Raw genomic sequence first — 57671 nt, forward strand, 5'->3', positions numbered from 1 at the left:
ACGGTCTCGGGCAACGAAGGGCTCGACACCCTGAAGCTCACTGGCGCCAACCAGACGCTGGACCTGACCGCGCTCGCAGGCAAGGTCAGCTCGGTCGAGGTCATCGACCTCACCGGCACGGGCAACAACACGCTCAAGCTGTCGCTGGCCGACGTGATGAACAACGGCGCCATCAACCAGTTCGTGGCCGACGGCCGCGTGCAGATGATGGTCAAGGGCAATGCAGGTGATGCGGTGACACTGTCCGACGTGCTGCCCAACGGCACAGACCCGGGCGACTGGCTCAAGAAGGCCAACGTCATGGTGGGTGGCGTGGTCTACGAGGTCTACCAGCACTCGGGCTTCGACGCGGAACTACTGGTGCAGCAAGGCGTGACGGTCACGCTGCAGAACGCAGGGACCGGCACGTTCCACATCGAACCGGAAGTCGAAGCCTATGTGCTCGACCACGCAACGCAGGCCTACACCGACAGCGACGACACGCTCATCGCCAGGCTCGGCTTCGCCGACCGCCTCGAAGGCGGCGCGGGCAACGACATCTTCACGAAGGTCGGCACGGGCGACACGGTGCATGGCGGCGCAGGTGACGACACGATCCGCATCAACAGCGGCGACTTCGAGCGCGTTGAAGGCGGTCTTGGCATCGACACCCTGGTCATGGACGGCAAGGCGATGCACATCGACCTGTCGGCCCTCGGCGCGAAGGTGCAGGGCTTCGAGAAGTTCGATCTGGGCGCCGGCGGCAACACGCTGGCACTGCACGCCAGCGATGTGCTCGCCGGTGGCATGCGCGACATGGTCACGCCCGACGGCAAGGTGCAGATGCTGGTCAACGGCGCCAACGGCGATGTGAACCTGCTCGGCGGCGACGACGGCTGGACCCTGGGCAATGCAGCCACGGTCGGCGGCGTGACCTACAGCGTCTACACCAACCTCGCCGGCACCGCCGAGCTGCTGGTCGAAGACAAGGTCCACGTGACCATCCTCTAAGCCTGCAGACAGGCCACGCGGCGCCGCATCGGCGCCGCCCCCGACGCGACAGTTGCCCCGTGCGACTGTCGCGTTTTTTGTTGTGCCTGCCCTCGCGTCAGCCCGCCGTCACCGCAGGCCCGAACCCATGGGTCTCCCCCGCCTGCTCGCACGGCACGCGCTCCACCTGCACGGTCGAGTGGTGGATATCGAACTTCTCGGCCAGCAGGCCGCGCAGCCGCAGCATCAGTGGCGCCAGGTCAACCACGTCGGGCGTGCACACCACGTGCACGCTCAGGCTCACCTTGCCGCTGGACAGCGCCCACACATGCAGGTCGTGCAGGCCGGCCACGCCCGGCTGCGCCTGCAGCGCGCGCTCGACCTCGGGCAGGTCGACGTCGTCGGGCACGCCTTCGAGCAGCACGTTGAGGCTCTCGCGCAAGAGGCGCCAGGTGCGCGGCAGCACCCACAGGCCGATGGCGACGGCGATCACCGAGTCGACCCAGGCCCAGCCGGTGAAACGGATGACGAGCGCGCCCACGATCACGCCGACGGAGCCGAGCATGTCGGCCCACACTTCGAGGTAGGCGCCCTTCACGTTGAGGCTCTCGTCCTTGCCGCTGGCCAGCAGGCGCATGCCGATGAGGTTAACCACCAGGCCGCCGATGGCCACGAGCAGCATCATGGTCGACTGGATCTCGGCCGGCTGCGAAATGCGCCGGTACGCCTCGTAGAGCACGTAGATCGCCACGAAGAACAGCAGCACGGCATTGACCACGGCCGCCAGGATCTCGAAGCGGTAGTAGCCGAAGGTGCGGCGCTTGTCCGCCGGCCGCTTGCCCAGCCAGATGGCGGCCAGCGAGATGGCCAGCGCCACGGTGTCGGTGGCCATGTGGGCCGCGTCGGACAGCAGCGCCAGGCTGCCCGACACCAGCCCGCCGATCACCTCGGCGACGAGGTAGGTCGAGGTCAGCGCCAGCGCCCAGCGCAGCGCCTTCTCGTTGCCACCAGCAACGGCTGTGGCGTGTGAATGCTCATGGGCCATGGGAACCTTGCAGTGCGGGATCGAGGGGTGCGCCGTGTTGCTTCTCTGCGTTGGCTTCCTGCACCTCGTCTTCATCGCGCCGGTGCGCGATGCGGTACAGCAGCGGCAACACCAGCAGCGTCAGCGCGGTCGACGACAGGATACCGCCGATGACCACGGTGGCCAGCGGGCGCTGCACTTCGGCGCCCGTGCCGGTGGCGATGGCCATGGGCACGAAGCCCAGCGAGGCCACCAGCGCGGTCATGAGCACCGGGCGCAGCCGTGTGAGCGCGCCTTCGCGAATCGCCTCGTCCAGCGGCAGGCCGCCCTCGCGCAGGTTGCGGATGAACGAGATCATCACCAGCCCGTTGAGCACGGCCACGCCCGACAGCGCAATGAAGCCCACCGCCGCCGAGATCGACAGCGGAATGCCGCGCAGCCACAGCGCGACGATGCCGCCGGTGAGCGCGAACGGAATGCCGGTGAACACCAGCAGCCCGTCCTTCAGGTTGCCGAACATGGCGAACAGCAGCGTGAACACCAGCAGCAGCGACACGGGCACCACCACCTGCAGGCGCTGCGTGGCCGAGGCCAGGTTCTCGTACTGGCCGCCCCACACGGTCCAGTAGCCCGGCGGAATGCGCACGGCGCGCATGGCCTCCTCGGCCTCGGCCACGAAGGAGCCGAGGTCGCGCCCGCGCACGTTGGCGCTCACCACGATGCGGCGCTTGCCGTCTTCGCGGCTGACCTGGTTGGGGCCGGGCGCGAGGTCGAGCGTGGCCACCTCGCCCAGCGGGATGAAGCTGGTGCGCAGGCCCTCGCCGCCCGCCCCCTTGGGCAGCGCGATCGGCAGGCGGCGGATGGCGTCCAGGTCGGTGCGCAGGGTCTCGGGCAGGCGCACGAGGATGTCGAAGCGGCGGTCGCCGTCGAACAGCGTGCCGGCCTCGCGCCCGCCCACGGCGGTCGAGATGGCGTCCTGCACGTCGCCCACGTTGAGGCCGTAGCGCGCGGTCTTCTGGCGGTCGATGTTCACGGTGAGCATGGGCAGGCCGGTGGTCTGCTCCACCTTCACCTCGGCGGCGCCGGACACCTTGCCCAGCGCGTTCGACACCTGCGCGGCGGTCTGGTTGAGCACGTCCATGTCGTCGCCGAAGATCTTCACGGCCACGTCGCTGCGCACGCCCGAGATCAGCTCGTTGAAGCGCAGCTGGATCGGTTGCGAGAACTCGTAGTTGTTGCCCGGCAGCTTCTCGACCTCTTCCTGCACGGCGGCCAGCAGCTCGGGCCGCGTGCGCTTCGGCTTGGGCCATTCGCTCTCGGGCTTGAGCATGATGTAGCCGTCGGAGATGTTCGGCGGCATCGGGTCGGACGCGATCTCGGCCGTGCCGGTGCGCGCGAAAACGCGCTCGATCTCGGGGAACTTGTCTTTCAGCGTGCGCTCGAGCTGCTTTTGCATCTCGACCGACTGCGTGAGGCTGGTGCCCGGAATGCGCAGCGCCTGGATGGCGAAGTCGCCTTCGCTCAGGCTGGGCACGAACTCGGTGCCCAGGCGCGTGGCCAGCAGGCCCGACAGCACCACGGCCACCACGGCGGTGGTGATGACCAACGGCTTGGCATTCATCGCGCGCGACAGCAGCGGCGCGTAGCCGCGCTTGGCCCACAGCATGAGGCGGTTTTCCTTCTCGGCGACCTTGTTGCCGATGAACAGCGCCACGGCGGCCGGGATGAAGGTGATCGACAAAATCATCGCGCCCAAGAGCGCAATCACCACGGTGAACGCCATCGGGTGGAACAGCTTGCCCTCGACGCCGGTGAGCGCAAAGATCGGCAGGTACACGATCATGATGATGAGCTGGCCGAACAGCAGCGGCCGGCGCGCCTCCTGCGAGGCCGCGAACACTTCATGAAAACGCTCGCTGCGTGTGAGCGCCCTGCCGTGTTTCTCCTGCGCATGCGCCAGGCGCCGCACGCAGTTCTCCACGATCACCACGGCGCCGTCGATGATGATGCCGAAGTCGAGCGCGCCCAGGCTCATGAGGTTGGCGCTGACCTTCTGGTTCACCATGCCGGTGAAGGTGAAGAGCATCGACAGCGGGATCACCGTGGCGGTGATGATGGCCGCGCGGATGTTGCCCAAAAACAGGAACAGGATCGCCACCACCAGCACCGCGCCCTCGAAGAGGTTCTTCTTCACGGTGGCGATGGCCTTGTCGACCAGCACCGTGCGGTCGTACACCGTCACGGCCTTCACGCCCGCGGGCAGCGTGCGGTTGATCTCCTGCATCTTCTTGTCGACCGCCTGCGAGACGGTGCGGCTGTTCTCGCCGATGAGCATGAACACCGTGCCCAGCACCACCTCGCGGCCGTTGTCGGTGGCGGCGCCGGTGCGCAGCTCCTGGCCGATGCCGACCTCGGCCACGTCGGACACGCGCAGCGGAATGCCGCCGGCGTTGCCCAGAATCACGTTGCCGATGTCTTCCACCGACTTCACCTGCCCCGGCGCGCGAATGAGGTACTGCTCGCCGCGCTTCTCGATGTAGCCCGCGCCCACGTTGGCGTTGTTGCGCTCCAGCGCGGTGACCAGGTCGGTCATCGTCAGGCCGTGCGCCAGCAGCTTGGCAGGGTCGGGTGCGATCTGGAACTCCTTGGCGTAGCCGCCGATGGAGTTGATCTCGGTCACGCCCGGCACGTTGCGCAGCTGCGGCTTGATGATCCAGTCTTGAATCTCTCGCAGGTCGGTGGGTGTGTAGGGCTTGCCGTCGGCTTTCTTCGCGCCCTCTTCGGTCTCGACGGTCCACAGGTAGATCTCGCCCAGGCCGGTCGAGATGGGCCCGATCACCGGCGACACGCCGGGCGGCATGCTCTCGCGCGCCGACTGGATGCGCTCGTTCACGAGCTGGCGCGCAAAGTAGATGTCGGTGCCGTCCTTGAAGATCACCGTGACCTGCGACAGGCCGTAGCGCGACAACGAGCGCGTCTGCTGCAGGCCCGGCAGGCCGGCCATGACGGTCTCGATGGGGTACGTTACGCGCTGCTCGGCTTCGAGCGGCGAGTAGCCGGGCGCGGACGTGTTGATCTGCACCTGCACGTTGGTGATGTCGGGCACGGCGTCGATGGGCAGCTTCTGGTAGCTGAAGACGCCGAGCGCCGCCATGCCGAGCACGGCCAGCAGGATCAGCCAGCGCTGCTCGATGGAGAAGCGGATGATGCGTTCGAACATGCGGTCGTCCTCAGTGGGTGTGCGTGGCCGAGCTCTTGCCCTGCTGCGACTTCACGACGAAGCTGCCGCTGGCCGCATAGGCCGCGCCGGGCTTCAGGCCGCCCACGATCTCGATGCGCTGGCCGTCGCTGCGGCCGGTCTTCACGTGCTGCGGCACAAAGCCGCCGGGCACGCGCAGGAACACGGTGGGCTGGTCGTCCACGGTCTGCACGGCTTCGGCCGACACGGTGACGGGCGCATCGGCCTCCGACGCCACCAGCTCCACGTTCACGAACAGGCCCGGGCGCCAGGTGCGCTGCGGGTTGGTGAGCGTGACGCGCGCGGTGGCAGTGCGCGTCTGCGCGCCGATGAGCGAGCCCACGTACGACACGGTGCCGCGCGCGGCCTGGTCGAAGGAACCGGCGCGGATGGTCACGGCCTCGCCGATGCGCACCAGGTTCAGGTTGCTGGCGGGCACGCTGATCTCGGCCCACACGGTCGACAGGTCGGAAATGGTGAACACGTTGACCGCCTCGCCCACCGATTCGCCCAGCGAGATGTGCTTCTCGACGACCATGCCGTCGAAGGGTGCGCGCAGCTCGTAGCGGCCCAGCGCCGACGAGCCGGGCGTGGCGCCCAGCGCCAGCAGCTTCTGGTTGGCGTTGGCCACGGCGATCTGCGCCTCCTGCATGGCCTGCTCGGCCTGCAGGTAGTCCTGCTGCGGCGAGATCTTTTCTTCCCACAGTTTCTTCTCGCGGTCGTGCGTGGTGCGTGCCAGCGCCAACCGGCGCTGCGCGGTCTGCAGCTCGCTGCGCTGCTCCGAGAGCGCGGGGCTGGAGATCACGGCCAGCACCTGGCCGCGCTTGACTTCCTGGCCCAGGTTGGCCGACACGCTGTCGACCACGCCCGCCACGCGCGGCACCACGTGGGCCGTGCGGTCTTCGTTGAACTTGATCTCGCCGGGCAGCTGCAGCGACGTCTTGATGCGCGCCGGGCCGACGCTGTCGATCGCGATGCCGGCGGCCTTGACCTGCTCGTCGGTGAAGGGGATCTTTTCCTCGTCTTCCTTGTGGGCGTTGGCGGCGGCCTTCTGGGGCTCTGCCGATGCAGGCGCTTCCTTGCCGGGCGCCTTGCCCGCATCCTTGCCGGCGTCTTTGCCCTCTTCCGCGTGGTGCTCCTTGTCGCCATGGCCTTCGTCATGCGAATGGCCGTGGTCGTCTTCCTTGCCCTTGGCGTGGCTCTTGTCTTCCTCGTGGTGCTCGCCGTCGGCATGGCCGGCGGACTCCGAGTGCCCGCCCGCCTCGGGCTTGGACGGCGCGGTGCGCAGGATGAGCGCGCCGGCGACGAGGCCGGCAAGCAGGACGGCGGCAATGGCGATCCACTGCTTGCGGCCGGAGGACGTGGTGCGGTTGTGTGGTGTGGTCATGGTCGGAATCGGTTCGGTGTTCTTCTTCAGCGCGCGATCGGCGGCACGTTCAGCGTCGCGTTCGGCGTCGCGTTCGAGGCGATGTCGTCGCCCTCCGTGCCCAGCAGGCGGTCGAGCTCGCCGGCCGCGCGGTGCGCCTCGGCCAGCGCGACGAGGTACTGGTTGCGCACCTGGAACAGCGTGCGCTGCGCGTCGAGCGCCTCGAGAAAGCTGAACTTGCCCAGCTCGAAGCCCTTGGTGGCGGCGCGGTAGGCGGTCTCGGCGCCGGGCAGTGCGTCGCGCTGCAGCGTCTCGGCCGTGGCGCGCGCCGAGCGCAGGCGCTCGCTGGCCTGGGCCACGTCGGCGCCCAGCTGCAGCTCGGCGGCGGCGAGCTCGTCGCGCGCCTTGTCTTCGCGGCTCAGTGCCTCGGCGATGTTGCCGCGGTTGGTGTCGAAGATCGGCAGCGGCACCGACAGGCCCACCACCACCTGGTTGCGCCGGCTGCTGCTCACGGCCTCGCCGCCCTCGCCTTCGGACGCGGGCACGCGCTTGACGCCGAGCGACACGGTCACGTCGGGAATGCGTTTGGCCTGCTCCAGGTCGCTGAGCGCGCGGCGGCGCTCGACCTCGAGCCGGGCCTGGCGCAGCACGGGCGCATCGGGCAGGCGACGCGCCACCTCGGGCGCGGCGGCCTGGGCCGGCAGCTGGTCGACCGCGCCGTCCACCTGCGTGAAGCGCGGTGCCGGGTTGCCCCACAGCGCGGCCAGCAGCTGGCGCGACGCGCGCAGCGTGCCTTCGGCCTGCAGCAGTTCGACGCGGATGCCGGCCTCGGCCACGCGCGCCTTGGTTTCTTCGAGCGGCGACACCTTGCCGGCCGCCACGCGGTTGGCCGCGGCGCGGGTGGCGATCTGCGCGAGCCCCACCGAGTCTTGCGCGAGGCGCAGGCGCTCCTGCGCGGTCAGCACGTCGAAGAAGGCCGTGACGGCCGCGGCGCGCAGCTCGGCGCGCCGCGCCGACAGCGCCGACGCCGCCTGGTCGCGCGCACGCTCGGCCGCCGTGACGCGCGCGGCGCGCTTGCCGCCCAGCTCCAGGGGCTGGCTCAGCTGCAGCGTGGTCGTGCGGTTGTTGCGGCGCAGGTCCTCCAGCTGCGTGTCGAGCGTGGGGTTGGGCCAGGCGCCGGCCTGCACCACCGCGCCGTCGGCGGCGGCCTGTTCATGGCGCGCGGCCGACAGGCCCGGGTTGGCCTGCAGCGCCAGCGCCACGGCGGCGCGCAGGGTCAGCGGGCCTTCGGGCTCCAGCGTGCGGGCGGGTGCCGACAGGGACGACGAGGGACCGGCCGCCTGCGGGGTCTGCTGTGAAAAGGCCGGGGGTACCGCCAAGGCCAACACGGCCAGCGGCACGAAAAGCGTGCGCATCGAATTCTCCTGGGTTGCGAAACAACGGACGGACGAATTCGGCGAGGAGCGCTCAGCTGATGAGTGAGATCAGAAAAAGAAAAGGGGCTGTGCTCTCGCCGAATCAGGCGGCGAGCAACCAGTCGGGACGCACCGGCACTTCGGCGATGTGCGAGGCGAAGCGTTCGGTGGAAGCGGCGCGCAGCGCCTGCGAGGCGATGGGCGATTCGGCCGGCAGCGCGGCGGCGGTGTCCGCATGCTGGGCCTGCCCGAAGTGGGCAACGATGCAATGGCCGACCGCCGCGTTGGGCTGGCGGGTGCTGTCTTTCTTGGCGCCGTCGCCCGCGTGAGTACGGTCGGTGCCGCGCGGCTCGTCCTCGTGGTGGCCCCAGTGGCCGCTTCCCTTGTCGCCTTCGTGCAGGCAATAGGCTGCCGACACCGCCCAGCTGTACTGGAAAGGCAAGAGAAACAGCAGGAAAATCAGGAGCCAGCGGCGCATTGTTGACAAAAGTATATCGACGGGGCGTGGCGCGCCGACCAAGAAAAGCCCTGCGAACCGAGGGCCCGGCCCACTGTACGACAGCGTGTCGGCGCTTTGTCCTTCAATAGGATTACTAAATCGTAACCAGCGTCTCGAAAGGCCTTGGGTACGATCCGTACCATGCGAATTCTTGTCATCGAAGACGAACCCAAACTGGGCGATTACCTGAAAAAGGGGCTGGAAGAGAACGGCTACGTGGTCGACATCGCCCGCGATGGCATCGAAGGCCGCTACCTCGCCACCGAGGGCGACTACGCGCTCGTGCTGCTGGACGTGATGCTGCCCGGCATCGACGGCTTTGCCGTGCTGCAGGCCATTCGCCGCACGAAGAACGTGCCCGTGCTGGTGCTCACCGCGCGCGACAAGGTCGAAGACCGCGTGCAGGGCCTGCAGCAAGGCGCCGACGACTACCTGGTGAAGCCCTTCTCTTTCTCGGAGCTGCTGGCGCGCGTGCAGGCGCTGCTGCGGCGCGGCAAGACGCAGGAGCCCACGGTGCTGCGCCTGGCCGACCTGGAGCTGGACCTGGTGAGCCGCAAGTGCATGCGCAACCGCACGCGGCTGGACCTCACGGCCAAGGAGTTCACGCTGCTGGTGGTGCTGCTGCGCCGGCGCGGGCAGATCCTGTCGCGCTCCACGCTCGCCGAGCAGGTGTGGGACATGAACTTCGACAGCGACACCAACGTGGTCGAGGTGGCGATCCGTCGCTTGCGCAGCAAGATCGACGACCCCTTCGACGTGAAGCTGCTGCACACCGTCCGCGGCATGGGCTACGTACTCGAAGACCGCTCCTGGGCATGAGCCCGAAGCCGCATTCGATCCAGAGCCGGCTCTCGTTCTGGTTCGCCGCGCAGACGCTGTCCGGCCTGAGCATCATCTGCCTGGCCATCTACCTCGTGACGGCCTGGAGCTTCGGCGCCAAGCAGCGCGACGCGCTCGACCAGAAGACGGTGCTCGTCGAGCACCTGCTCAAGGAGGCCGAGAAAGGCGGCGACCTCGTCTTTCTGCGCCACAAGCTCGACGACTTCTTTTCGATGCAGGACGACGTGACCTTGTCGATCGCCAACGCTGGCAAGCCGCTGTTCCAGTCCACGCCGCCGCCGCAGGGCCGCTGGCTGCGGCGCGCCATCGTGGTGCCCTGGCAGAACGGCGACTTCCACACCGACCTGTCGGTGCAGGTCGGCGTGAACATCGCGCAGGACTCCCGGCTGCTCGAACGCCTGGCCTGGACCCTGCTGGGCGCGGTGCTGCTGGGCACGGCGCTGGTGTCGCTCACCGGCATGTGGTTGGTGCGGCGCGGGCTGCGGCCGCTGAAGGCGCTGGCCGAGCGCACCGCGGCCATCACGCCCGACCACGTCCACCAGTCGATCGACCCCGGCGCCTTCGCGCAGGAGCTGCGGCCCTGGATCACGCAGTTCAACGCGCTGCTGGCACGGGTGCAGCGCGCCTACGTGCAGCTGGAGTCGTTCAACGCCGACGTGGCGCACGAGCTGCGCACGCCGCTGGCCAACCTGCTGGGCTCGACCGAGGTGGCGCTCACGCGCCCGCGCAGCAACGAGGAGCTGCAGGCCGTGCTGGCCTCCAACCTCGAGGAGATGGGGCGGCTGTCGGGCATCGTGACCGACATGCTGTTTCTTTCGAAGGCCGACCGCGGCACCTCGGCGCGCTCGATGGCCCCGGTAAGCCTGGCGGAGCAGGCGCGCGACGTGATCGACTTCTACGACGCCATGCTCGACGAGGCCGGCCTGCGTGCCGAGGTGCATGGCGAGGCCGTGGCCGAGGTGGACGCGGGGCTGATCCGGCGCGCCCTCTTCAACCTGCTGGGCAATGCGATCCGCTTTGCCGAACCGGCCTCGACGCTGCGCATCGAGATTGCGGCCGCCCCTGGCGGAGAACACCACACCATCGCCGTGATCAACCGCGGCGCGCCGATCGATCCCGAGGCGCTGCCGCGCCTGTTCGAGCGCTTCTACCGCGCGGCCCAGGCGCGCGACGGCTCCACGCGCCACCACGGGCTGGGCCTGTCGATCGTCGAGGCGATCGCGCGCATGCACGGCGGGCAGGTGTTCGCGTCGAGCCAGAGCGGCGAGACGCGCATCGGGTTCAGCGTGCGCCGCAGCAGCTGAAGGGCTTCAGGGCTCGGCGTGCGCCGCCGTCTCGGCGGGCTTCGGCTTGCGGCCCACGCACAGCGTCATCAGCGGCCCGGTCATCGCGGTGGTGGCCAGCGCCATCACCAGCAGCATCGTGAAGAGCTCGGGGCCGATCAGGCCGACGTCCAGGCCGATCTTGATGACGATGAGCTCCATCAGCCCGCGCGCATTCATGAGCGAGCCGGTGGCCAGGCTGTCGCGCCAGCTGTAGCCGGCGATGCGCGCGCCTGCCGCGCCGCCCGCGATCTTGCCCACGGTGGCCACGCCCACGATCAGCAGCATCGCGCCCAGGCTGGCGCCCGAGAACGCGTTGGCCGTGGTGCCCAGCCCCGCGAGCGCGAAGAACAGCGGCATCAGCACCACGATGGAGATCGGCTCGATGCGCTCGCTCAGCGAGCGCAGCAGGCGGTCGTCGCGCGGCAGGCAGGCGCCGAACAGGAAGGCGCCGAACACCGCGTGCAGGTGCAGCCACTCGGTCAGCAGCGCCGTGACCAACAGGCCGATCATCAGCGCGGCCATCAGCGTGGTCGACGGCTCGCCGTCGGGCGCCTTCACGCGCAGCAGCCACGCAAAGGCCGGCTTCAGCCCGAGGAACAGCACCGTGAGCATCACCACCACGCCGACCGTGATCTTGATCAGGCCTGCGTAGCCGTCGCTGGTGCCCACCAGCGCGACCACGAAGGCCAGCAGGATCCACGCGAACACGTCGACCACCGCCGCCGCGCTCAGCGAGAGCTGGCCGAAGGGCGTGCGCGTCATGCCGCGGTCTTTCAGGATGCGCGCCATCACCGGGAAGGCCGTGATCGACAGCGCCGCCGCCATGAACAGCGCGAAGGGCCAGAAGCCCACGCCGGCCGGCGCGAGCGTGGGGTGCAGCGCCGGCGAGATCGCCAGGCCCAGCACCAGCGGCACCAGCACGCTGAGCACGCCCACCGCGCCGGCCGCCTGCAGCTGCGCGCGCATGTTGCGCGTGGCCCGCAGCTCCAGGCCCACCACGAACATGAACAGCACCAGCCCCACCGTCGCCAGCGACGACAGCCCCTGCAGCGACTCCTTGGCGAACAGCTGCGCGTGCAGCGACGGGAACAGCAGCCCCATGACCGCCGGCCCGAGCATCAGCCCCGCCGCCATCTCCCCCACCACGCTCGGCTGCCCCACATGGCGCAGCACCCAGCCGCAGAGGCGTGCGGTGGTGAGGATGACGACGAGTTGCAGCAGGAGGGTGGTGACGGACATGGGCGGAACGGTCGTGAGGCCTGGGGAAAAAACTCGCCCGATGTTAGTTCGGCGTGCCCGGCTCGATCCAGATGTGCAACGCGGCGCGGGGGCCGTTGGAGACGTGGGCGGCGCGCGGGTGAGCCCAGACGCCTCAAGGCCGTGCTAAAAATCCGAATGCGCATGATCCAAAACTCAGCCACTTCAGCCTCATGAACGCCCCTCTGTTCGCCGATCTGGCCGCCTGGATCGATTCCGTCTTGTCTGCGCCGCTGCCTGAAGGCATCGCCGCTTTTCACTTCAACCTCTACGACAGTTCGACGACCTACGACCTCGAACTCGTGGGTGCTCCAACCTACGACCCGGAAGATTCCGACTGGGCGTGCGACGACATCTTCATGTCCTCATCGCCACGTTTCGAGATCGCGAGCGAAGCGGTGGGGCCAGACTGGGAGGCAGGCCTGCAGGCCATCTCGCAGATGATTCTTCGCTACCTGGACGCCGCGTCTGCGGGCGCTTCGCGCCTGAAGGCTGCTCGCGCGGTCTCTCTGGGATTCGTAGATGGCGACCTGCACCTCGTCTGGCGTGCCGAGTGAGGCGTTGACCGGCAGACGCTCGCTTCAGCCCTCTTCTCCGAGGCCGCCTCCTCCGCGCTGCGCTATTCCTGCTTTTCGGTCCGCATCAACCGCAACCCGTTCGCCACCACCAGCAGGCTCGCCCCCATGTCGGCAAACACCGCCATCCACATGGTCGCGCTGCCGAACACGGCGAGCACGAAGAACACGCCCTTGATGCCGAGTGCGAGCGTGATGTTCTGCCACAGCACCGCATGCGAGCGGCGCGACAGGCGGATGGTCTCGGGGATGCGGCGCAGGTCGTCGTTCATGATGACCACGTCGGCCGCTTCCATCGCGGTGTCGGTGCCGGCGCCGCCCATGGCGAAGCCGATGTCGGCCCTGGCGAGCGCCGGGGCGTCGTTGATGCCGTCGCCGGTCATCGCAACGGCGCCGTAGCGCTGCTGCATCGCCTGGATGGCGCCCAGCTTTTCTTCGGGCAACAGGTTGCCGCGCACGTCGTCGATGCCGGCGTGCGCGCCGATGGTCTTCGCAGTGGCGGTGTTGTCGCCGGTGAGCATCACGGGCGTCACGCCCAGCGCGCGCAGCTCGGCCACGGCCGCCTGCGACGAGGGCTTGATGGTGTCGGCCACCGCGAACAACGCCAGCACCGAAGTGTCCGATGCGAGCAGCGTCACCGTGCGGCCGGCTTCTTCGTGCCGCTTCAGCTCGGCCTCGAGTGCCGGCGAGCACAGGCCGCGCTCTTCGATCAAGCGGTGGTTGCCCAGCACGTAGGTCTGGCCCGCGTGCGTGGCCTGCACGCCGCGTCCGGGCAGCGCGGTGAAGTCACTCACCTCTTCGACCGCCCCACCCAGGCCTTGGGCGATGGCCTTCGACACCGGGTGGTCGGAACGGCCGGCGATGTTGGCCGCCAGCGCGTACACCGCGCCTTCATCGCCACCGGCCTTGTCGATCAGCACCGACTCGACCAGCTTGGGCTTGCCCTCGGTGATGGTGCCGGTCTTGTCGAGCGCCACGGCCTTGAGCTTGCGCGCCTCTTCGAGATAGGTGCCGCCCTTGATGAGGATGCCGCGCCGCGCGGCCGAGGCCAGCGCGCTCACGACCGTCACGGGCGTGGAGATGACCAGCGCGCACGGGCAGGCGATGACCAGCAGCACCAGCGCCTTGTAGACGGCCTGCACCCAGGTCCAGCCCAGCAGCCACGGCGTGAGCACCGCGATGGCCAGTGCCAGCACGAAGACGGTGGGCGTGTAGATGGCGGCGAACTTGTCGACGAAGCGCTGCGTGGGGGCGCGCGAACCCTGCGCCTCTTCGACCGCGTGGATGATGCGCGCGAGCGTGGTGTTGGCCGCCACGGCCGTCACGCGGAACACCAGCGCGCCGGTCTGGTTGATGGTGCCGGCAAACACCGCATCGCCCGCGGCCTTGTCGACCGGGATGCTCTCGCCCGTGACCGGCGCCTGGTCGATGGCGCTGGTGCCTTCGAGCACCACGCCGTCCAGCGGTACGCGCTCGCCGGGGCGGATGCGCGCGACAGCATCGAGCGCCACCGCGTCGGCGCGCACGGTCTGCCAGCTGCCGTCGGGCTGCCGCACCTCGGCCTGTTCGGGCGCGAGCGCGAGCAGGCTCTGGATGGCGTTGCGCGCGCGGTCGACGGCGCGGGCCTCGATGAGCTCGGCGATGGCGTACAGCGCCATCACCATCGCGGCCTCGGGCCACTGGCCGATGATGAAAGCGCCCGTGACGGCGACGGCCATCAGCGCATTGATGTTGAGGCGCCCGCGCACCAGCGCGGCGAAGCCCTTCTTGTAGGTGTCCAGGCCGGCCAGCGCGATGGCCGCGAGCGCGAGCCCCATCTCGGCGGCCATGAAGCCCACGCCGTCGAGCGCGAGGAAGGACACGGTCTCGGCCGCGATGGCCAGCACCAGCGCGGCGACGAGGCGCGCGAGGCCGGTCGACATGCCAGCGAAGCGCGCGGGCTCGGCCTTCTGCCCCGCCGACGATGCCACCGGCTCGGGCTTGAAGCCGGCCTGGCGGATGGCGTCGAGCGCGGCGGGCAGCGCGCCGTCTTCGGTGGTGAGGGCCAGCGTGCGTTCGCTCAGGCGAAAGCGCAGGGCCTTCACGCCCGCGACGGGCTCGAGGGCGCGGCGGATTTCGGACTCTTCGACCGCGCAGTCCATGGTGGGAATGCGAAACAGCACGGCGCCCTTCGGCAGGTCGGCCGGCTCGGCCGACGCCGGCGCACTGCCGCACACGGGGCTGCCACAGCAGGCCGTTGCCGGCGCGGCGGGGGCGTGATCGTGTGCGTGGTCGTGCCCGTGGTCATGTCCGTGGCTGTGCCCGTGGTCATGGGCGTGGTCATGCGGGGCAGCGCGTGGCACCGGCTGATTCAGGGTGGTCTGATTCGTCATGCGTTCCATTGGAAACCCTGAAGCAGGTGTAGAGTCAACCGTTGATTGCCACTTCCTTGAGATGCCGCATCATGAAAATCGGTGAACTGGCCAAGGCCACGAACACGCCGGTCGAAACCATCCGGTACTACGAGCGCGAACAGCTGCTGCCCGCGCCCGCGCGCACCGACGGCAACTACCGCATCTACGACGACGAGCATGCCCAGCGCCTGGGCTTCATCCGCCGCTGCCGCTCGCTGGACATGACGCTCGACGAGATCCGCAGCCTGCTGAAATTCCGCGATGCGCCGCAGGACGACTGCGGCGAGGTGAACCAGCTGCTGGACGACCACATCGGCCACGTGGCCTCGCGCATCGCCGAGCTGAAGACGCTCGAAAAGCAGCTGAAGGCGCTGCGCCTGCAGTGCGGCGGCCCCGAATCGGCCAGCGCCTGCGGCATCCTGCAGGAGCTGGACACGGCCGCGCTCGCACCCGAGACCTTCGGCCAGCACGCGGGGCACGTGCACGGCACGCTGCACGGCGCCTCCGCCAAGCGCTCCTGACGTCGGGCCCAGCGCCACGCTGGGCGATGCGGGGGTCGTGCTTCGCCGCCGTCGAGCGAACTTCAATGGTTCGCGTGGAGGCTGTGTGGCCGGGCTCCGCGCCGATGCGCACGCGTGTCCGCACTGACACGCATCTCCTCGGGCAGGGCCTGACGCGCCCGCCGGCATCGCGAATGTTCGCGAAGGCGGTGCGGCCGACCCCGGCAGACAATTCCGCCGACCCGGCGCATCCGCCCTGCGACCTTGGGGCCGCGAGCCGGACAGACCTACAACGGAGACACCATGCCGATCGACTTCACCCTCACCCCCGCGCAGCGCGAGTTGCAACTGTCGGCTCGCCGTTTCGCGCGCAGCGTACTGACCGAGGTCGCACCGGCCACGCGCCACCTGCCCACGCCGCTGGCGCGCTTCGTCGCCACGCGTCCGTTCTACGAGAAGCTGGTGAAGGCCGGTTTTCTGCGGCGCATCATCCCGATGCCGTTCGGCGGCGAAGGCACGGGCATGCTGGACATGGCCGTGGTGGCCGAGGAGTTCTATCGCGTCGACCCCAACGTGTCGCTCACGATGTTCGCCACGCTGCTGGGCCTGCTGCCCGTGACGATCGGCGGCTCGCCCGAGCAGCAGAAGGCGTTTCTCGGGCCGTTCCTGGAAGGCTCCGGTGCACCACTGGCCGCCCTGTGCAACAGCGAGCCTGGCGGCAGCGCCAACTTCGATGCCGCGGCCCCTGGCGAAGGCACGCGCACGCGCGCCCGGCTCGAGGGCGGGCAGTGGGTCATCGACGGCACCAAGCAGTGGATTTCGAGCGCGACCGGATGGGACGAGCAAGGCGCCGACCTGCTGTGCGTGGTGTGCCGCACCGACCCCGACGCGTCGCCCGACAGCGGGTTGTCGGTGCTGGTTGTTCCCCGGCCCGAGGGCGGCATCGTGGTGGAGCGTTATCACGATTCGATGGGCCACCGCGCGCACCTCACGCCCCGCTTTCGCCTCGAGGGCGTGCGCACCGCGCAGGCCAACGTGCTGGGCCCGGTGGGCAGCGGCAAGGGCCTGGTGGCCGCCAGCTTCTCGGCGACGGCGGCGCTGGTCGGCGTGTTCGGCACGGCCCTGATGCAAGGGGCCTTCGATTTCTCCCTGCACTTCGCCAAGACCCAATGCCGCGGCGGCGCCGTTCCGATCATCGAGCACCAGGCCGTGGGGTATGCGCTGGCCGATGCCAAGACCGCCATCGAAGCCTCGCGCTACCTCAACTGGCGCGCGTGCCACGCGCTGGACACGCAATCGCCCGCGGCGCTGGAGCTGGCGCTGCAGGCCAAGATCTACGGCTCCGAGACCGCGGTGCGCGTGATCACCGACCTGATGCGCGTGGTGGGCATCGACAGCTACGACCACGACCTGCCGCTGGCCGGCATGCTCCAGGACGCCCTGGTGCTCCCGCTGTTCGACGGCGGCAACATGGGTGTGCGCCGACGCCAGCTGCACGAGCTGCTGCGCTCGCCGGACTACGACCCGCTGACGGCCAGCGGTGCGGCGTGACGGCCGCAGGGCCGACGCTCGCCTGAACGGCGCCAGCGTCGCGGGTCCACACCGGCGTGCCATCGGAAGCAGACCCCTTCCGCCCGGGGACGCCGGGCCGTAGCATTCGACTTCCGCACTGCAGCCCGGCATCCATGCTCGAAGACCACGACATCCTTGTGCTTCAACGCCAGCTCCGACGGCGCCTATTCGAAGGCGAGCGCGCGATCACCTGGCGACCGGGCCGCGAGCTGGCCGCGCAGCTGCTGCTGTACCTGGACGACCCGCAGGCCTGCTGGCGCATCTCGGTGCAATGGCTGCGCGACACGCTCGACGCCGACCGCGTCGACGCCGGCTTCGGCGGCTATGTCGACGCCAGCGGCCGCCTCCATGACTACGTGGTCGCGGCCGAGGTGCAGCGCCCGTCGCAACCACTGCCTGCGGTGATCGGCCTGCGCTTCAGCGCCGCCAACCCGGGCATCCGCGCCGTCTGGAGCGGCAGCGGCATCGCCCCCATCATCGACGTGTCGCAAGAGCGCAGCTTCACGCAGGAGTTGCGCGCCACGCTGATGCAGGCCGGCACGGCCTCGAAGCTGGCGGTTCCCGTGCACGACGAAGACCGGCCGGTGGGCATGATCTGCGCCGACTGGCACCACAGGGCCCCGCGCTGGAAGCACGCCGTGTGCGACGAGTTGCCGGGCCTGGCCCGCACCGCACTGGGCCCGCTGCTGAGCGCCGCCCACCGGTTCGCGCAGGCGCAGAGCGAGCGGGCAGGCGCCACCGATCACCCGGCGAACCTCGCGGCACTGACGCCGGCGGAACTGAAGGTGGCGAAGCTGGCGGCCGGCGGCCTGAGCTACAAGGAAATCGCGCGCCAGCTGGACCGTTCGCTTTCCACGATCGACCACCAGTTGCGCAGCATCCGCGAGAAGCTCGGCACGCGCTCGACGGCGCGCCTGGTGCACATGCTCAGCGAACTGAACACGTCGGCGACGGGCCGCTCAACACCGCTTCAATGAGCGAGACGTGATGGGGACGCGCACGGCTGAACGCCGGGGCGGCGTCAGCGGTGTCGGCAACCTCAGCGACGTGAGGGTTCCACTTCAAGGGTCAAGGTCACGGCCACCGGCAGGTTGCCCGGCAGGTTGCGCACCCCGCACACCGACCGCGCATGGCCCGCGCGCGTGTCGAACAGGCTGGCCAGCAGCTCGGAGGCGGCGTCGAGCACCTGCGGGTGCTGGGTGAACGACTGCACGCAGGCGACATGGCCTTCGAGCCGCACGACCTGCCGCACCCGTTGAAAACCGCCCAGGTGCAGGCGCACCTGGGCCAGCGCATTGAGCACCGCCAGCCGGGCCGCCTGGCGGCCTTCTTCCAGCGTCAGTTCGGCGCCGAGCAGCCCGCGCGGCAGCGGATGCCCCGCCACCACGGGCCCCTGCATGGAGACATGCAGCAGGCCCGCCGCCTCGATCGCCGCGCGGTAGGCCCCGAGCGGCGGCGGCGGTTCGGGCAGTGCGAGTCCCAGAGCCTCGAGGCGTTGAAGCACCGCGTCGCCCTGCGTGGCGAGCGAAGGGTTCGTGGCCATGGCGCGCCCCGCTTCAGCTCGCCCAGGGCTGCAGCACGATGCTGCCCCGCGCCTCGTTGGCGGCGATGCGCCGGTGCGCCTCGGCGGCCTGCGAGAGCGGCAGCACGCTGTCGATCTGCGCACGGACCCGGCCCTGCCGTATCGCGTCGAGCCAGGCGGCGAAGTCCTCGATGTCGCCTACCAGCGTGCCGCGCAGCTGCTGCTGCGCGAAGAAGAAGCGCCGGATGTCGAAGCGCACGTCGGTGCCCGCCATGAACCCCATCGCCACCACGATGCCCATGGGCTTCACGGCCTCGAGGGTCTTCGACAGCACATCACCGCCGAGGTTGTCGATCGCGACATCGACACCCTGCCCGCCGCTCCAGGCGCGCACGGGCTCGACGAAATCCTGCGTGCCGGTGTCGATCGCCAACTCGGCGCCCAGGCGCAGGGCCAGTTCGGCGGAGGCTGCGTTCTGCACCGTGGTGACGACGCGCGCACCCAGCGCGCGGGCCACCTGGATGCTCATCATGCCGGTGCTCGACGCGCCGGCATGCACCAGCACCCGGTCGCCGGCCTTGACCTCGCCGACGACCTGCACCGCGCGGATCGCGATCAGCAGCGAGACCGGCAGTGCGGCCATCTGCTCGGCGGGCAGGCCGGTGGTGTCGCGCAACAGCCAGTGCTCCGGCACCACGATGTACTGGGCATAGGTGCCCGGCATGTGGATGCCGGGAATCGCGTAGCTGGCCGCCGCCGTGACCGGGCGGGTGTCCCACTGCGCGGGGTCGGTCGGGTAGCCGGGCATGGCGATCACGCGCTCGCCCACCGCGAAGCGCGAAGCGACAGCGCCCAGGGCGGCGACCTCGCCCACCGCATCCGAACCCAGGATGTGCGGGAACGGCAAGGCCGGGGCGATCTGCCCCAGGCGCACATAGTGATCCAGTCGGTTGACGCCGACGGCCAGCACCTTGACCAGGACTTCGCCCGGTCCCGGCGCCGGCGTGGCGACGTCTTCGAGTTGAATCTGATCGGGGTCGCCGAAGGATCGGATGACGGCTGCTTTCATGAAAATCTGCTCCTGTCGTGTGGCGGGCACCATGCCTCGCAACGAAACAGGAATGGTAGATTTCACGTCACCAACCCGGAAGTAGTGACTTAAAAGTGCGATAGGGATAAAAAAGTGACCATGAAGAACCGGATGAACCGCGCGGGCCGCGCCCCGCGCGTCGCGGCGCCGCCCGGCGACACGCCGTTCGTCCTGCGCGAGGACTGTGCGCAGCGGCGCATCCACTACGTCCTGAACGGCAAGTGGACCTCCATGGTGCTGTACGCCCTCAGCCACGGCGCGATGCGCACCGGGCAGCTGGAGCGCGCCCTGCCGGGTATCTCCAAGAAGATGCTGACCCTGACCCTGCGCGAGGTGGAGGCAGGCGGCCTGGTCCACCGCGAGGTGTTCCAGGTCGTGCCGCCGCGCGTGGAGTACGCCTTGACGCCGCTGGGCGAGGTCTTCGTCGAGCCCTTGCGCGCGCTCTATGGCTGGGCGCTGGCCCACAGCGATGCGCTCGACCAGCTGGAAGACAACCTGCGGCGAGACAGGGCCCCGCCCGCCTGAAGGGCAACGGCGCCCCTGCGCCCCTCTTCTACTTGCCGATCAGCTGCGTGAGCTTGTCAGCCTCGAACGACTCGCCGCGCGCCGCATCGCCCGGCACGCAGTCCTTGGTGCCCGGCTGCGCCGACAGCTTCTCGATGGCCTGCCACAAGAGCGCGATCTGGTGCTCCTGGCTCGAGGCGTTGTCGATCAGGCCGCGCATGGCCTGGCTCAGCGGGTCGTCGTCCTGCGTGATGCCGTAGGCCGAGAACTTCTGCGGCGCGGCCACGTCGGCGCTCTCGCCCTCTTTCGACGGGATGATGCGCGCCGGAATGCCCACCGCGGTCGCCCCGGCCGGCACCGGCTTGATGACCACCGCGTTGGAGCCGATCTTGGCGCCGTCGCCCACGACGAAGCCGCCCAGCACCTTGGCGCCCGCGCTCACCACCACGTTCTTGCCCAGCGTCGGATGGCGCTTGGTGCCCTTGTAGAGCGAGGTGCCGCCCAAAGTCACGCCCTGGTAGATGGTGCAGCCGTCGCCGATCTCGGCGGTTTCGCCCACCACCACGCCCATGGCGTGGTCGAAGAACACGCGCTCGCCGATCTTGGCGGCCGGGTGGATCTCGATGCCCGTGAACGCGCGCGCGCAGTGCGCGATGAAGCGGGCCGGCCACTTGAAACCGTGGGTCCAACAGGCGTGCGCCCAGCGGTGCAGCACCACGGCATGGAAGCCGGGGTAGACCGTGATCACTTCCCAGGCGCTGCGGGCGGCCGGGTCGCGTTCGAGGATGCACCGGATGTCGGCGCGCAGTCGAGAGAACATCGCTGCCTTTGTTGTCGTTATATCGATAGGGGCCGGGCAGTCTAAAGCCGGGCGTCTTCGCTTACGCGCGATGGGGTTTTGTGACGGTTCAACTGCCGCGCGGCTCGCGGGTGGCGTCGCTCATGGCCTTGGCAATGCCGCGCAGGATGTGGATTTCCTCGGGCGTGGGCTGCGCGCGGTTGAACAGCTGCTGCAGCCGCGGCATGAGCTTCTTGGGCGCCGCCGGGTCGAGAAAGCCGATGTCCACCAGCGAGCGCTCCCAGTGGTCGAGCATGCCGGCCACGGCCTGCGCGTCGGCCGCCTGCACCGGGGCGATGGCCTCGCGCACGCCGTAGCCGCCCAGCGCCAGGCGCCATTCGTAGGCCACCACCTGGATCGCCGCGCCCAGGTTGAGCGAGCCGAACTTCGGGTCGGTCGGGATGCTCAGGGCCACGTTGCAGCGGTAGACGTCCTCGTTGCGCATGCCGAAGCGCTCTGAGCCGAACAGGAAGGCCACGTGCTGGTCGCCCTGCGTGGCCAGCGGCTCCAGGTGCTCGCGCGGCGTGCGCGTGGGCGGGCCGAAGTCGCGCGGGATCATGGCCGTGGCGCACAGGTGGGTCACGCCGTCGAGGGCTTCATCGAGCGTTTCGACGATGCGGGCGTTGTTCAGCACGTCCAGGGCGCCGCTGGCGCGCTGGATGGTTTCCTCGCGCCGCAGCACGTTGGCCCAGCGCGGCGCAACCAGCACCAGGTCGTCGAAACCCATGGTCTTCATGGCGCGGGCGGCGGCGCCCACATTGCCGGCGTGGCTGGTCTGGATGAGGATGAAACGGGTGCGCATGACGGGTGGGGAAGACACAAACGGGCTGAGCCGGTAAAATGCCCGATTCTCGCCGCCCGCATCGCCGGACCGCAGGGTCGCCCAGATTGCATTCTTGGGGACCTCTCCCACCCGTTCTTCTCACAATCCAGAATGTCGTCCCCCAACCTGCATCCCATGCTCAATGTGGCCGTCAAGGCCGCACGCGCCGCCGGCGCCATCATCAATCGCGCCGCCCTCGACGTCGAGGCCGTGCGCATCTCCCAGAAGCAGGTCAACGACTTCGTCACCGAAGTCGATCACGCCAGCGAGAAGGTCATCATCGAGACCTTGCTGGGCGCATACCCGGGGCACGGCATCCTGGCCGAAGAATCGGGCACCGAATACGGCGCCAAAGACTCCGAGTTCGTCTGGATCATCGATCCGCTCGACGGCACCACCAACTTCATCCACGGCTTCCCGGTCTACTGCGTGTCGATCGCGCTGTCGGTGCGCGGCAAGATCGAGCAGGCGGTCGTCTTCGACCCGTCGCGCAACGACCTGTTCACGGCCACCAAGGGCCGAGGCGCCTACATGAACGAGCGCCGCATCCGCGTGTCCAAGCGCGTGAAGCTCAGCGAGTGCCTCATTTCCACCGGCTTCCCGTTCCGCACCGGCGACAACTTCAAGCAGTACCTGGCCATCATGGCGGACATGATGCCCCGCATGGCCGGCCTGCGCCGCCCCGGCGCCGCCGCGCTCGACCTGGCCTACGTGGCCGCCGGCTTCACCGACGGCTTCTTCGAAACCGGCCTGAACCCCTGGGACGTGGCCGCCGGCTCGCTGCTGGTGACCGAGGCCGGCGGCCTCATCGGCAACTTCACGGGCGAGCCCGAGTTCCTCGACCAGCGCGAATGCCTGGCCGGCGCCCCGCGCGTGTACGGCCAGCTGGTGCCGCTGCTCGCCAAGTACTCCAAGTTCGCCAACGTGGACGACAAGCTGCGCGCCAGCGACCGCGTGCGCGCCGTCTCGGCCTCGACCAAGTCGAGCCCCGCCGACGCCTCGGTCGACCTGTACGCCCGCAGCACCGTGACCGAAGCCACCGCCGCCCCGCTCGACGGCAGCGCCGAAACCCCGGCCGCCGCAGCCCCCGCCGCGCCGGCCGCCCCGCGCAAGCTCACCCGCATCAAGCGCGAGGCGCCCGCCGAGGGCGACGCCTCCGCCAAGTGATGACGGGGCCGGGCGCCGCCGCGCGGGTTCGCGCGGCGTTGCGCATTGCGCTGAGCCACTACGTCGCGAGCGGGCTCACCGTCGCGCTCGGCCTGCTCGTGATCTCGGGCGGGGTGCACCTGTGGCTGGGCACCCTGGCCGCCTCGGCCGCCGCCACCGGCGTGATCGTGACGGCGCCGCCCGACCTGCCCGGCCCGCGCCGCGGCAAGTTTTTGCAGATGCTGCCGGCGCCGCTCATCGGCCTGCCGCTGTTCTTCGCGGTGCAGATGCTGCACGGCGCACCGATCCGCCTCGGGCTGCTGCTGGTGCCCGCCACCTTCATGGCCTTCGTGGCCATGGCCTGGGGCAAGCGCGGCATTCCCATCGCCATCGCGGTGATGTTCTCGATGGTCTTCTCCATGGCCACGCCCGCGCCCGCCGGGCTGTCGGACGCCATCGCGCGCACCACCGAGTTCGGTCTGGGCGCCGGCCTGTACGTGGTGTGGGCCACGCTGGCCAACCTGCTGCTCAACGGGCGCTTTCGCACCCAGTCGATCGCCGACGTGCTGTTTTCGCTGGCCGCACTCATGCGCACCGAGGCCAGCCAGTTCACGCCGCAGGACGAAACCCGCGACATCCGCGACACCCCCGCCTCGCTGCTGGGCCAACTGCTGCGCGAGCAGGCCGCGCTGGCCGACCAGCTGCAGGCCACGCGCGACATCGTGCTCGAGTCGCCGCGCACGCCGCGCCGCCAGCGCCTGGCCGGCATGCTCGTCATCGTGCTCGAGATGCGCGACCAATTGCTCGCCAGCGAACTCGACCTGGACGCCCTGCGCGCCCATCCGTCGCACGCGCAGGCGCTGGTCGAGATGCGCCGCATCCTCGAAGAGCTGGCCGACGAAACGACCGGCCTGGCCGATGCGCTGCTCATGCGCCGCCACCCCGCCGCCGTGGCCGACCGCCGGCCGCGCCTGGCCGCGATCCACGTGACGGCCGACGACGAAGACACGCACGGCCAGATGGGCCCCTCGGCCGCCATGCTCGCGCGCGGGCTGGCCAGCCGCATCGGCCACATCAACGACGAGGTGCTGCGCCTGGCGGCCATGGCGCGCGGCGACGCCGAGCCCAACCTGGCCGTGGTACGCGCCAACTGGCAGCTCTTCGTGAGCCCGACCGACTGGTCGCTGCGCCCCTTCCTCGCGCTGTGGCGCTGGGACGCGCCGCCGCTGCGCCACGCCATTCGCGCGGCGCTGGCCATCGCGGCCGGCTACGGCATCGCCGTGTCGATGCCCTGGGGTTCGCACGACTACTGGATCCTGCTGACCATCGTGGTGGTGCTGCGCGGCAGCCTCTCGCAGACGCTGGAGCGACGCAACAGCCGCGTCGCCGGCACGCTGCTGGGCTGCGTGCTCGCGGTGGGCCTGCTGTCGGCGCACCCGTCGCCGCTGATGCTGCTCGTGACCGTGACCATCGCACAGGCCATTGCGCACAGCTTCGCGGTGCGGCGCTACCTCGTCACCGCCGTGGCCGCCACCGTGCTGGGCCTGCTGCAGGCCCACATGCTGAACACCGGCACCGCGCCCATCTTTGCGTTGTTCGAGCGCATCGCCGACACGCTCATCGGCGCCGCGCTGGCCTGGGGCTTCTGCTACGTGCTGCCCTCGTGGGAGCGCACGCAGATTCCGGCGCTGGTGGCGCGCGTGCTCACCGCGCAGGCGCGCCATGCGCGGCTCGCGCTCGGCCTGGGCCAATTGCAGGCCATCCAGAGCAGCCCCGAGCTCGAATGGCGGCTCGCGCGCCGCGAGGCCTACGACAGCCTCTCGGCGCTCGTGCAGGCCACGCAGCGTTCGCTCTCCGAACCGCGCGCCGTGCAGCCGCCGCTCGAACCGCTGGAGCATCTGCAGGCCCACAGCTACCAATTGCTCGCACAGCTCAGCGCCGTGAAGTCGATGCTCGTGCTGCGGCGCGACCGCCTCACGCCGGGCGACATCGAAGGCCCGCTCGTGCGCACCGCGCAACGCATCGAGGCCGCCCTGGGAACCATTCCGATCGCAGGGCCCTCTCACCCCGAGAGCACGGGGGCCACCACCGTCGGCGGCCCCATTCCACTGCCTGACCCGTTCGACAACGACATCAGCCCCTGGCTGGTGCGCCGGCTCGACCTGGCCACGGCGCTCGCCACGCAGCTGCGCGACGACGCAGCGCGCATTCTTCAACCACTGAACGACAACACCCCAGAAGCAAAGACCACCCCCGCCTGATGACCCAAGAGCTCCTTGCACACCCCTGGTTCGGCACCTGGATTGCCGCCCTGATCGCCGCGCCCCTCGCCCTTCTCGCCCACCGCATCGGGGGCATGGTCCTCCGGCGGATCACCCGCCCGGCGCCCGCCGTGCATGCGATGGTGGTCAACTGCACCGCCCCCGCGCGGCTGGTGCTGCCGCTGGCGGCGCTCATGATGGTGTGGCAGGCGGCGCCGGACGACCTGCGCTTCATCGGCAGCGTGCGGCATCTCACGGGGCTGCTGCTCATCGCGGCCAGCACCTGGTTCGTGCTCAAGGCCATCAGCGGCTTCGCCGACGGCGTGCTCGCGCAGCACCCTTCGGACATCTCCGACAACCTGCAGGCACGCCGCGTGCTCACGCAGACCCGCGTGCTCGCGCGCACCGCCATGTCGGTCGTCGTCGTGGCCGGCGGCGCCATGATGCTCATGACCTTCCCGGGCGCGCGCCAGGTCGGCGCCAGCCTGCTGGCCTCGGCCGGCGTGATCGGCATCGTGGCCGGCCTGGCGGCGAAACCCGTCTTCAGCAACCTCATTGCCGGCCTGCAGATCGCGCTGTCGCAGCCGATCCGCATCGACGACGTGCTCGTGGTCGAGGGCGAATGGGGCCGCGTCGAGGAAATCACCGGCACCTTCGTGGTCGTGCGCATCTGGGACGACCGGCGCCTCATCCTGCCGCTCACCTACTTCATCGAGAAGCCGTTCCAGAACTGGACCCGCCACTCGGCCGAACTGCTCGGCTCGGTCTTTTTCTACCTGGACTACGGTACCCCGCTGGCACCGCTGCGCGCCGAGGTCGAACGCCTCGTGAAGGCCGCGCCCGAATGGGACGGCCGCTTCTTCAACCTGCGCGTGACCGACGCCACCGAGCGCACCATGCAGGTCCGCGTGCTCTGCACCGCCGCCACCTCCGGCCTGGCCTTCGACCTGCGCTGCTACGTGCGCGAAGGCGTCATCGACTTCATGCAGCGCGAGTACCCGCAGTTCCTGCCGAAGATGCGCTTCGAGGGCAACGATCCGGCGATGGGGCAGCCGGCGGTGGTGCACGGCGCGACGGCGGGCTGAAACCCCCGCCGCCGTCTTTCTTCTCCCCTACCGCGCAGGCGCCGCCGCAGGCAGCACCATCGGCGCGCCCAGCCGCGAGGCGCGCTCCCAGCCCGGTTGCGACTGCGCGCGTTCCAGCTCGGCCACCACCTCCGCGCGCGTGCGGGGGTGCGTGGCCTTCACCGGGATCGGGGCGCCCCAGCGCAGCACGCCGGCCCACTCGGGGCTTTGCTGCGCGGCGCGCAGTTCGGCCACCACCTGGGCGTCGGTCTTGCCCGGGCCGGCGTTCTCAGGGTGCTCCTTGATGCCGGCTTCGGTCGCCGCGAAATGCGCCGGCCCCTCGACGTGCTGCTGGCTGGTTTGTGCGCCAGCCACCAGCGGGAGCGCTGCGGCGGCCATCGCCGCCAGCGCAAAGGCCATCTTCCTGTTCGTCATGTGTCATCTCCTTCGTTGAACGCCGAAGAGGACCACCCGCTTCGGCGATGGCGGTTTTGCTTCGCCATGCCGACACGCTAGAAATTCGGGCCGTCGCCGCGCGAACGGCTCAATTACAAAAACGACAGGATGAAGACCAATTCATCAATTCCCGGGGAGACGCAGCCCGAGCTTTCCAATTCGTAACCCGGCTGCACGGAAAACGTAATTGAAAAAGGCGGTTTCGATCTTTTCCTGTCGCAATCGATCGATATGATTTACCCAGACGCATGAACCATGCGGAAGGCAGACGAAATCAATTGAAGGTATTTCCGCACGCCGAACCGGAGCTTCAACGCGGTGCGTGGGAGCGATGAATTTCATATTCAATTCAAGGGCAACAATGAAAAGACAATTCCTCACGGCCGCCGCACTGTTCGGTGTCGGGTTCGCCAATGCACAGTCTTCCGTCACGCTGTTCGGCGTGGTGGACACGGGCATCAGCAATTACTCGTCCAAATCGCAGGACATGAACGGCGCCACGCTGTTCAACCCGTTCTACGTGAACCAGGGCACGCGCACTGCGAGCCAGACCGCGCTGAGTTCGGGCGGCTATTCCACGAGCCGGCTCGGCTTTCGCGGCACCGAGGACCTGGGCGGCGGGCTTGCGGCCAGCTTCTGGCTCGAGGCGCCGATCAGCCCTGACGACGGCAAGACCGGCATCACCACCTTCCAACGCCGTTCCACGGTCAGCCTGTCGGGCGGTTTCGGTGAACTGCGCCTGGGCCGCGACTACGTGCCCACGGCCTGGAACGACATCGTGTTCGACCCCTTCGGCATCGTCGGCGTGGGCCGCAGCCTGATCTTCACCGCCGCCAACACGAACGCCGGCGGCGGCTCGGGCGGCTTCGGCGGCGACCTCAATTACAACCGCGCCAGCAATTCGATCGGCTATTTCCTGCCGAAGAATCTCGGCGGCTTTTATGGTCAATTCATGTACGCGCTGCATGAAAATATCAAATACGACCCCGGCACGGCAACGCCGCCCGGCATCAATGCGTCGGGCGCGCTCAATTCGGGCAATTCGGCCGCATCGCGTGCGGGGCGCTACTTGGGCGGGCGCGTCGGTTATGCCAATGGCCCGTTCGACGTGGCCGTGTCGTATGGCAACAGCACGGCGGCCGACAATTTTTATGCGGGCACCACCGACAACGTCAAGACCTTCAATCTCGGCAGCTCCTACGATTTCGGCGTGGTCAAGCTGTTCGGCGAATTGTCACGAATCAAGAAAACGCGCGATTACGCCGTCACACCCTTGGTCGGCGGCGTGCCTGACGTCGACCTCACGGGCTACCTGATCGGCGTGACCGCGCCCGTCGGCCCGGGCCTGATCCGCGCCTCGTACTCGCAGGTCAAGTACGACCTCAACACCGTCAACCTGCCGTTCACGCCGTCGGTTGCCGACCCCAAGGCCAACAAGCTGGCCATCGGCTACATCCACAACCTGTCCAAGCGCACCGCCCTGTACGCCACCGTCGCGCGCATCAGCAACAAGAACGGCGCGGCGCTCACGGTCGGCGGCCCCGCCTTCGTGAACACCGGGGTGTTCGTGCCCAAGACCTCGACGGGCTACGACGTCGGGCTGCGCCACTCGTTCTGATCAGGGAAGACTGTCACGCGCAAAGAAGCAAGCAAGTGAGTGAATGACCGCGGGCGGCCCTGCGCCCGCGGATGTTCCGTTTCTCCAGGAGCCCGTCAGGCGGGTCCATTCGGTCCGCCCTGGTGCGGACCATTTTTTTGGGACGAGAGAAGCGCGCCTCAGTCGGGCACTGTGCCCGCCGGCGCCGCCACCGCGCGCGCCGCGATCGGCACCGACATCACGATCGAGGTGCGCGTTTCGCCCAGGTGGTTGATGCTGCTCACGAACGACTCGAGGTGTTCGATGTCGCGCGCGACCACCTTCAGCACGTACGAGTCCTGCCCCGTGACGTGAAAGCACTCGAGCACTTCGCGCCGGCTGCCGAGCAGCTTCAGCAGCCGGGCCTTGTCGGGTTGCGCGGTGGTGATGCCGACCAGCGCGGTGACGGTGTAGCCCGCCTTGCGCGGCGGCACCACGGCGCGGTAGCCCTCGATGACGCCGGCCTCTTCGAGACGCTTCACGCGCTCGGAGGTGGACGGCACCGACAGCGCCACCTGCCGTGCGAGTGCCGTGAGCGAGGTGCGCGCGTCCTGCTGCAGCACGTCGAGGATCTGCCAGTTCTTGGCGTCGATTTCCATGGATTTCAGGCCCGATTGAGAATTTCGCTTCCGATTTCAGGCAAGGCATGCCGTGCGCCTGAATTTCGCCATTCTCGCCATGCAAGCCGCGCCGAACAATCGACGGCATGGACTTCCCTCTCTTTCTCAAGGCCCTCGTCATCGGGCTCTCGATCGCCGCACCCGTCGGCCCCATCGGTCTGCTGTGCATCCAACGCACGCTCGCGCATGGCCGCACGATCGGCTTTCTCAGCGGCCTGGGCGCCGCGCTGGCCGATGCCTGCTATGGCGCCATCGGTGCCTTCGGCGTGTCGGCCGTGGTGTCAACGATGGTCGCGGCGCGCGTGCCGCTGGCGCTCGGTGGCGCGGCGTTTCTTGCGTGGATGGGCGTGCAGTTGCTGCGCGCCCCGGCCGCCACGCAGGCTCGGGCTGCGGAAGACGCGGCCACGCCGGTGAAGGCGCTGCTGTCGGTGTTCGTGCTCACGCTGGCCAACCCGATGACGATCTTGTCGTTCGTCGCGGTGTTCGCTTCGCTCGGAAGCGGCCATGTGGGCAGCGGCAGCGGTGCGGCGCTCACGATGGTGATGGGGGTGTTCCTCGGCTCGGCGCTGTGGTGGCTCGGGCTGTCGAGCATCATGTCGATGGTGCGGCACAAGCTCGGCGCGCGCGTGCTGCAGGGCATCAACAAGCTGTCGGGTGCGCTGCTGCTGGGCTTTGCGGTGTTTCAGCTGTCGACGTTGCTGTCGCGCTGAGGAATCGACTAGATGGCTTTGGCTGCCGGCTTGCGACGCGCGGGCTTGCGTGCACCCAGCGCGCTCGCCAGCGCCTTCGTCGCCCAGTCGCGCAAGGCGTGCGGGTCTTCGAGCGCATCGACCGGCGCTTCGTAGTAGCTCGCGACCTTCACGGTCGAGGCGCTGGTCGCGTACGAGAACGGCACCGCGCCCAGGCGCTCGAATTCCGGCCGGGTGGCGTCGTCCACGCGCAGGTACAGCGTGCCCTTCATCACGAAAGCGAACTGCACGCCGGCCTGCACAAGGCCGAAGCCGCCGAAGAAGCGCTTCACCTCGATGGGGCCCATCGCGCCGAGCGACTCGGCCAGCTCGAGCGCTCGCCCGTGCGAACGCTCGGCACCGCCGACGGTGGCCGCGCCTTTCGCGCGGCTCAAACGACCGCCTTGCGTCGCGCATCGGTCACGGGCGCACCGCCATGCACTTCGAGCAAACGCAGCAGCGCCTCGGAGCTGTGGGCCTTGGCCCAGTCGCGTTCGGAATCGTTGATGCCGACGAGGTGCAGAAAGTCGAAGCGGCCCGAATCGAGCTGCGCCGTCGCGGGATAGTGTTTCGGCTCCATCAGCACCACATGGCGCAGGGCCACGGTGCCCTTCTCGCGGATCGCTTCGCCGACGGGAATGCGGTCGCCGTAGTCGAAGGGCTGTTTGTCTTCACCGAAGTGCGAGTGCGCGAGCAGCACGTTGTAGGCGAGCAGACGGCGCAGCAGCTTGATGGCCCATTGGTCCTGTGGCTGCGAGGGCACTTCGATGACCAGCTCGGAGCCGATCCACGAATAGTCCTCGGGGTCGTAGTCGGCCGGCTCGGTTTCCCAGGGCGTGGAGCCGCCCGATGTCACGTACAGCCAGGTGTTGCGCACGGGCGTGGGCGCGAACTCGAACACGCCCAGGTGCAGCCAGCGCGGATCGACGTCTTCGGCGCCCAGCGCCTTGAAGTCGTCGAAATCCAGCACGTAGATGCCGGTGCGCTCGGGGCCGAACAGGCGCGGGTAGAGCGTCTCTTCGCGGTAGGCCCACACGTCTTCCATGGAACTCATCGGCGCATCCTCCTCGTTGGAACGAGGGCATTCTCGTCGCTCAACGTGACCGCTGCATACGCCGCAGCGCCGGCCATTCGAGGTTGGTGAAGGCGCGCAGCACCCACTCCACCGGGCCGTACGCAAAGCGTGCCAGCCACCAGCGGCTGATCAGCATCTGCGCGCCGAAGATGCCGAAGGCCACCATCAGGCTCATGAACGGCCCGAGCTCGCCGATGAGCCGCAGCCCGTACGCCAGGAAGAGCCACGCGCACACCGCCGACTGCAGCAGGTAGTTCGACAGCGCCATGCGCCCCGCCGGCGCGAGCGCCTTCGCCAGCCAACCGCCCCAGCGCGACTGGAACAGCAGCATCATCGCGCCCACATACGTCGCCGTGAGCAGCGGCGAGGTGAAGACGCCGACCGCCAGGCCCAGCACGTCCCAGCGCGAGCCCGGCACGACCGACGCCGTCCACGCATACACGGCCGCGCCCGGCAGCCCCAGCACCAGGCCGGGCACCAGCAGGCGCTTGAACAGCGGGCGGTAGCGGTCGGCTCGCGCGAACAGGTTGCGGCGGCCTTCGATGACGCCCGCGAAGAACATTGCCAGCGCCATCGGCGCCTGGACCAGCCCGAGCACGATCCACACCTGCGACAGCTCGCGCAGGTGCTGACGGATGACCGTCGCCGCCGTGCCGCGGTAGGCCGCGAGTGCCGAGGCCGCGTCGGCCCTCGCGGTGCGAAGAACGTCTTCGGTCGCCGGGCCGCCCAGCATCGCGAGCATGCCGATGGCACCCCACACCATCGCGGTCGCCAGCACCAGCCGCAGCGCCCAGCGCGCGAGCACGGCGTCGCTCTGGTGGCGCAGCGCCAGCAGCACGGCGCCGAGCACCGCGTAGGTCGTGAGGATGTCGCCATGAAACAGCAGCACCGCATGCAGCGCGCCGATGCACCACAGCGCCACCAGCCGACGCGCCAGGCGCGGCACGAAGGGCTTGCCGCTGCGCTGCGCCGACTGCATCTGCAGCGTGAAGCTGTAGCCGAACAGGAACGAGAACAGCAGGTAGAACTTGGTCTCGAACAGGAACGCGACGGCAAAGGCCGCCACGCGGTCCAGCCCCGAACGCATCATCGGGTCGGGCAGCGGCTGGCCGTAGTACGGCGAGGCAAAGGCCGCGATGTTCACGACCAGGATGCCCAAGAGCGCAAAGCCGCGCAATGCATCGACGAGCGACTGGCGCTCGACTGCCACTGGGGTCGGGTTCATGCGCCCCGCCCCGGCTTCGCGAGAAAGCGGCCCACCACGCGCCGCAGCATCGGCGCCTCGCGCGCGGGGTCGAAGCCCGTGTCGAGCGCCAGGCGCGAGAACACGCCGTCGATGAGCGCGGCGATCCAGTTGGCCGATTGCACGGGGTCGAGCTCGGGGTCAATCTGCCCGCGCGCCGCGGCCTTGCGCAGCAGGGCCGCGAGGCCGTCGCGCATTTCGGTGTCGCCCGCGGCCACGCTGGCGCAGACCACCGGGTTGCGCAGGGTCTCGGCGGCCACCTCCAGCGCCAGCCGCGAGTAGCTGCGGTCGGAGGCGAAGACCATCACCACGTCGAGGAAAGACAGCACCACCTCCAGCGGGTCGGCCGGGTCGTCGTCGATCGCGGCGAAGTACGCGGCCGTGTCGCGCCACTCCTCCTCGGCCAGGGCCTCGATGATCGCGTTCTTGCTGGGAAAGTAATGAAAGAGATTGCCCGGGCTCATGCCCGCGGCGGTGCAGATCTCGGCGGTGGTGGTGGCATGAAAGCCGCGCCGCGCAAAGCAGTCGCCCGCGGCCTCCAGGATCTGGCGGCGCTTGGCCTGCTGGCGTTCGGGGTCAACTTTGCGCACGGTGGTTCTCGCGGAATTCGGTCATGCCCGAATTATTAGACCGAGCGCTCGATCTATTCTGAAGAAACCCTGAAGAAACCCTTCAGGCAGCGCGTGTGGCCGCAATGCCCCGGATGGTGTCCAGCAGCAGCCGCGCGCCCTCGCCCGTCTCGCTGCCGCGCCGCACGGTCACGCCCACCGGGCCTTCGGTGCTTGCCGTGTCGATGGCCACGCGCTTGAGTTCGCCGCGCGCCACGAAGCCTTCCACCGCGCCCTGCGGCGCAAACCACACCGCGTCGGAGCGTTGCAGCAGGCCCACCGCAAAGCTGGTGTCGGTCGCTTCCACCAGGCGGGCGGGCAGCGCCAACCCCTGCGCGATGAGGAAGGCGTCGGCCGTGTGCCGGATCAGCGTGCCCGACACGGGCAGCACCAGCGGGTAGGCGGCCAGTGCGTCGAGCGTGGGCTTGCGCCGCGACGCCAGCGGGTGGCCGGGCCGCACCACCAGCAGCAGCACCTCGCTGTACAGCTGCTCGAAGGCCAAGTCGGCCATGGCCGAGGCCTGCGCCAGCCGGCCGAGCACGAGGTCGATTTCGCCCTGGCGCAACTGCGTCATGAGCTGCGCGTTGGTGCCGCTCACCACGCGCACGCGCATCGCCGGGTGCGCCGCATGCAGCCGTGCGACGGCTTCGGGCAGCAGGTGCGCCGCCATGTTCGGCAAGGCGCCGACCGCCACGCGCAGCTGGTCGGCCTCGGGCTGGTCCATCGCCAGGCCCAGGCCTTCGCGCAGGCCGCGCAGCGCCGACACCGCATGGCGCACCAGCACTTCGGCGGCCGGCGTGAGCTCCACGCCGCGGCGCCGGCGCAGCAGCAGCTGGCGGCCCACGATCTCTTCGAGCTCGGCCACCGTCTTCGACACCGCCGGCTGCGTGAGCGACAGCGCCTCGGCCGCGCGCACCAGGTTGCGCTCCTGCGCCACCATGACCAGGCATTGCAGGTGGCGCATCTTCAGGCGCTCAAAGTTCATGGCTGACATGCGGTTCTCCTCGAAGCCAGTGGGGCGACGTGCTTTCAAATATAACCAGAGGGAATAGCTGGCAGAAGAGACTTCAGTTGTGCCGCACCGCGCAGCCTTCTAGAGTGCCGTGGATACGGAGACAGACACAGCAGCCATGACCACGATTTTTTCCTCGAAGCCTTCCTCTTCAATCTTCGGTACGCGCCGCCGCCTCACGCTCGCCGCCGCCTGCGCCGCGCTGGCCCTCGGCCTCGCCGCACCGGCCGCGCAGGCCCAGGCGAGCTACCCCGCCAAGCCCGTGAAGTTCCTCGTCAACTTCCCGGCCGGCGGCCCCATCGACATCCTCGGGCGCGCGCTGGCCGACGCGCTGCAAAAAGACCTGAAGCAGCCCTTCGTGGTCGACAACCGCCCCGGCGCGGGCGGCAACATCGGCGCCGACGCCGTGGCCAAGAGCTCGGCCGACGGCTACACCGTGCTGCTGGGCATCGACAGCACCTTCACCGTCAACCCGCACCTGTACGCCTCGATGCCCTTCGCGGCCAAAGACCTCAAGCCGCTGATGATCTTCAGCTCGTCGGGCCTGAGCTTCACCACCGCCGCCTCGGTGAAGGCCAAGACGCTGCCCGACTTCATCGCGCAGGCCAAGGCCGAGCCCGCCACCTTCAGCTCGGCCGGCAACGGCAGCCCGGGCCACATTGCCGCCGAGATCTTTGCGAGCGCCACGGGCGCGAAGATCGTGCACGTGCCCTACAAGGGCAACGCCCCGGCCGTGATGGCCATGCTGGGCAACGAGGTGCAGGCCGGCATCGTCGCCACGCCCGGCGTGCTGCCGCAGATCCAGGGCGGCAAGCTGCGGGCCCTGGCCGTCACCGGCCGCCAGCGCGCGCCGCTGCTGCCCGAGGTGCCCACCGTCGGCGAGCTGGGCCTGAAAGACCTGGAGTTCGAAGTGCTCTACCTCGCCATGGTGCCGGCCGCCACGCCCGAGCCCGTGATGCAGACCCTGCGCCAGGCGCTGCACAAGGCGCTGGCCCTGCCCGAACTGAAGGCCCGCCTGGCCTCGCTCGACATGGTGCCGCTGGCCGAAACCGATGCAGCCGCCGCCACGCGCCTGGCCACGGCGCAGGCGCGCTACGGCCGCATCGTCAAGGCGACCGGGATGAAGGTGGACTGACGGCCTTGCCGCTGCGCGCCGTGCTGTTCTTCTTGCCCTGGCCTGCTGCCGCCGCAGCAGCCGCCGCCGCATGGCGCCCCCGGTCGGCCTTGGGCAGCACCGCCTGCGCCACCATGGTTTCGGCATGCGCCTGCAGCCGGTGCAGCGCGTCGTCGAAGCGCGCGGCATCGTCTGCGTCGAGCGTGCCCATCAGCTCGGCGTTGATGCGCGTCACCAGCGGAAAGAGTTCGTCGTACAGCGCCTGCCCCGTCGCCGTGAGGCCCAGCCGCACCTGCCGCCGGTCGCCTGCCAGCGCCGTGCGCGACACCAGCCGCTTGGCCACCAGCGAGCCCACCGCCTTCGAGGTGCGCGCCCGGTCCAGCTGCGCATGCTCGGCCAGCTGCGACGAGCCCAGCTCGCCCCGGCTGGCCAGCACCGCGATCAGGCGCCACTCGCGCCGCGTGATGCCGAAGCGGCCCTCGCACAACCGGATCACCATGCTGCCCGCCACCGCGAGCAGGCGCGACAGCCGGTACAGCAGCAGGTCGTCCAGCGGGCGGCGCGGCGGGGTGGCGGCGGCTTCGGCAGTCATGGGGCGGCGTCTCGAAAGGCCGGGTAAATCCGGGCGATGGTTGATTTGATCAATCGAATGTAGCGTCTCCAGAATCGTCCGCAGCCGCGGCCACCCGCCCCGGCCACGCACAGACCCTGCCGAACGCCGAACGAGACCCCGGAGAGATTGACGATGCCCCAGCTTCCCGACCCGACCCGCCGCCGCACCCTGACCACCCTTGGCGGGCTGGCCCTTGCCCCCCTTGCATCCTTCGCACCGCTTGCGTTCGCGCAGCAGCAGCCCGCGCCCTTCACCCCCGGCCAGCCGATCAAGGTGCTCATCGGCGTGCCCGCCGGCGGCACGCAGGACGTGCTGACCCGCGCCATTGCCCACCAGGTGCGCGAGTCGCTCGGCCCGCTCATCATCGACAACCGCTCGGGCGCGGCCGGCCGCATTGCCGTGGACGCCGTGAAGACCGCGCCGCCCGACGGCCACACCCTGCTGCTGGGCACCGCGAGCATGATGACCATGTTCCCCAGCGCCTACCGCAACCTGTCGTACGACCCGATCAAGGACTTCGTGCCGCTGGTGAACGCCGCGCGCTTCGAGCTGGCGCTCACCGTGCACAAGGACGTGCCCGCCAACACCCTGGCCGAGTTCATCACCTGGGCCAAGGCGCAGGGCGACAAGGTCAGCTTCGGCTCGTACGGCGCCGGCACGCCCTCGCACTTCCTGGGCGAAATGCTCAACCGCGCGGCCGGCCTGAAGATGGTGCACGTGCCCTACCGCGGCTCCACGCCCGCGCGCCAGGACGTGATGGGCGGCACCGTGCCCGTGTACTTCGACACCATCGGCGGCGCGCAGCAGATGCTGCCCACCGGCCGCGTGAAGGTGCTGGCCACCAGCGGCGACAAGCGCTCGCCGCTCATGCCGCAGCTGCCCAGCTTCGTGGAGAGCGGCTACAAGGACGTGGTGGCCACCGCATGGTTCGCCTACTACGCGCCGCTGAAGACGCCGCCCGCCACCGCCGAGAAACTGCGCACCGAAATCATCCGCGCCGTGAACTCGCGCGACGTGCGCCAGCTGCTGCTGCAGAACGGCATGTATCCCGTGGCCGACGGCCCCGAGGCGCTCGTGAAGACCATGCGCGAAGACATTGCCCGCTGGGCCGGCATCATGAAGGCCGTGAACTTCCAGGCCAATGACTGACCGACCGATCGACAACAAGGACACCCCCTTCATGACCCCGCGCGCCCCCTTTGCTTTCGCTTCTTCCTTCAACCCGACTCGTCGCCGCCTCGCCGCCGTGCTGGCCATGGCCGGTCTCGTGGCGGCCATCGCCGCCCCCACGCTCGCACGCGCACAAGCCGCACTCGACAGCCCGCTGCGCATCGTCGTCGGCTACGCGCCCGGCGGCGCCACCGACCGCGTGGCGCGCATCGTGGGCGACAAGCTCGCGGCCCAGCTCGGCGTGCCCGTCATCGTCGACAACAAGCCCGGCGCGGGCGGTCGCCTGGCCGCGCAGCAGGCCAAGGCCACGCCTGCCAACCAGAACGTGCTGATGCTCGCCAACCCCGCCGTGATGGTGGTGGCGCCGCTCGTCTTCAAGGACAACGGCTACGACGCCGAGCGCGACTTCGTGCCGGTGTCGCACGTCAACGCCTACGACTTCGCGCTGGCCGTGTCGCCCACCCTGCCCGTGCGCGAGCTGAACCATTTGCTCGCATGGATGCGCGCCAACCCGCAGCAGGCCAACGTGGGCGTTCCCGCCACCGGCAGCCTGCCGCACTTCTTCGGCCTCATGGTGGGCGAGAAGGCCAAGGTGCAGACCCAGGTGGTGGGCTACCGCGGCTCCGCCCCGCTGCTCAATGACTTGATCGGCGGCCAGGTGCCCATTGCCGTCGACACCGAAGACGTCGTGCTGCCGCAGCACACCGCCGGCAAGCTGCGCATCCTGGCACTGTCGGGCGAAAAGCGCTCGCCCTTCGCGCCCACCATTCCCACCTTCAAGGAAGCCGGCCTCGACCTCGCCGCCACCGGCTGGAACACCTTCTTCGCGCCGGCCAGCATGCCCAAGGAGAAAGTCGAACGCCTGGCCACCACCATCCACGCCGTGATGCAAGACCCCGACACCCAACGCAAGTTCAAGGACGCCGGCATGACGCCGGTGGTGAGCACCCAGGCGCAGACCGCCGCGATGCTCAAGGCCTACAAGGCGCAGTGGGCCCCGGTCGTGCAGAAATCCGGCTACCAGCCCTGATCGAAAAACCTCTCAGCGACTTATGACGACACGCAGCACCCGCCCCAACATCATCTTCATCGTGGCCGACGACCTCGGCTATGCCGACCTCGGCTGCTACGGCGGCCGCGAGGCGCCTTTTGGCCGCGTGTCGCCCGTGCTCGACGGCCTGGCCGCCAACGGTTTGAAGCTCACGCAGGGTTATTCGAATTCGCCCGTGTGCTCGCCCACGCGCTTCGCGATGATCACCGCGCGGTATCAGTACCGCCTGCGCGGCGCGGCCGAAGAGCCCATCAACAGCCGAAGCCGCGGCAGCACCACCCTGGGCCTGCCCACCGAGCACCCCACCCTGCCGTCGCTGCTGAAAGACAGCGGCTACAAGACCGCGCTCATCGGCAAGTGGCACCTGGGCTACCCGCCCAGCTTCGGCCCGCTGCGCTCGGGGTATGAAGAATTCTTCGGCCCCATGTCGGGCGGTGTCGACTACTTCACCCACTGCGATTCGGCCGGTCGCCACGACCTCTGGTACGGCGAAGAAGAGCACAAGGACGACGAGGGCTACCTGACCGACGTGCTCTCCAAGCGCGCCGTCGACTACGTCGAGCGCATGGCCACGCAAGAGGCGCCCTTCTTCCTGAGCCTGCACTACACCGCCCCCCACTGGCCGTGGGAAACCCGCGACGACGCCGACAAGGCGCCGCTCGTGAAGGACAACCTGTTCGACCTGTCGGGCGGCAACATCCACGTGTACCGCCGCATGATCCATCACATGGACGAAGGCATCGGCTGGATCATGGCCGCGCTCGAAAAGCACGGCATGGCCGACAACACCCTCGTCGTGTTCACCAGCGACAACGGCGGCGAGCGCTTCTCGGACAACTGGCCGCTGGTCGGCGGCAAGATGGACCTGACCGAAGGCGGCATCCGCGTGCCATGGATTGCGCACTGGCCGAAGATGATCGCCAAGGGCGGCGAGAGCACCCAGCTGTGCATGACCATGGACTGGTCGGCCACCATGCTCGACGCCGCCGGCGTGAAGGCCGACGCGGCGTACCCGCTCGATGGCGTGTCGCTGATGCCCGTGCTGAAAGACGCCACCCACACCTTCCGCCGCCCGCTGCACTGGCGCATGAACCACCGCGGCCAGGAAGCGATGCGCGACGGCGACTGGAAGTACCTGAAGGTCGACGGCAACGAGTACCTGTTCAACATTCCGGCCGATGAGCGCGAACGCGCGAACCTAGGGAAGAAGGAGCCGCAGCGGCTGGAGGCGATGCGGGCGCAGTGGCAGGCTTGGAATTCGACGATGCCGGGGATTCCGGAGGATGCGACTGTGAGTTTGGGGTATTCGGTTAAGGATATGCCGCAGAGGTGAAGCGCGAGTGCAGGAAATCTATCGGGTGCGCGCCGTAGCACCTCGGAATACTCTTGGTGTGGCCGGGTGTCGACGCAAGCGGTTCCAGGGTAGGGACTCACCGAGCGGCGCTATCCTCCCAGGATGACTTCCGCCGCTCCTACGCCCTCTCCTGCACAGAAGCCCGACGAACCCAAGCCGTTGGGAGAACTACTGCCATCCGCGGCAAGCCCCGAACTCACTGGGGGCGCTGGATTCACCTACGAAGACGGAGTCGCAGCGTCCTACGTCGTGGCGTTGTTGGCCGAGGCGACAGCTCAAGGGGTGCCCGGCCGCATAGTCAAGAAGGTATCGATTCAACAGGGGGCAGTGGGCCAGCCCCTTGACGATGTGATCGTTGAAGCGGAGGGGCAGGATAGCGTCGTCATGCGCTTGAGTCTCCAGGTCAAGCGCAGTCTGCGAATCAGCGATGCCAGGACGAACTCGGACTTCCGCGAAACAATCATCCGTGCGTATGCCACTGTGGTCTCGAATGGTTTTCAAGCCACGATAGACCGCGTCGGCGCTATCTCGGACGAGATTGCCGAAGGCGCCAGACGTGACTTCGAGACACTCTGCGAGTGGGCGCGGATGGATCCAGTCCCTGCCAGTCTTGTGACCAAATTGAACACGGAGGGAGTCGGAGGGGCGAAAACTGGTCAGTACGCCGCTGTCAAGAACATCCTATCTGGCATCGCCGAAATATCTGACCTTGATGCAGCAACGCACAAGCTTCTCGCTCACTTCGTACTAATGCGAGTGGACATGCTCCATGAGGGCTCTGCGACCCAGGCTAACGCCGTCGCATCGCTGGCAAACGTATTGCAACCGCAGGACCGCGCACGAGCCGATGACCTCTGGCAACGACTTCTCACCCTCGTCAGGGCGAGTGAGGGTGGAGCGGGCGTATTTGATCGCAAGACGCTCGTTAGCAGGCTCAATGGGTCGTTCAGACTCTCTGGCTCAGCAGTTCTACAGAGCACGCTCGCGTTTATTCGGGAGGAGTCTGTCCGTGGAGTGGCCGAAATCGGCAACCAAGTAGATGGCTTCGGGGTCGCACGTGCGCATCTGGTGGCTGAAGCGACTACGGCGATTGGCGCACATCTGTTCGTTCAACTTACCGGTATGCCCGGCACCGGCAAATCAGCAGTCCTTCGAGCGCTAGTAGAACGGGCGACCACCCAAGGGACGACGCTTTTCTTGAAAGCCGATCGCCTTGCGGGAGGAACTTGGACGCAGTACCTCGCCGCGAACGGGATTGCACCGTCCTCCATCGAGGAACTGCTTGTTGAAATCGAGGCGGTGGGGGTTCCGACGCTTTTCGTCGACGGGCTAGATCGAATTGAAATCGAAAATCGAGGCATCGTCACCGATCTTCTGAAGGTCATCCTTCAGTCACCACTACTCAAGGGCTGGAAGATCGTGGCCGCGTTGCGGGACAACGGCATTGAGCCGTTGAGAACTTGGCTACCTCCAGAACTACTTAGGAAGGGTGCAGCCACTCTCTCCGTCGGCGAGTTTAGCGAAGAAGAATCCGAAGCCTTGGCGAATGCCCGCCCCTCGCTACGACCGATGCTTTTCGGGTCACCCGACGTGCGAGCCATCGTCAGGCGGCCGTTCTTCGCCGCCGTCCTAAGCGCTGGGCACACCGATGGCGATAGTGTGCCGATGTCTGAAATCGAGCTAGCAAGCGCTTGGTGGGAACGCGGTGGGTACAGTGCAGAAGCCGCGGCGGCCGGTCGCAGGCGACAGGCACTGGTGCAACTCGCTCGCAAAGGTGCATTTGCATTGGGGCGCAAGATCCCTGCCCTAGATGTTGATGCTCGGGCACTGCATGAGCTGCAAATAGATGGGGTGGTACGGCCATTGCGAGCTGGCCAGACCTGGCGATTTTCGCACGACATCTTTTTTGAATGGGCGTTCTTGCAGCTCCTCATCTCAAACGGTGAGGATTGGCTGACTACGGTTCAGGAAGCAGGGGAGCCGCCAGCACTTGGCCGAGTCGTCGAACTGCTCTCGCAATCCGAGATCAAGGACGGGGATGATTGGGCGAAGCAACTTGAGCGGCTCGAGGAGGTCAGTGGGGCCCGAACTCAGTGGCTCCGTGCGTGGATGACAGGGCCACTGGGCCTACCTCAGTTCACCTCAGTTCAGGCGACCTACGAGGCAGCCATGCTAGTCGAAGGCGGCAGGCGCGTCTCGAAGCTCTCTGTCTGGTTCCAGGCAGAGAAAAGCAAGGCCAATCCGACCGTTCTCGATGCGGCTCAGTTTCCACAGTTGAGTCCGGAACAGCGCCTCCGATACGCCGATGCCATGGCTTGGCCGTCAGACGTCGACACTTGGCGAAGACTCTGCAACTGGCTCTTGACATGCGTTGAGAGCATTGACCCCAAGTACTGGGGCAACGTCTTGACAGTATTCGAGGTGTGGCAGAACCTGTGGCAGGACGTCAGGAATAAGGTCTCGAAGAGCATTGTCGACATCGTCGCCAAGTGGACTGTTCAGATTGATGCGGGAGAAGAGGACTGGCGACGACTCCGAGGCGAAGCGGATCTAACGAAGGCACCAGGACCACCATCTTCGCTATCCGAGCGGCTTCGATCGTTGATATTGATTGCTTCCCCGGCCTATCCAGAGGTAGCGAAGGCCTACATGAGCCATCTACTGACGCTGGAGCATCTTCCACAAGGGGCTTTCGAGGGCATCTTGACGTTTAGCCCGAGGCTAGGTGCATCGTGTCCTAAGGAACTCGTCGACTTCGTCATTGTGACCACGAAAAACGACCTGCCGAAGGAAGAGAAGCGACACGAGTTTTACAGCGGTCCGGACACCCAAGCCTGGCACGACCTGGGCCTTGATGACCATCAAGCCTACTTGCCGGCAGCCCCATCTCGCGAGCCATTTCCGTCAGTCTTTAAGGCCGCCCCGGATGAAGGACGGCGCTTAGTGAGATCGTTGGCGAATCGCGCTATTGAAGCTTGGCGACAGCTCTGCGAATTCGATCGACAAGGCCCTCGAAAACCACTGTCTCTGAAGCTGATCTTTCCCTGGGGAGAGCAAGAGTTTTGGGGCGATGGCCAAGTCTATCAATGGTTCAGGGGCGCTCATGGCTCCTACTTAGCGGACTCCGCGTTGATGGCGCTCGAGTCTTGGGCGTTCGAGCAAGTAGATGCAGGCACTTCAGTTGACGAGGTTATTGCCCTGGTGCTGGATGGTCATCACTCCGTCGCTGTCCTAGGCATCGCGGTTTCCATCGCTCTCGAGAAGAACCATGTGTCCGCGACAACTTTGCCGCTAATTACTAACCAGCGACTTTGGAAGTGGGACATCAAGAGGATGGTCTCCGAAAACGGTTTCCTACTAGGTGCCGGAAGTTTCAATTCGGCTGATGAAAGGCACACACAGGCAGCGCATGAGACAGGCAAGAGGCGCGCGCGAAAGATCGAGTTGCGATGGCTCGCCTCTTTGGCCGTTCTGCAGGGTGGGGAATTCGCACAACAGGCCTCGAAGGAGATCGCGGATTTTCCGCATGCCCTTCCTTTCGACTACGTCGACGAAACGAAGAATGCAAGTCTCATATCAAGTCTGCGAAGAACGGCTGAAATCTGGGCTGAGGTCGGAAAAGCCGAGAACTACGAGGCGAAGACAACGGACGATGGCAAGGGAGCGCTGATCTCCCTGAACAACCCAAAGGCAGTCGGTCCGGACATCGATGCCATCAACGAGCGTCAGGCCACCATGGTCTTGCACATGAGAGTGAATCAATGGGCGGAGAAGACCTTGGAGGCAGGCGTCATAGATGATGAAGTGGAGTTTGTAAATGCACTCAATACGGCTAGACAGCTAGACGCGGCCGATCTGTTCAGCCAAGGGTACGACCACATCAGCTCTGAGCACTCGCGACAGTCGCTGGTCGCAGGCGTCGCAGCGGTCATTCTTTCGCTTCCAACTCCCATCGATGCAGACACGCGCGAGTGGGCCTCGAATGTGTGCTTTCGCGCTTGGCGGACTGCGGAAGTGGGGAGCAATTACACGTACCGAGACTCACAGTTGGTATTTCATCCGGTGTTGTTCGCAACCCAAGGGCTCGCCGGCATTTTGCGAGCGGATCGCGCTCGTCATGACGCGCTAGAGGCGCTGCTGCAGCTATTTAGCCACCCATATACTCAGATCGAAGGGGTAGCGATGCAGGGTCTAATCGGACTCTGGGATGCTGCGCCCGATGCTGCATGGCTGGGACTTCGACTTGGGATATCCCTGTCGATCCTTGAACGCTCGCAGTACATGGTGGTCAAGAAGGATCGCCTTCGGCACGAGCAAGATCGCATCAATGCGAGCGTGCGTTGGGCCTTGGATGAAATCGCTGAGATCGACGCGCCTCCAGTTGCACTGCCGGCGGTCCCCGATGCATGGGATCAGGTCGAGCCAAGCGGCTCAGACGTCGCTGAGGAAGGCGGCCAACCTGCGAAATGGCGACCGGCCGAGCGTGATCTCGACTGGCGTCATCTGTCGCGAGTGATAGCCGCGATACCCTTGGAAGCCGTGGTGAATGACGAACACCGGTTCCGATTTGTTCTGGATTGGCTCGAAGGCCTTGAGCGATGGACTATCGATCGGTTCAATCCACCTTCGACTCGAGACCGCCCCGGAAAGAGAACTCGTGATGAAAAGCCCACCGAGTTGTATGAGTGGCGCATCACGCTATTTTCTTTCCTCGCCCTGGTCAGTGCCCGGTTGGAGCCGACCGAGGCCCTTCGGCGCTTCGTGAATCCGATTCTTTCCTTGGACGACGAGACCTTCGTTTCGTTTGCTGATCCATTCGCATCGCCTTTGGTGGCAAACATTGTGGATGCACCGGTTCTCCCCGCAAAAGTCCTCGAGTTGCTTGCTGCCTTAATGCCCAGAGTTACGAGCCATTCCGCATGGAAAAGAAGTTCTTGGCGCGATGAAGGAATGAGAAATAACGAACTTGAAAGAATCCTTCGATCCGTGTTTTTTATTAAGTGGGGAGACCTTCCTAGAACCGCGCGGTTCGCCAACGGTAACTGGCAAGAACTGGGTCGGGTTCTTGATCTGGTCGTTCCTCTTCTTCGCGCGCATGGAAGCGATGCAACATTGGCTGCGATCTGGGCAACCTTGTGCGAGCGCGCGCTCGAACACTACCCGATTGAATCTTTTGTTGAGCACCTGGAGCTGGTTCTGCATGGCACAGCCGCGCCGACTGGCTGGAATAGCGCGCTCGTGCCGCCGCGGGTCGCGAGTCTCATCCAGCGTTTCTCGGAGCGAGGCGTAGAGCTTCCCGAACCCATCGCACGAAAATTATTGCGAGCGCTCGATAGCCTCGTCGATATGGGTGACAGACGTGCTGCTGCGATTCAGACGAGCGAGGTCTTCCGGCGAGTCAAGCTTGCTTAGCTCGGAATGAGGCTCGGATGCGACGTGCTCCTGTGTTGCCTCGCGGCAATCCAAAGTACTGCGATGGAGCGACAGCACCAGTTCGCGCCTCAACACAGCGGACGTTCACGAAGCAACCGCACTTCGGCGCGCCGCCGATTTCAGGTACACATCTAGAACCCGTCATCGGTGCGGCGACGATACTTTCGCCTGAATGACCGGTTTGAAGCTGAGACCGCAAGCTCTATCTCTGAGGGCCACCGACCGCAACCTCTGCAAAGCGGTCAAATCCTGATCGGGGAGCCGACGACACCAGCCCTTTGCCATATTGCTGGAGATAAGAAAATGAACCGCCGCCGGCCACAAAGACACAGCGGCAAGCAACAGCCCCCTACCCCCTCCCACTCTCCCCCAACAACCTCTCCGCCTCCCGCGCCAGATCCGCTGCAATCCACAGCATGTGATCCCGGTGTTTCTCCCCGGCTTCCTCGAACCAGCCGTTGCCGTCGCCGTAGCAGCACCACAGCAGGGAGTTCAGCTGGGCCAGTTTGATTTCGAGGAGGTCTCTGGCGTCTTCGCCTGTGGGGGTAGACGAAGGGGTCGCCCCGCTCTTGCGGCGGGGAGATTGGGGCGTGGAACGCCCGGCCATAATTCGATCAGCCATTTGGTGTGCTTCCTCTCAAAAGCTATGCACGTCTCTTGGTCAGACGGTCAGGGTGTTCACGCACCCTGGCCGTCGCCTTTTGTGCCTCACATTCGTGTCGCTGCTTCACAAAGAGGCATCGACACCCGCCGTGAGGCAAGGCGGTTCATTCGCTCGCACGAATCAATCGATCGATCAATCAATGAATGTCTGGGAAGAAGGCGTTCCTTTCACGGGGTTCGTCGGCCGCTACAGCGGGCCGTCTTGTCGCGGGGGCATTCACTGTAGAGAAGCGAAGCCGCGCAAGAGAAAAGAATTCGTCGACGATTTCTCGAATCGACGAGATATCTGAGGTGCCCCGGTTTTCTGCCTCACCGGAGGCGAGACGAGGCGAAGCAAGGTCCGGCTCGGGGCCGGCCGCTAGCTAGTGCGCGTGCGTGGTGCGCTCGGCTTCGCTGTCGTGGTGGTCCTGGCTGACGCCTCGCGCCGGCAGCGCGTCGGCCGCCAGCGCAAGGAAGAGCGCAAGGAGCAGCCACAGCGCCACGTCGCTCAACCGGTAGAGGTTCTTGCGAAAGCGCTTGGTGCGGCGGATCACGGCGCGCCTCCCGGGGCGGCCGTGCGGGCGTTGTCGCTCAACGCCGGAAGAAGACCAAGCCCCATGCGGCGGAACGCATCCACCTCGAGGGCCGCGTCGTCCACGTCAGCCATGGGGCATGAGGTGGTACAGCTCCGGCAGAAAACCGCCGGGCGCAGTAAGGCGCGACTTGAGCCGCACGACCAGGTGCAGGTCGTCCACCAGATGAATGTCGCCGCCGCGGTTGGTGAGTTGCAGCTTCACGGCCAGCAGGCCCTGCAGCTTGGCGCGGTGCCATTCGGCGGCGTCGGCGATCTGTGCGCGCGTCATGGCCGCGATGCCGATGCCGTGTTCCAGTTCGGCCGCGCGCAGGCAGGCCACGACGCGGTCGACGCTTTTCAGCGTGCCCTCGATCACCTCCAGGCAGCGCTCGGCCAGCCGCGTGGGCTCGTCGGCGGAGTTGCCGTACACGAAGGCCTCATAGGGACGGGGCGCGCGCTTGGAATCGCGGGGCATGGGCTGCGGGCCGACGTTGCGGCTCAGCGCGGCAGCAGGTCCAGGCATTGGCGGCGGCGCCACACGGCGCTGCGCACGGCCTGGCTGTCGTCGAACACGACCTTGTATTGGCACACGAGGTAGTTGGCCGACTGGGGCATCTGGAACTTGAAGTGGTAGTCCCACTCGGTGCCGAGCGCGCCGCGCTGCTGCTTCAGGGCCTGCCCGAGCACGGCGAGCACCTGGGCCTGGTTGAGGCCGGGCTTGATCTCGCGAAAGCGCTCGGGCCGCGACACGACGCCGTCGCGCAGAAAGGGCTCCTTGAAGTCGGGGCGGCGCGCCTCGACGTCGCGGTAGTCGAGCTTGTCGGGGTTGCTCACGGGGTCCACGGGGTTGTCGCGGGCCACCGCAGGAGCGGCGGCGCCGAGCAGCGCGGCGGCGAGCACGAAGGCGGCAGCGGCGGGGGATGCGTGCGGGGTGGTTTTCATGGCTAGCGTCCTCTTGGGTCGGATGGGTGTCGGATGGGTTTGCGGGGAGAGATGGGCGCGCGCGGGTCAGCGCTCGCGCATGGCTTCGCGCGCCTTGTTCAGCGGCTTGGTCAGGTAGTCCCACACGGTCTTGCGGCCGGTGCGGATGTCGGCGGTGGTCACCATGCCGGGCACGATGGGCATGCGGCGGCCGGCCTTGTCGGTGAGCGCGTCGGAGTCGGTGCGCACGAGCACGGGGTAGTACACGATCTCGGGCTTGACCTCGTCGCGCTGGGTGTCGGGCGCGATGGTCACGACGCGGCCCTTGAGGCCGCCGTACACGGCGTAGTCGTAGGCGGTGATCTTGATCTGCGCCTCCTGCCCGGGGCGCATGAAGGCAATGTCGCGCGGCGAGATGCGCGCCTCGACCAGCAGCTGGTCGTCCAGCGGCACGAGGGTCAGCAGCGAGCCGTTGGGCGGCACGACGCCGCCGATGGTGGTGACCTGCAGGCTCTTGACGATGCCGCGCACGGGCGAGTTCAGGGTGAGCCGCTCGAGCGAGTCGGCGCGCCCGCGCACCACGGACGACAACGACTTGACCTCGGCATCGGCCTTGGCCAGTTCTTCGCGGCTGCGCACCATGTAGTTGGCACGCGCCTCGGCGATCTTCAGCTCCAGGTCGGCGGCCTGGCGTTGCAGGCGGATGAGCTCGACGTTGCTGGCCGCGCCGCTCACCTGCAGCGAGCGGGTGATGTCGAGCTCCTTGCGCACGAGCGCGAGCGCCTGGCCCAGGCCGGACACGGTGTCGCGCAGGCTGCCCTGGCGCGAGCGGAAGAGCGCGCTTTCGGAATCGACCAGTTGGGCGTAGGCCTTCAGCTCGGCGGGGAACTGCAGGCTGCCCTGCCCTTGCACCTCGGCGCGCAGGCGCACGCTGCTGGCCAGGGCGGCGCGGTAGCGCGCGGCGGTTTCTTCCACGTTCGATTCGCCGCGCGTGGGGTCGAGCTGCGCGAGCACCTGGCCTTTCTCGACGATCTGGCCTTCTTGCACGCGCAGCTCGGCGAGGATGCCGCCTTCGAGCGACTGGATGCGCTGCTCGCGCGAGCTGGGAATCACCTTGCCCATGCCGCTGGACACTTCGTCGATCTCGAAGACCCAGGCCCACACGAAGAAGGCGAGCAGAAAGAGCGCGATGAACCACACGACGCGCGCGGAGCCGCTGGCGCGGGCCTCGTCGAAGTCGTCGGCGCCGCCTGGGCCCCACACGGTGGCGGTGGATACGGCCGGTGCCTGCGCCTGTGTCTGTGCCTGTGCTTGCACCTGCGCCTTGGTCAATGTCACGGCGTTCATGCCTGCCCCTCCTTGCTGCGGCCTGCGGAAGCCATCGCCTCGCGCGAGGCGACCGCGCCCTGGCGCAGCCGCGCCATCACCTGGTCGCGCGGGCCGTCGAGCACGACAGCGCCGCCGTCCACCACGAGGATGCGGTCGACCGCCTCGAGCACGGCCGGGCGGTGCGTGGCCAGCACCAGCGTGCGGCCGGCGGGCAACGCGCGCAGGTGTTCGATCACTTCGCGCTCGGCCACTTCGTCGAGCGAGGCGGTGGGCTCGTCGAGCAGCAGCACGCCGGGGCGGCGCAGCAGGAGCCGCGCGAGCAGCAGGCTCTGGCGCTGTCCGCCCGAGAGGCCGCGCCCGCCTTCGAGCAGCGGATGGTCCAGCCCGGTGGGCAGGCGGCGCACGAAGGCCCAGGCGCCGGTGGCCTGCAGGGCCGCCACCAGTTCGGCATCGGTGGCGTGGGGCATGCCCATCTGCAGGTTCTCGCGCAGGGTGCCGTGGAACAGGCGCGCGTCCTGCGCGAGCAGGCCGACGTCGCGGCGCACGTCGGCGGGGTCGATGTGGGCCGTCGACACGCCGTCGAGCAGCACGCTGCCCGCGCGCGGTTCGATAAGGCCCGAGAGCGCCTGCAGCAGCGTCGACTTGCCCGCGCCGTTGCGCCCGAGCACGGCAATGCGTTCGCCCGCGCCGATGTGCAGCGCCTTCACATGCAGCGCGGTGGTCTGGCCGTCGTGGCTGAAGACGGCGTCGCGCAGCGTGTAGTCGCCCTGCACGGCGGGCCGGTGCACGCGGGTCTCGTGGGGCGGGTGGTCGACCGGCAGCTTCATGAGCTGGTCGAGCGCCTCGCCGGCCACCTTGGCCTGCTGCCAGCGGTTGAGCACCTGCGTCACGCCGGCCAGCGGCGCGAGCATGCGGGTCGACAGGATCGATGCGGCCACGAGCACGCCGGTGCTCATGTGGCCGTCCATCACCAGCGGCGCACCGAAGAACACGACGAAGGCGAAGGCGGCGCCCTGCACGGTCTGCGTCCAGTTGCTCAGGGTGTTGAGCAGCGCGCGCAGTTGCAGGCCCGAGTCGGCGTTGACGGCGTTGTAGTGGTTCCACTGGTTCTGGAAGCGCGGCTCGGCCTGCAGCCCCTTGATGTCGTCGATGCCCTGCACCGCCTCGACCAGCATGGCGTTGCGCAGCGACGATTCGCGCATGCCCGTCTGGGCCAGCGCGCGCAGGCGCGGCTGCGCCAGCAGGCTGGGCACGATCAGCAGCACGCACGCGGCCAGCGGCACGAGCACGAGCCAGCCGGCAATGAACCAGAAGAGCACGCAGAACACGAAGAAGAACGGCAGGTCGGCCACGGCCGCCACGGTGGTCGACGTGAGCATTTCGCGCACGGGCTCCAGCTCGCGCAGCTGCGAGATGAAGGTGCCGGTGGCGCGCGGGCGCGCCGAGCCGCGCACGCGCAGCGCGTGGCCGAACACGCGGTCAGAAATGCGCAGGTCGGCGCGCTTGCCCACCACGTCGGTGATGCGCATGCGCGCGCCGCGCATGACCCAGCTGAACGCGATCGACAGCAGCACGCCGCCGAACAGCACATGCAGCGTGGGCAGCGACTGCGCGGGCACGACGCGGTCGTACACCTGCATGGAGAACAGCGTGCCGGCCAGCGCCATGAGGTTGTAGGCCAGCGACGCGACGAGGATGTGCGCGTAGGGCCGCCAGTCGGCCAGCACGATCTGGCGCAACCAGTGCGGCTCCACCGGGCGGATGTAGGCGTCCACGCGCGAGTCGGGCGCCGACTGCGCGGGCCGCAGCACGGCCATGGCTTCGAGCGCGGGTTGCAGCTCGTCCACGGTGCAGACGGTTTCCGCGCCCTGATCGCCACCGAGCATCACGCGCAGGCCCTGCGCCGAGATGGCGGTGACCACGGCCACCTGCCCGTCGCGCAGCTGTAGCACCACGGGCAGGCGCCAGGGGCTCAGGGTGTCCAGGCGCGGCGCGACCTGGCGCACGGTGAGCCCGGCCTGGCGGGCCATCTGGCGCACGCGCTCGCCGATGTCTTCGTGGTCGCTCCATGCGGCGGCGCCGCGGATGCGCTCGCGCGAGGTGTCGAGGTGGTAGTGGGCGGCCACGGCCAGCACGGCGTCGACCCAGCCGGCGAGCAGCTCGGGGCCGCGCGCGGCGGACAGTTCGGGCATGGTGGTGGCGGTCATGGCTGGCCTCCGGCGACGAGCTCGCCCGCATCGACCAGCCCGAAGGCCTCGCGCAGGCGGCCCGACTGGTACAGGCACTCGACGGCGAGCCGCTGCACTTCGTGCGCGCTCTCGGCCTGCTCGAAGCGCGCGCCGTGGAACTCCTGCTCGGCATTGAGCAGGTCGAGCAGCGAGCGCGTGCCCAGCTGCAGGTACTGCTCGCTGTACAGGTCGCGCGTGCGCTGCGTGCTGTGCACGCGCGCGGCGAGCACGGGCAGGCGCAGCGCGTGGCCTTGCGACTGCACGCGCGCGTCTTCGAGGCGCTGGCGCACGCTGAGCTCGGCATAGCCCAGCGCGGCCTCGGCCGCCTCGACGGCGTGCGCGGCGGCGCGCTGGCGGGCCTGGCTGCGCCCGCCTTCGTACAGCGGCGCGGTGAAGTTGACGGTGAACGTGCTTTCGTTGGCGGACTGGCCGGCGGGCCGCGCGCCCGATTCGAGCCCCCGGTTGACGGCGGCGTTGAGCGACAGCGTGGGCAGCAGCTGCGCATCGGCACCGCGCAGCGCGGCCTGCGCCATGTCGCGCTCGGCCTGCGCCATCTGCACGGCCGGCGCGGGCAAGGCCGTCTGCGGCAGCGCGGCGCAGGCGCTCGCAAGCGGCACGGGCGCTTCGCCGGCGATGCCGGCCGGCGCGCGGCCCTGGGTCAGGTGCATGAGGTTCAGGCGCCAGCGCTCGGCCTGCGACGCGGTGTTGAGTTGCTGGGCCCGCGCGGCCTCCAGGCGCGACTGCGCCTGCGCCACGTCGGACTGGCTGGTGGCGCCCTTGGCCTGGCGCTCGCCCACGAGGCCGGCCAGCGACTGCACGCCCTTCACCTGGGCCTGCGCGATTTCGCCGAGCGCCTGCTGGCGATGCACTTCGATCCATGCCTGCGCGGTGTCGCGCACCACGTCGTCGACCGCCACCAGCAGCTTGGCGCGCGCGGCCGTGGCCGAGGCTTCGGCTTCGCTCACGGCACTCGACACCTTGCCGAAGTCGTACAGCAGCTGGGTCACCGACAGCGAGGCCTGGTGCACCTGGCGGCGACCGTCGGCCTGCAGCTGGCGGTTGCCCGTGCGCGCGCTGACGCCGGCGCTGACCTGCGGGTAGTAGCCCGAGCGCGCCGCCGCAATGCCCTCGCCCGCCTGCAGCGCCTGGCCGACGGCGTTGCGCACGGTCGGGTGCGAGGTGGCAGCCAGGCGCACGGCCTCGGCCATGCCCAGCGGAGCGGCGGTGCTCGCTTGCGCAAGCGCCGCCGATCCGGCGAGCAGGAAGAAAAGGCCCGCGGCAGCAGACGAAAGATGACGGGAAGCAAGCATGCGTGAAGACGTGCAGACCACCAGGTGCCGACGCCGCAAGCGGCGCCGGCACACCGGTCGGTCAGTGGTGAAGCGCGAGGCCCATGTGGAGCTCGTCGTCGAGCGAAGGCGTCACCGGCGGTGCGTAGGCCGCGAGCGAATCGGCCGAGGACGCCAGCGACAGCACCGTGGGAGACGCCTGCGTGCCCCCGAAGGCCGGCGGGAACGCGGCCTGCAGCAGCGCATGCAGCGACTCCGCGGCGCCGAAGCCCTGCAGCATGTCGGACAGCTGCAGCCCTCCCCATGCCGGACCGTCGCCGAAGGGGAAATGCGGCGCATCGTGCGGTTGCTGTTGCTGCTCGATCGACACCGTGACTTCGTCGACGCCGGCCAGGCCCAGCGAGTCGGCCGAGGTGAAGAGCGCTGCCGCCCCCGCCGCGGGCGTGTAGTTGACGTGCAGCGTCTGCGTGGCCACGTTGCTCGCATCGCCGTCGCGGTCGACCACCTGGTAGCTGAGCGTCTCGTCGTAGTTGTGCGAGGTGGTGGTGCGCGGTGCCACTTGGTAGCTGAACTCGCCCGTGTCGAAGTCCACGACCAGCTTGCCGCCCTTGTCGGTGGCAATGGTGACCTGGTGCGTCGCCTGGTTGTAGCTGTAGTCGCTGCTGGTGGCGGGGCCGGTCTTCGTCATCAGGCCCGTGCTGCTGTCGAAGGCGTAGATGGTGCCGTCGATGGTCAGCGTGGACACATGGCCGCCGTCGGCACCGAAGCCCGACGAGCCACCGAGGCCGCCGGTCAGCAGGTTGCTGACCGTGGGCGGCACGCTGATCGTGCCTTGCAGCATGTCGTTCAGCTGGCTCGTGTCGGTGACGATCTTGCCGTTGGTGTTCGTGCCGGTGTTGCCGTTGTAGGCGATGGGGTCGATGTAGGCCTGCTCCGTCGGGCCCAGGCTGGAACCCAGGCCCAGTGCGAACGAGTTGATCTTGTTGTTGGTGAGGAAGGTCTTCCAGATCGCTTCTTCCGCTGCCTGGATGCCCTTGTCAGCCGCGTTGCTGCTGCTGCTGTTCCCGAGCTGGTCGGGATTGCCGTCCCCACGCGTCGGCTCGCCGTCCGTGAGGAAGTAGGACACGTTCTGGGCACCCTGCAGCTTGCCGCCAGCCGAGAAGCCGCTCATCGCCGAAGCCAGGGCAGCGTCGTAGTTGGTGCTGCCACTGGCCTGCAGGTCCTGCACCAGCGCCTTGGCGTCGGCTGCCGTCATCCAGGCTTGTTGTGCCTGCCCGGTCGTGCTGAAGGTGACGAGTTGCACCCGAACCTCGCCGTATAGGTCGTAGCCGTCGATCAGGTTCTGGACGGCCGCCTTCGCACGGGAGAGCCGCGTCGGCGTCTCCTCCTCCATGCTCCCGGAGAGGTCCAGGATCACCATCAGGTTCGTGTTGATCGGTGCCACGTCGACGGACTGCTCGCCGTTCACGAGCACCGGCGCATCGTCCTTGACGGGCACATTGAAGCCCACCGGCGCGCCGCTGAGCTGGCCATCGCTCACCACGGCCTCGAAGTGCAGGTTCGACACGCCCTCGCCGTTGCCCGCCGGGTGGTCGATCGGCGCCTTCAGCGTGACGGTGTAGCCCGCCTCGAACTGCCCCGCGCCCGTGGCGGTGACATTGCCCACGGCCACGGTCATCACCTGGGTGGTGACGCCGTCGACGGTGACGCTGCCCGTGAGCGTGTGCGTGCCCGCGTCCCAGGTCCACGACACCGGCTGGCCGCCGGAGGTGACGCCGGCCGGGCCGCTGAGCGACACCGACAGGTCGCCCGCCAGGCTGTCGGGGTCCGCGATGGAGATCTTGCCGGTCGATTGCACCGACGGCTCGCCCACCGCCGCAATGCCGCCGGGCAGGCTGCCTTCGGAGACGATGCCGGCGTCGGTCGCCGTGGCCGTCGGCGGGTCGTTCACCGGGTTGACGGTCACGGTCACCGTGCTGGTGGTCGTGCCGCCGTGGCCGTCACTCACCGTGACGGTGAAGCTGTCGGTGCCGTTGAAGTTGGCGTTGGGAACGTAGGTGTAGGTGCCGTTGGGATTCACCGTCACCGTGCCGTTCGACGGGTTGCTGCCCTTGGTGTAGGTGAGCGTGTCGCCGTCGACGTCGCTGCCGACGATCTGGCCGCTGACCGGCGTGTCTTCGTCCGTGGTCTTGGTGTCGTCGAGCGCCTCTGGTGCCTCGTTGACGTTCTGCTCGTTGAGCGTGACGGGGATGTTCGTCGTGACGGTTCCGTCGCTCGCACCGACCACCAGCGCGTGCGCGTTGGCGCCTGCTTCGTAGTCGTTGACGAAGGCTGCAGCGCCTGCCGGGGTGAGGCTGATCGCGCCCGTGGCCGGATCGATGGCGAAGTAGCCAGCGTCGTTGCCCGAGAGGATGCTGTAGGTGACGGTTGCGCTGTCGATGTCGGTGGCTTGGACTGTGCCGAGCACGGTGCCCGCAGTGCGGTTCTCGTCGTAGCCGAAGACGTAGCCAGTGGCGCTGTCGACCGGCGTGCCGCCGCCGTCGACGAACACCGGGGCGTCGTTGACGGGGTTGATGGTCACGTTCACCGTGCTGGTGGTGGTGCCGCCGTGGCCGTCGCTCACCGTGACGGTGAAGCTGTCGGTGCCGTTGAAGTCGGCGCTGGGCGTGTACGTGTAGGTGCCGTCGGCGTTGACGGTGACCGTGCCGTGCGATGGGTCGCTGCCTTTGGCGTAGGTCAGCGTGTCGCCGTCGACGTCGCTGCCGACCACTTGACCGCTGACGGGTGTGTCTTCGTCCGTGGTCTTGGCGTAGTCGGGCACCGTCGGTGCGTCGTTGATGTTCTGCTCGTTGAGCGTGACGGGGATGGTGGTCGTGGCCGTGCCATCGGTCGCGCCGATCACCAGCGAGTGCGCGTTGGCGCCTGCTTCGTAGTCATTGACGAAGGCCGCAGCGCCTGCCGGCGTGAGGCTGATCTCGCCCGTGGTGGGGTCGATGGCGAAGTAGCCCTGGTCGTTGCCCGATAGGATGCTGTAGGTGACGTTCGCGCTGTCGATGTCGGTGGCGTGGACTGTGCCGAGCACGGTGCCCGCGGGGCGGTTCTCGTCGTAGCCGAAGACGTAGCCGGTGGCCGTGTCCACCGGCGTGCCGCCGCCGTCGACGAACACGGGGGCGTCGTTGACGGGGTCGATCGTCACGGTGACGGTGCTGGTGGTCGTGCCGCCGTGGCCGTCGCTCACCGTGACGGTGAAGCTGTCGGTGCCGTTGAAGTTGGCGTTCGGGGTGTAGGTGTAGGAGCCGTCCGCGTTGACCGTGACCGTGCCGTTCGCGGGGTCGCTGCCCTTCGCGTAGGTCAGCGTGTCGCCGTCGACGTCGCTGCCGACGACCTGGCCGCTGACGGGCGTGTCTTCGTCCGTCGTTTGGGCGTAGTTGGGCACCGTCGGCGCGTCGTTCACCGGGTCGATCGTGACCGTCACGGTGCTGGTGGTAGTTCCGCCGTGGCCGTCGCTCACGGTGACGGTGAACGTGTCGGTGCCGTTGAAGTTCGCGCTGGGGACGTAGGTGTAGGTGCCATCGGCGTTGACCGTGACGCTGCCATGCGCAGGGCCGTTGCCCAGTGCATACGTCAGCGCGTCGCCGTCCACGTCGCTGCCGATCACTTGGCCGCTGACGGGGGTGTCTTCGTTCGTGGTCTCGGTGTAGTTGGGCGCCGTCGGTGCGTCGTTGACCGGGTTGACGGTCACGTTCACCGTGCTGGTGGTCGTGCCACCGTGACCATCGCTCACCGTGACCGTGAAGCTGTCGGTGCCGTTGAAATTGGCGCCAGGGACGTAGGTGTAGGTGCCATCGGCGTTGACGGTCACCGTGCCGTGCGATGGATCGCTGCCCTTGGTGTAGGTCAACGTGTCGCCATCGACGTCGCTGCCGACGACCTGGCCGCTGACCGGCGTGTCTTCGTTCGTGGTCTCGATGTAGTTGGGCACCGTCGGTGCATCGTTGACCGGATCGATCGTGACCGTGATGGTGCTGGTCGTCGTGCCGCCATGGCCATCGCTCACCGTGACGGTGAACGTGTCGGTGCCGTTGAAGTTGGCATTCGGGGTGTAGGTATAGGTGCCGTCCGCGTTGACCGTCACCGTGCCGTTCGCGGGGTCGCTACCCTTCACGTACGTCAGTGCATCGCCGTCGACGTCGCTGCCGACGACCTGGCCGTTGACCGGCGTGTCTTCGTTCGTGGTCTTGTTGTAGTTGGGCGCCGTCGGTGCGTCGTTGACCGGATTGATGGTCACGTTCACCGTGCTGGTGGTGGTGCCGCCATGGCCGTCACTCACCGTGACGGTGAAGCTGTCGGTGCCGTGGAAGTTGGCACCAGGGACGTAGGTGTACGTGCCATCGGCGTTGACCGTGACCGTGCCGTGCGCTGGATCGCTGCCCTTCACGTAGGTCAGCGTGTCGCCATCGACGTCGCTGCCAACGACCTGGCCGCTCACGGGCGTGTCTTCATCCGTGGTCTTGGTGTAGTCAGGCACCGTCGGTGCATCGTTCACCGGGTCGACCGTCACGGTCACCGTGCTCGTCGTCGTACCGCCGTGACCATCGCTCACCGTTACCGTGAAGCTGTCCGTCCCATGGAAGTCCGGGTTCGGCGTGTAGGTGTATGTGCCATCCGGATTGACCGTGACAGAACCGTTCGAAGGATTGCTGCCCTTGGTGTAGGTCAATGCGTCACCGTCGACGTCGCTGCCGATGACCTTGCCGTTGACCGGCGTGTCCTCGTTCGTGGTCTGGTTGTAGTTGGGCGCCGTGGGGGCATCGTTGACCGGATCGACGGTGACCGTGATGGTGCTCGTCGTCGTGCCGCCGTGGCCGTCACTGACCGTGACGGTGAACGTGTCGGTACCGTTGAAGTTCGGGTTCGGCGTGTACGTGTAGGTGCCGTCGGGGTTGACGACCACCGAGCCATTCGAGGGATTGCTGCCCTTCGTGTAGGTCAGCGCATCGCCGTCCACGTCAGCGCCGGTCACCTTGCCGCTGACGGGCGTGTCTTCGTTCGTGGTCTCGGTGTAGTTAGGCGCTGTCGGTACGTCGTTGACCGGGTTGATGGTCACGTTCACGGTGCTGGTGGCGGTGCCGCCGTGGCCGTCGCTCACCGTGACGGTGAAGCTGTCCGTGCCGTGGAAGTTGGCACCCGGGGTGTAGGTGTAGGTGCCATCGGCGTTGACCGTCACCGTGCCGTGCGATGGATCGCTGCCCTTCACGTAGGTCAGTGCGTCGCCATCGACGTCGCTGCCGATCACCTTCCCGCTGACCGGCGTGTCCTCGCTCGTAGTCTCGGTGTAGTTCGGTGCCGTCGGTGCATCGTTCACCGGGGTGACAGTCACGTTCACCGTGCTGGTGGTCGTGCCGCCGTGGCCGTCGTCGACGATGACGGTAAAGCTGTCGGTGCCGTTGAAATTCGCGCCGGGGGTGTAGGTGTAGGAGCCATCGGCGTTGACCGTAACCGTGCCGTGCGCCGGATCGCTGCCCTTCGTGTACGTCAGCGCATCACCATCGATATCGCTGCCGATCACCTTCCCGCTGACCGGCGTGTCTTCGCTCGTTGTCTCGGTGTAGTTCGGCGCCGTCGGCGCATCGTTCACCGGATCGACCGTCACGGTCACCGTGCTCGTCGTCGTACCGCCGTGGCCGTCGCTCACCGTGACGGTGAACGTGTCGGTACCGTTGAAGTTCGGATTCGGCGTGTACGTGTAGGTGCCGTCGGGGTTGACAACCACCGAGCCATTCGAAGGATTGCTGCCCTTCGTGTAGGTCAGCGCATCGCCGTCCACGTCAGTGCCCGTCACCTTGCCGCTAACCGGGGTGTCTTCGCTCGTGGTCTTGGTGTAGTTCGGTGCCGCCGGATCATCGTTCACCGGATCGACCGTCACCGTAATGGTGCTGGTCTTCGTTCCACCGTGGCCGTCGCTGACCGTCACAGTGAAGCTGTCGGTGCCATTGAAGTTCGCACCGGGGGTATAGGTGTACGTGCCATCGGCGTTGACCGTGACCGTGCCATGCGCCGGGTCGCTGCCCTTGGTGTAGGTCAACGTGTCGCCGTCAACGTCGCTGCCAACCACCTGCCCGCTGACGGGCGTGTCTTCGTTCGTGGTCTTGGTGTAGTCGGGCACCGTCGGTTCATCGTTCACCGGATCGACCGTGACCGTGACGGTGCTCGTCGTCGTGCCGCCATGGCCGTCGCTCACCGTCACGGTGAACGTATCGGTCCCGTTGAAGTTCGGGTTCGGCGTGTAGACATACGTGCCATCGGGATTGACCGTCACCGTGCCGTTCGCCGGATCGCTGCCCTTCGTGTAGG

At 67.8% G+C, this 57671-nt stretch carries 43 protein-coding genes and 1 pseudogene (1 of these 44 running past the window's edge); 18 read left to right on the forward strand and 26 right to left on the reverse strand.

Going from position 1 to position 57671, the window contains the following annotated elements:
• Positions 1–990, forward strand: a pseudogene (locus tag AC07SQ_RS29915) (hypothetical protein); the annotation flags it as partial.
• A 97-nt stretch (positions 991–1087) separates the two neighbouring features.
• Here AC07SQ_RS29915 and AC07SQ_RS29920 read toward each other — a convergent pair.
• From AC07SQ_RS29920 to AC07SQ_RS29940, 5 genes are all read right to left on the reverse strand, one after another.
• Complete coding sequence (locus AC07SQ_RS29920) at positions 1088–2014, reverse strand: cation diffusion facilitator family transporter (RefSeq protein ID WP_495271619.1); 927 nt, start codon at positions 2012–2014, stop codon at positions 1088–1090.
• On the reverse strand, positions 2004–5213 hold the full coding sequence (locus tag AC07SQ_RS29925) for a CusA/CzcA family heavy metal efflux RND transporter (protein ID WP_495271620.1): 3210 nt from the start codon (positions 5211–5213) through the stop codon (positions 2004–2006). The genes AC07SQ_RS29920 and AC07SQ_RS29925 overlap by 11 nt, the downstream gene beginning before the upstream one ends.
• Before the next feature lie 10 nt (positions 5214–5223).
• Positions 5224–6618, reverse strand: coding sequence for an efflux RND transporter periplasmic adaptor subunit (locus AC07SQ_RS29930; RefSeq protein ID WP_495271621.1), 1395 nt, complete (start codon positions 6616–6618; stop codon positions 5224–5226).
• Positions 6619–6644: 26 nt separating this feature from the next.
• Positions 6645–8012, reverse strand: a complete 1368-nt coding sequence (locus AC07SQ_RS29935) for a TolC family protein (RefSeq protein WP_495271622.1) — start codon at positions 8010–8012, stop codon at positions 6645–6647.
• A gap of 103 nt (positions 8013–8115) precedes the next feature.
• Complete coding sequence (locus AC07SQ_RS29940) at positions 8116–8490, reverse strand: hypothetical protein (RefSeq protein WP_495271623.1); 375 nt, start codon at positions 8488–8490, stop codon at positions 8116–8118.
• A 162-nt stretch (positions 8491–8652) separates the two neighbouring features.
• On the opposite strand from AC07SQ_RS29940, the gene AC07SQ_RS29945 reads away from it, so the two are divergent.
• Positions 8653–9330: a heavy metal response regulator transcription factor gene (locus tag AC07SQ_RS29945; protein WP_062481258.1), complete on the forward strand. Its 678-nt coding sequence runs from the start codon at positions 8653–8655 to the stop codon at positions 9328–9330.
• On the forward strand, positions 9327–10655 hold the full coding sequence (locus tag AC07SQ_RS29950; protein WP_495271624.1) for a heavy metal sensor histidine kinase: 1329 nt from the start codon (positions 9327–9329) through the stop codon (positions 10653–10655). Before AC07SQ_RS29945 ends, AC07SQ_RS29950 begins: the two co-directional genes overlap by 4 nt.
• Before the next feature lie 6 nt (positions 10656–10661).
• On the opposite strand, the gene AC07SQ_RS29955 is transcribed toward AC07SQ_RS29950, so the two are convergent.
• Positions 10662–11915, reverse strand: a complete 1254-nt coding sequence (locus AC07SQ_RS29955) for a cation:proton antiporter (RefSeq protein WP_070063158.1) — start codon at positions 11913–11915, stop codon at positions 10662–10664.
• A gap of 191 nt (positions 11916–12106) precedes the next feature.
• On the opposite strand from AC07SQ_RS29955, the gene AC07SQ_RS29960 reads away from it, so the two are divergent.
• On the forward strand, positions 12107–12490 hold the full coding sequence (locus AC07SQ_RS29960; RefSeq protein WP_495271625.1) for a hypothetical protein: 384 nt from the start codon (positions 12107–12109) through the stop codon (positions 12488–12490).
• A gap of 62 nt (positions 12491–12552) precedes the next feature.
• Here the strand turns inward: AC07SQ_RS29960 and AC07SQ_RS29965 are convergent, their stop codons facing one another.
• Positions 12553–14880 carry a heavy metal translocating P-type ATPase gene (locus tag AC07SQ_RS29965; RefSeq protein ID WP_495271626.1) on the reverse strand — a complete coding sequence of 776 codons (2328 nt, stop codon included), beginning with the start codon at positions 14878–14880 and terminating at the stop codon, positions 12553–12555.
• Between the two features lie 71 nt (positions 14881–14951).
• Between AC07SQ_RS29965 and cadR the strand changes: the two genes are divergently transcribed.
• The 3 genes from cadR to AC07SQ_RS29980 all read left to right on the forward strand — a co-directional run bounded on the left by cadR (position 14952) and on the right by AC07SQ_RS29980 (position 17950).
• Positions 14952–15422 carry a Cd(II)/Pb(II)-responsive transcriptional regulator gene (gene cadR, locus AC07SQ_RS29970; protein WP_095746108.1) on the forward strand — a complete coding sequence of 157 codons (471 nt, stop codon included), beginning with the start codon at positions 14952–14954 and terminating at the stop codon, positions 15420–15422.
• A 282-nt stretch (positions 15423–15704) separates the two neighbouring features.
• Entirely contained in the window at positions 15705–16952 is a 1248-nt protein-coding gene (locus AC07SQ_RS29975; protein ID WP_495271627.1) for an acyl-CoA dehydrogenase family protein, read from the forward strand.
• Between the two features lie 134 nt (positions 16953–17086).
• A complete protein-coding gene (locus AC07SQ_RS29980; RefSeq protein WP_159270990.1) occupies positions 17087–17950 on the forward strand; it encodes a LuxR C-terminal-related transcriptional regulator in 864 nt (287 codons plus the stop codon).
• Between the two features lie 62 nt (positions 17951–18012).
• On the opposite strand, the gene AC07SQ_RS29985 is transcribed toward AC07SQ_RS29980, so the two are convergent.
• Both AC07SQ_RS29985 and AC07SQ_RS29990 read right to left on the reverse strand, forming a co-directional pair.
• Positions 18013–18516, reverse strand: a complete 504-nt coding sequence (locus AC07SQ_RS29985) for a RidA family protein (RefSeq protein ID WP_495271628.1) — start codon at positions 18514–18516, stop codon at positions 18013–18015.
• Positions 18517–18529: 13 nt separating this feature from the next.
• Complete coding sequence (locus tag AC07SQ_RS29990) at positions 18530–19564, reverse strand: quinone oxidoreductase family protein (RefSeq protein WP_495271629.1); 1035 nt, start codon at positions 19562–19564, stop codon at positions 18530–18532.
• A gap of 120 nt (positions 19565–19684) precedes the next feature.
• On the opposite strand from AC07SQ_RS29990, the gene AC07SQ_RS29995 reads away from it, so the two are divergent.
• On the forward strand, positions 19685–20110 hold the full coding sequence (locus AC07SQ_RS29995) for a winged helix-turn-helix transcriptional regulator (protein ID WP_495271913.1): 426 nt from the start codon (positions 19685–19687) through the stop codon (positions 20108–20110).
• 28 nt (positions 20111–20138) lie between these two features.
• On the opposite strand, the gene cysE is transcribed toward AC07SQ_RS29995, so the two are convergent.
• Both cysE and AC07SQ_RS30005 read right to left on the reverse strand, forming a co-directional pair.
• Entirely contained in the window at positions 20139–20930 is a 792-nt protein-coding gene (gene cysE, locus AC07SQ_RS30000; protein WP_223301446.1) for a serine O-acetyltransferase, read from the reverse strand.
• Positions 20931–20997: 67 nt separating this feature from the next.
• Positions 20998–21729: an RNA methyltransferase gene (locus AC07SQ_RS30005; protein WP_495271630.1), complete on the reverse strand. Its 732-nt coding sequence runs from the start codon at positions 21727–21729 to the stop codon at positions 20998–21000.
• A 132-nt stretch (positions 21730–21861) separates the two neighbouring features.
• On the opposite strand from AC07SQ_RS30005, the gene AC07SQ_RS30010 reads away from it, so the two are divergent.
• Genes AC07SQ_RS30010 through AC07SQ_RS30020 form a run of 3 tightly spaced genes read left to right on the forward strand, consistent with a single transcriptional unit; the run spans position 21862 to position 26242 of the window.
• Positions 21862–22917 carry an inositol monophosphatase family protein gene (locus tag AC07SQ_RS30010; protein WP_095949131.1) on the forward strand — a complete coding sequence of 352 codons (1056 nt, stop codon included), beginning with the start codon at positions 21862–21864 and terminating at the stop codon, positions 22915–22917.
• Positions 22917–25157, forward strand: coding sequence for an FUSC family protein (locus tag AC07SQ_RS30015; protein WP_095949132.1), 2241 nt, complete (start codon positions 22917–22919; stop codon positions 25155–25157). Before AC07SQ_RS30010 ends, AC07SQ_RS30015 begins: the two co-directional genes overlap by 1 nt.
• Positions 25157–26242: a mechanosensitive ion channel family protein gene (locus AC07SQ_RS30020; protein WP_495271631.1), complete on the forward strand. Its 1086-nt coding sequence runs from the start codon at positions 25157–25159 to the stop codon at positions 26240–26242. Before AC07SQ_RS30015 ends, AC07SQ_RS30020 begins: the two co-directional genes overlap by 1 nt.
• 27 nt (positions 26243–26269) lie before the next feature.
• On the opposite strand, the gene AC07SQ_RS30025 is transcribed toward AC07SQ_RS30020, so the two are convergent.
• Entirely contained in the window at positions 26270–26656 is a 387-nt protein-coding gene (locus AC07SQ_RS30025; RefSeq protein ID WP_495271632.1) for a DUF4148 domain-containing protein, read from the reverse strand.
• 382 nt (positions 26657–27038) lie between these two features.
• On the opposite strand from AC07SQ_RS30025, the gene AC07SQ_RS30030 reads away from it, so the two are divergent.
• Positions 27039–28295 carry a porin gene (locus tag AC07SQ_RS30030; RefSeq protein WP_495271633.1) on the forward strand — a complete coding sequence of 419 codons (1257 nt, stop codon included), beginning with the start codon at positions 27039–27041 and terminating at the stop codon, positions 28293–28295.
• A gap of 158 nt (positions 28296–28453) precedes the next feature.
• On the opposite strand, the gene AC07SQ_RS30035 is transcribed toward AC07SQ_RS30030, so the two are convergent.
• Complete coding sequence (locus AC07SQ_RS30035; RefSeq protein WP_095746119.1) at positions 28454–28912, reverse strand: Lrp/AsnC family transcriptional regulator; 459 nt, start codon at positions 28910–28912, stop codon at positions 28454–28456.
• Between the two features lie 107 nt (positions 28913–29019).
• Between AC07SQ_RS30035 and AC07SQ_RS30040 the strand changes: the two genes are divergently transcribed.
• Positions 29020–29643 (forward strand): LysE/ArgO family amino acid transporter, encoded by a 624-nt coding sequence (locus AC07SQ_RS30040; RefSeq protein ID WP_495271634.1) that lies wholly within the window; start codon positions 29020–29022, stop codon positions 29641–29643.
• Between the two features lie 8 nt (positions 29644–29651).
• Here the strand turns inward: AC07SQ_RS30040 and AC07SQ_RS30045 are convergent, their stop codons facing one another.
• The 5 genes from AC07SQ_RS30045 to pcaQ all read right to left on the reverse strand — a co-directional run bounded on the left by AC07SQ_RS30045 (position 29652) and on the right by pcaQ (position 33581).
• Positions 29652–29969: a TfoX/Sxy family protein gene (locus AC07SQ_RS30045; RefSeq protein ID WP_369632798.1), complete on the reverse strand. Its 318-nt coding sequence runs from the start codon at positions 29967–29969 to the stop codon at positions 29652–29654.
• An 83-nt stretch (positions 29970–30052) separates the two neighbouring features.
• Positions 30053–30715 (reverse strand): suppressor of fused domain protein, encoded by a 663-nt coding sequence (locus AC07SQ_RS30050; RefSeq protein WP_307589002.1) that lies wholly within the window; start codon positions 30713–30715, stop codon positions 30053–30055.
• Between the two features lie 40 nt (positions 30716–30755).
• Positions 30756–31961, reverse strand: a complete 1206-nt coding sequence (locus tag AC07SQ_RS30055; RefSeq protein WP_495271635.1) for a DUF418 domain-containing protein — start codon at positions 31959–31961, stop codon at positions 30756–30758.
• Entirely contained in the window at positions 31958–32569 is a 612-nt protein-coding gene (locus AC07SQ_RS30060; protein ID WP_070063172.1) for a TetR/AcrR family transcriptional regulator, read from the reverse strand. Before AC07SQ_RS30060 ends, AC07SQ_RS30055 begins: the two co-directional genes overlap by 4 nt.
• A gap of 82 nt (positions 32570–32651) precedes the next feature.
• Positions 32652–33581 carry a pca operon transcription factor PcaQ gene (gene pcaQ, locus AC07SQ_RS30065; RefSeq protein WP_062479169.1) on the reverse strand — a complete coding sequence of 310 codons (930 nt, stop codon included), beginning with the start codon at positions 33579–33581 and terminating at the stop codon, positions 32652–32654.
• A 136-nt stretch (positions 33582–33717) separates the two neighbouring features.
• Here pcaQ and AC07SQ_RS30070 point away from each other — a divergent pair, with 136 nt between their 5' ends.
• Positions 33718–34734, forward strand: a complete 1017-nt coding sequence (locus tag AC07SQ_RS30070; protein WP_495271636.1) for a tripartite tricarboxylate transporter substrate binding protein — start codon at positions 33718–33720, stop codon at positions 34732–34734.
• On the opposite strand, the gene AC07SQ_RS30075 is transcribed toward AC07SQ_RS30070, so the two are convergent.
• The gene (locus AC07SQ_RS30075; RefSeq protein ID WP_492736430.1) at positions 34706–35305 is read right to left on the reverse strand and encodes a MarR family winged helix-turn-helix transcriptional regulator; all 600 of its coding nucleotides are present in this window, start codon (positions 35303–35305) and stop codon (positions 34706–34708) included. The two genes, AC07SQ_RS30070 and AC07SQ_RS30075, sit on opposite strands and share 29 nt — an antisense overlap.
• A gap of 153 nt (positions 35306–35458) precedes the next feature.
• On the opposite strand from AC07SQ_RS30075, the gene AC07SQ_RS30080 reads away from it, so the two are divergent.
• The 4 genes from AC07SQ_RS30080 (at position 35459) to AC07SQ_RS30095 (ending at position 44313) form a co-directional block, all read left to right on the forward strand.
• A complete protein-coding gene (locus AC07SQ_RS30080) occupies positions 35459–36475 on the forward strand; it encodes a Bug family tripartite tricarboxylate transporter substrate binding protein (RefSeq protein ID WP_495271637.1) in 1017 nt (338 codons plus the stop codon).
• Between the two features lie 31 nt (positions 36476–36506).
• A complete protein-coding gene (locus AC07SQ_RS30085) occupies positions 36507–37526 on the forward strand; it encodes a Bug family tripartite tricarboxylate transporter substrate binding protein (RefSeq protein ID WP_495271638.1) in 1020 nt (339 codons plus the stop codon).
• Positions 37527–37548: 22 nt separating this feature from the next.
• Complete coding sequence (locus AC07SQ_RS30090) at positions 37549–38880, forward strand: sulfatase family protein (RefSeq protein ID WP_495271639.1); 1332 nt, start codon at positions 37549–37551, stop codon at positions 38878–38880.
• A 270-nt stretch (positions 38881–39150) separates the two neighbouring features.
• Positions 39151–44313 carry a hypothetical protein gene (locus AC07SQ_RS30095; protein ID WP_495271640.1) on the forward strand — a complete coding sequence of 1721 codons (5163 nt, stop codon included), beginning with the start codon at positions 39151–39153 and terminating at the stop codon, positions 44311–44313.
• A gap of 1046 nt (positions 44314–45359) precedes the next feature.
• On the opposite strand, the gene AC07SQ_RS30100 is transcribed toward AC07SQ_RS30095, so the two are convergent.
• The 7 genes from AC07SQ_RS30100 to AC07SQ_RS30130 all read right to left on the reverse strand — a co-directional run.
• Entirely contained in the window at positions 45360–45530 is a 171-nt protein-coding gene (locus tag AC07SQ_RS30100) for a hypothetical protein (protein ID WP_495271641.1), read from the reverse strand.
• 105 nt (positions 45531–45635) lie between these two features.
• Positions 45636–46025: a hypothetical protein gene (locus tag AC07SQ_RS30105; protein WP_143599085.1), complete on the reverse strand. Its 390-nt coding sequence runs from the start codon at positions 46023–46025 to the stop codon at positions 45636–45638.
• 23 nt (positions 46026–46048) lie between these two features.
• Positions 46049–46492, reverse strand: a complete 444-nt coding sequence (gene bamE, locus AC07SQ_RS30110; RefSeq protein ID WP_062479197.1) for an outer membrane protein assembly factor BamE domain-containing protein — start codon at positions 46490–46492, stop codon at positions 46049–46051.
• 66 nt (positions 46493–46558) lie between these two features.
• A complete protein-coding gene (locus AC07SQ_RS30115; RefSeq protein ID WP_495271642.1) occupies positions 46559–47818 on the reverse strand; it encodes a beta-barrel domain-containing protein in 1260 nt (419 codons plus the stop codon).
• Positions 47815–50007: a type I secretion system permease/ATPase gene (locus tag AC07SQ_RS30120; RefSeq protein ID WP_495271643.1), complete on the reverse strand. Its 2193-nt coding sequence runs from the start codon at positions 50005–50007 to the stop codon at positions 47815–47817. Before AC07SQ_RS30120 ends, AC07SQ_RS30115 begins: the two co-directional genes overlap by 4 nt.
• The gene (locus tag AC07SQ_RS30125) at positions 50004–51338 is read right to left on the reverse strand and encodes a TolC family outer membrane protein (RefSeq protein ID WP_495271644.1); all 1335 of its coding nucleotides are present in this window, start codon (positions 51336–51338) and stop codon (positions 50004–50006) included. Before AC07SQ_RS30125 ends, AC07SQ_RS30120 begins: the two co-directional genes overlap by 4 nt.
• Before the next feature lie 61 nt (positions 51339–51399).
• A protein-coding gene (locus AC07SQ_RS30130) for a tandem-95 repeat protein (RefSeq protein ID WP_495271645.1) crosses the window boundary here: on the reverse strand, positions 51400–57671 show its 3' portion. It continues 1108 nt past the right edge of the window; only the last 6272 of its 7380 coding nucleotides appear in the window; its start codon lies beyond the right edge, outside the window; it ends in the stop codon at positions 51400–51402.

The sequence above is a fragment of the Variovorax sp. GW821-FHT06D12 genome (assembly GCF_059419205.1).

What these genes read in the sequence shown, in the direction of transcription:
- AC07SQ_RS29920 (WP_495271619.1), bottom strand. Translation starts at nt 2,014, where the DNA reads ATGGCCCATGAGCATTCACACGCCACAGCCGTTGCTGGTGGCAACGAG.
- AC07SQ_RS29925 (WP_495271620.1), bottom strand. Translation starts at nt 5,213, where the DNA reads ATGTTCGAACGCATCATCCGCTTCTCCATCGAGCAGCGCTGGCTGATC.
- AC07SQ_RS29930 (WP_495271621.1), bottom strand. Translation starts at nt 6,618, where the DNA reads ATGACCACACCACACAACCGCACCACGTCCTCCGGCCGCAAGCAGTGG.
- AC07SQ_RS29935 (WP_495271622.1), bottom strand. Translation starts at nt 8,012, where the DNA reads ATGCGCACGCTTTTCGTGCCGCTGGCCGTGTTGGCCTTGGCGGTACCC.
- AC07SQ_RS29940 (WP_495271623.1), bottom strand. Translation starts at nt 8,490, where the DNA reads ATGCGCCGCTGGCTCCTGATTTTCCTGCTGTTTCTCTTGCCTTTCCAG.
- AC07SQ_RS29945 (WP_062481258.1), top strand. Translation starts at nt 8,653, where the DNA reads ATGCGAATTCTTGTCATCGAAGACGAACCCAAACTGGGCGATTACCTG.
- AC07SQ_RS29950 (WP_495271624.1), top strand. Translation starts at nt 9,327, where the DNA reads ATGAGCCCGAAGCCGCATTCGATCCAGAGCCGGCTCTCGTTCTGGTTC.
- AC07SQ_RS29955 (WP_070063158.1), bottom strand. Translation starts at nt 11,915, where the DNA reads ATGTCCGTCACCACCCTCCTGCTGCAACTCGTCGTCATCCTCACCACC.
- AC07SQ_RS29960 (WP_495271625.1), top strand. Translation starts at nt 12,107, where the DNA reads ATGAACGCCCCTCTGTTCGCCGATCTGGCCGCCTGGATCGATTCCGTC.
- AC07SQ_RS29965 (WP_495271626.1), bottom strand. Translation starts at nt 14,880, where the DNA reads ATGACGAATCAGACCACCCTGAATCAGCCGGTGCCACGCGCTGCCCCG.
- cadR (WP_095746108.1), top strand. Translation starts at nt 14,952, where the DNA reads ATGAAAATCGGTGAACTGGCCAAGGCCACGAACACGCCGGTCGAAACC.
- AC07SQ_RS29975 (WP_495271627.1), top strand. Translation starts at nt 15,705, where the DNA reads ATGCCGATCGACTTCACCCTCACCCCCGCGCAGCGCGAGTTGCAACTG.
- AC07SQ_RS29980 (WP_159270990.1), top strand. Translation starts at nt 17,087, where the DNA reads ATGCTCGAAGACCACGACATCCTTGTGCTTCAACGCCAGCTCCGACGG.
- AC07SQ_RS29985 (WP_495271628.1), bottom strand. Translation starts at nt 18,516, where the DNA reads ATGGCCACGAACCCTTCGCTCGCCACGCAGGGCGACGCGGTGCTTCAA.
- AC07SQ_RS29990 (WP_495271629.1), bottom strand. Translation starts at nt 19,564, where the DNA reads ATGAAAGCAGCCGTCATCCGATCCTTCGGCGACCCCGATCAGATTCAA.
- AC07SQ_RS29995 (WP_495271913.1), top strand. Translation starts at nt 19,685, where the DNA reads ATGAAGAACCGGATGAACCGCGCGGGCCGCGCCCCGCGCGTCGCGGCG.
- AC07SQ_RS30005 (WP_495271630.1), bottom strand. Translation starts at nt 21,729, where the DNA reads ATGCGCACCCGTTTCATCCTCATCCAGACCAGCCACGCCGGCAATGTG.
- AC07SQ_RS30010 (WP_095949131.1), top strand. Translation starts at nt 21,862, where the DNA reads ATGTCGTCCCCCAACCTGCATCCCATGCTCAATGTGGCCGTCAAGGCC.
- AC07SQ_RS30015 (WP_095949132.1), top strand. Translation starts at nt 22,917, where the DNA reads ATGACGGGGCCGGGCGCCGCCGCGCGGGTTCGCGCGGCGTTGCGCATT.
- AC07SQ_RS30020 (WP_495271631.1), top strand. Translation starts at nt 25,157, where the DNA reads ATGACCCAAGAGCTCCTTGCACACCCCTGGTTCGGCACCTGGATTGCC.
- AC07SQ_RS30025 (WP_495271632.1), bottom strand. Translation starts at nt 26,656, where the DNA reads ATGACGAACAGGAAGATGGCCTTTGCGCTGGCGGCGATGGCCGCCGCA.
- AC07SQ_RS30030 (WP_495271633.1), top strand. Translation starts at nt 27,039, where the DNA reads ATGAAAAGACAATTCCTCACGGCCGCCGCACTGTTCGGTGTCGGGTTC.
- AC07SQ_RS30035 (WP_095746119.1), bottom strand. Translation starts at nt 28,912, where the DNA reads ATGGAAATCGACGCCAAGAACTGGCAGATCCTCGACGTGCTGCAGCAG.
- AC07SQ_RS30040 (WP_495271634.1), top strand. Translation starts at nt 29,020, where the DNA reads ATGGACTTCCCTCTCTTTCTCAAGGCCCTCGTCATCGGGCTCTCGATC.
- AC07SQ_RS30045 (WP_369632798.1), bottom strand. Translation starts at nt 29,969, where the DNA reads ATGGGCCCCATCGAGGTGAAGCGCTTCTTCGGCGGCTTCGGCCTTGTG.
- AC07SQ_RS30050 (WP_307589002.1), bottom strand. Translation starts at nt 30,715, where the DNA reads ATGAGTTCCATGGAAGACGTGTGGGCCTACCGCGAAGAGACGCTCTAC.
- AC07SQ_RS30055 (WP_495271635.1), bottom strand. Translation starts at nt 31,961, where the DNA reads ATGAACCCGACCCCAGTGGCAGTCGAGCGCCAGTCGCTCGTCGATGCA.
- pcaQ (WP_062479169.1), bottom strand. Translation starts at nt 33,581, where the DNA reads ATGTCAGCCATGAACTTTGAGCGCCTGAAGATGCGCCACCTGCAATGC.
- AC07SQ_RS30070 (WP_495271636.1), top strand. Translation starts at nt 33,718, where the DNA reads ATGACCACGATTTTTTCCTCGAAGCCTTCCTCTTCAATCTTCGGTACG.
- AC07SQ_RS30075 (WP_492736430.1), bottom strand. Translation starts at nt 35,305, where the DNA reads ATGACTGCCGAAGCCGCCGCCACCCCGCCGCGCCGCCCGCTGGACGAC.
- AC07SQ_RS30080 (WP_495271637.1), top strand. Translation starts at nt 35,459, where the DNA reads ATGCCCCAGCTTCCCGACCCGACCCGCCGCCGCACCCTGACCACCCTT.
- AC07SQ_RS30085 (WP_495271638.1), top strand. Translation starts at nt 36,507, where the DNA reads ATGACCCCGCGCGCCCCCTTTGCTTTCGCTTCTTCCTTCAACCCGACT.
- AC07SQ_RS30090 (WP_495271639.1), top strand. Translation starts at nt 37,549, where the DNA reads ATGACGACACGCAGCACCCGCCCCAACATCATCTTCATCGTGGCCGAC.
- AC07SQ_RS30105 (WP_143599085.1), bottom strand. Translation starts at nt 46,025, where the DNA reads ATGCCCCGCGATTCCAAGCGCGCGCCCCGTCCCTATGAGGCCTTCGTG.
- bamE (WP_062479197.1), bottom strand. Translation starts at nt 46,492, where the DNA reads ATGAAAACCACCCCGCACGCATCCCCCGCCGCTGCCGCCTTCGTGCTC.
- AC07SQ_RS30115 (WP_495271642.1), bottom strand. Translation starts at nt 47,818, where the DNA reads ATGAACGCCGTGACATTGACCAAGGCGCAGGTGCAAGCACAGGCACAG.
- AC07SQ_RS30120 (WP_495271643.1), bottom strand. Translation starts at nt 50,007, where the DNA reads ATGACCGCCACCACCATGCCCGAACTGTCCGCCGCGCGCGGCCCCGAG.
- AC07SQ_RS30125 (WP_495271644.1), bottom strand. Translation starts at nt 51,338, where the DNA reads ATGCTTGCTTCCCGTCATCTTTCGTCTGCTGCCGCGGGCCTTTTCTTC.